The following is a 57671-nucleotide window of genomic DNA, read 5'->3' on the forward strand; positions in this document are numbered from 1 at the left end:
TGCAAAGATAGTAATTCTATTTAAACTCCCAAAGACAAGGGGCTTTTTTTTCGAAAAAAATATGGCGATACAACACGGATAAGCTTTCACGAACTATTCTTCAATCGCGAGCGACTCTATTTTCAACAAGCGTTCTTTCAACCGGGGCATATCTTTCTGCCTGATAGAGAGAGTCATTTCGCACTCCATTTCGAAATTCCGGGATAGCACTTCCGGTTCTTCTTCTTTCAGTACTTTCATCACGTCATTCATCACCACGTAGGTGAAACGGATACGAATTTCTTCATCCACCGTGCGTTCGACAATCTCGGCATGGAGGATGGCATCGGCGGCGGCATCCCTGTACGCTTGAATCAAACCGGATACACCGAGTTTTATCCCCCCGAAATAACGCACGACAACCACGAGAACATTGGAAAGATCGTTGGATACGATTTGTCCCAGAATGGGTTTCCCTGCCGTGGAGGAAGGCTCCCCGTCGTCATTCGCCCGAAAGCGTTCCCGGTTTGCCCCCAGACAATAGGCATAACAATGATGACGGGCATCATAATACTTGGTTTTTATCTCTGTCAGGATATCTTTAATCTCTTCCTCTGTCTTCACCGGGTAAATAAAAGAAATAAAGCGACTGCCTTTCTCCTTGTACAGGCCTTCGGCAATCGCGTTTACTGTTCTATATTTATCCTCTTCCATGAGAAATTAATTCGCGCAATAGAGTTTCTTTTGCAACTCTTCCACTTGGGCACGGAAAGCACGATCCGTTTCCATCATGTCGGTGACAGCCTTACAGGCATACAATACCGTCGTGTGATCTTTACGTCCTATCAGCTTCCCGATATAAGCCAACGAGGCATTCGTGTAATTCTTGCTGAAATACATCGCCAACTGGCGGGCTTGCACCACTTCCCGTTTGCGTGTTTTTTCCTGCAACAGTTCGGGTGCCATATTGAAGTGTTGGCAAACAACTTCCTGTATATATTCCACGGTCAGTTCCTTTTTCTGGTCTTTGACCATTTTACCCAAAATATCCTTAACGACATCTATCGTCAAATCCCGATGATTAAAAGTAGCTTGAGCTAACAAAGAAATCATGGCTCCTTCCAATTCCCGCACGTTGGTGCACACGTATTTACATATATACTCCAATATCTCGTCGGAGAAATCAATACCGTCTTTACGGGCTTTGTATCGGGCTATCGCTACCCGCGTTTCGTAATCCGGGGCTTTTATCTCTGCCGACAATCCCCAGCGGAAACGAGAGAGCAAACGCTCTTCCAATCCGCTCAATTCTGCCGGGGAACGATCGGATGTCAATATCAATTGTTTACCGGATTGATGCAAATGATTGAATATATGGAAAAACGTATTCTGCGTGGCAGTCTTCCCCGCCAACTCGTGAATATCGTCCAGAATCAACACATCTATCAATTGATAGAAGTGCAAGAAATCGTTAATCTCGTTCTTGCGCACGGCTTCCGTGAATTGCGTCTGGAAGACATTGGTTGTCACGTACAACACCACCTTATTCGGGTGGTTTTGCTTTACTTCCATACCGATTGCCTGTGCCAGATGCGTTTTACCCAAACCGGAGCCCCCGTATATCAACAAAGGATTGAAAGCCGTTCCACCGGGATTCTGGGCAATAGCTACCGCGGCAGATTTTGCCAACCGGTTGCAGCTACCTTCTATATAACTATCCAATGTATAGGAAGGGTTCAGTTGCGGGTCAATCTGTACACGATTATTATTACGCTCAAAAGGATTTTTCGGGGCATTATCTCCTGTTTTACCGTTCAGATAAACGGTACTTGGCTCAACCTTCTTCACGTGCGTGGAAGACATCGTCACTGATATCGGGTCACGAGGGTGACTCTCCTCTACCACAACAGAATATTCCAGTTTAGCTTTCGGACCGATCACGGTACGAATAGCTTTCCGCAAAATCTCCACAAAGTGTTCTTCCAGACACTCGTACACGTATTGACTCGGAACTTGAATTGTCAACACGTCCTGCTGAAAGTTCAAAGCACGTATAGGCAAGAACCACGTTTTAAATGTTCTTGGCGCCACTTGTTCTTTAATTAGGTCCAGACATTCCGACCAAACACTTTTACAATCCCTTTTCATTTATATATATCGTTTTATTCCCTATTCATCCTATATGAAATAGAACGCTAAATTCGAAAAAATATTTCTCTAAAAAAAATGAGCCTTTTGCTTGCTTTTTACCAAGAATGGCTTACGGGTTAGGTATCAATCTTTTAGATATAATACACTAACAACCAATAGATTAATTCATTTGTTACATATTGACCGCATTACAAAATTGCCTTTGCAATCTTAACATAAACGTAACAATATTTTGAGCGATTTTCCTAGATAAAGCTTTAAGTCTTAGGTCTAAAAATTGATTCGAAATATCAAAATAGAGTTTTAAAAAGTTTCGGTTTATGTTAATAAAAATAGATGCCTTACATACATTATTTAGAATCATTCTATTTTTCAGACAAAGTCAATTTTAACTATATAAGCGTCTTTGTAACGTTTCATAACATCATCTAATTTCCGTTGCGCGGCTTTCAATTTCTTGAAACTATCAATTATATACAGATACTTATCTTTATACTTAATCTCCTTTAATCCAGAGTTTTGTACATATAATTCCGAATTTATATCCAGACGTTCGGACGACTCGAAAATCACTATTCCGTACTCATCCAAGCCGATCTTGCCGGAAGAAAAATCTATTAAGGAAAGGTTAATGAAGCGTCTTGGGTTATACCTGAATTCGACTAACAGACGATTGAGATTTTCACTCACTTGATTCAGATTATAATAAAGGTCATTATCATTCACGAGAGCACCAATCGTTCCCTCTCCCCGGTTTATTTTAGCAAAGATCGTATCAACATGTGCAAGTATATTATCGACGTTAGTCAACATCTCACCCAAACTGGCACCACGCAAGGAATCGCTGATCGCCGAGAAGTTACCCAGTATATTGGATATTTCTTCATTGTTATCCGACAGATTGGCCGTAATACTATTTATATTCCGCAATATCTCGCTGACACGCGCGGATTCCGACTGCATCAGTGTATCCAAATTACTGGAAGCACCTTCAAGATTCCGTAAAGTGCGATCTATACTGGCAAAACTATTACTCAAATTCTTTTTGGTTTCTTCATTGAAGACGCCTTGTACAATAACCATAACGGAATCGAGAGAACCCAGAAGACGTTCCGCTTTTTGCTTTAAAGGCAGCATTTGACGACTTACCTGCTCCATCAATCCCTGTTCTATTTTAGAAGTCAACGTGTCACCGCTAACGGCAAAAACGGGAGAATCGCCCGGAATCAAATCCACCACCTTGGAACCCATCAGATCGGCACTCTGAATCATCGCCAAACTATTGGAAGGTAACTCCAATCCCTTGTTGACGGAGAACTTCACCAGCACTTTATCATACCGTTCACCCGTGAACTGAATAGAGATGACCTGCCCCACCTGATATCCCCGGTACACGACACCACTGGACACTTTCAATCCTTCCACGCTATTATATACCCCGTAAAATATACTTTTAGATTCAAATAGTGACGAACCTTTCAGAAAATTGATTCCCCAGATTAAAATAAGCACCGCGGCTATTGCAGTTAATGCCAGTTTGGCTTCTCTTTTTAGTTTCATGAGTATAATTTTATTCTTTACTTCTTTTGTTCTATTTTTCTTGCCTCCGCGACCGTTATCTGTTTACCTTTATATATAGCAATGATAAAACAGTCTTTCACCGCCTTCCGGATACTCTTCTGGTTTTCCAACGCTTTTTCGTAGGTAGAAGTTTTCCCGACGTAATAACGGTAACGCTCTTCTCCTTTCAACTCCTCTATCTTTTCTTTCAACTTCAGATACTCGAAATCCTTGATTCTTGTCTTGGACGAGGCTACTTGAACAGCGTAAAATAAGTCATTTTTATTTTGAGGAGCAACAACATTCTCCGTTTTTTTCTTCTCCGTTCCGGTTACTTTCTTTTCTTCAGACTGAGTGACAGGGTTTTCCACCTTTATCACGACACTATTCCGCTCCACATTATTTTTATACGATTGGAATCCCGAAAAAACAGCACGAGCCAAATTTGTCTGCCCAGATTCCGACGTCAATATTTTCTGGTCATGCGGGTTCGAGATAAAACCCGTTTCTATTAACACGGCAGGCATCCCGACATCCATCAAAACGATAAACCCGGCTTGCCGTACTTCCCGGTCCGGCATTTTCGTGCGTTTCACCAGTTCATTCTGCACGGGAGCCGCAAATTCCATACTATTTTTCAAATGACTGTTCTTCAGAAAATTGAACATGATGTAGGACTCTGCTTTCTTGGGATCAAAGCCGTCGTACTTCACCGAATAGTCTTCCTCGTAATGAATCGCCTCGTTTTCTTTCATGGCAACTTGAAAACTCGCTTCCGATTTATGCAATCCCAACACGTAAGTTTCTACCCCTCGCACGGTAGACTTGGAAAACTTGTTCACGTGAATGGAAATGAACAACTGCGCTTTTGCTTTATTCGCTATTCTTCCCCGTTCCCTCAAGTCCACCGCAACGTCTTTTGTTCGGGTATACACTATTTTGATATTCGGATAAGCATCCTTTATCATTTTCCCCAATTTCAAGGCAACAGCCAAAGTTATATCCTTCTCTCTCAAGCGTCCGCTTATCGCACCCGGGTCTTTCCCCCCGTGTCCCGCGTCAATACAAATACAAGTAATTCTACCCAAATTATCTTGAGCATCGAGAGTTTTTATTCCCCCTAACAGAAAGATAACCAACAAGAAACCTACAAACCTGCACTGATTTATCATGTATTTAAAACTTTTTAAAAAGAATCATGACCATTAACAACCATTATTTCTTACATTTGCAAAGCAAAAATGCTATATGCGTCATGCAATATTAGTCACAAAAATAATATATTAAATTGCAAATTAGATTATATACAGGGCTTTTTATTAAGAAATGTATCATTTTAACGATGATCGCCCTGCCGATAATACTATCATCCAACGGTGTTGCATCCGAGCTTCTTTTCGGAGACGGAATTGATGTATTTGTCAGTGACACCACGAAAGAAGTCAGAGATCAGTGGCCTGTCATCAATCTCGATACCACGATTCCGACTCCTAAAAGACTTCCCGTCCTCGCCCGCGACACGTCCGGGCAACCGGGCGACAGCATTCGTATCGTGTATGATTCAACAGGTATGGCAATTGACACGATCCGGAACGACTCCACGGTTTCAAAACCGTTATTTAATGATTTAATCACTTATAACGCGGACGACTCCGTGAAATTTTCCATCAACGGCAAGAAAGTTTACTTGTACGGTAACGGGTTCGTGAAATACCTCACGAGCGAACTGAAGGCTGATTATATCGTACTGGATATGGAAAAAAAAGAAGCATACGCTACCGGGGTTCCCGATTCAGTCGGAGAACTTACAGGTACCCCGAAATTCAAAGACGGGGCGCAAGAATTCGAGGGGAAAGAGTTGAGATACAATTTTGATTCGAAAAAAGGACTTATTACAGAAATTATCACGCAAGAAGGCGAAGGATACGTGCAGGGACAAACCACGAAAAAGATGAGCGACTCGGTGTATTGCGTGGTACACGGTTCATATACCACGTGTGACAATCACGACCATCCTCACTTCCGTCTTCGGATGAGCCGGGCGAAAATGATTAAAGACAAAAGAATCTTCGTGGGTTTCACCTACTTGGAACTCGAAGATGTTCCCCTGCCCCTGTTTATCCCGTTCGGTTTCTTCCCGATCACGAACAAGGGGACATCAGGTATCATCATGCCGACATACGGGGAGGAACGAATGAGAGGTTTCAACCTGCGGGGTGGTGGATATTACCTCTATATCAATGACTATATTGATATGACTCTCACGGGGGACATATATACCAACGGTTCATGGGGATTGCAATACGCCACCACGTATAGAAAAAGATATAAATACAACGGGCAATTCAACGCCACGATGAGCAAGAACCACGTGAGCGAAAAAGGTCTGCCCGACTATCAGGAATCTTCCGACTGGTCTGTCCGCTGGACTCACTCGCAAGACGGTAAAGCCAACCCTTACAGTTCTTTCTCGGCATCGGTGGATATGTCTTCCGCGAGCAATAATTACTATAACGGAAACAATATAAATGATATTGCCAATCAACGGAAGCAATCCAGTATATCTTGGAGCAAGAAATGGCCGGAAAGTCCTTTCAGTTTAAGCGGCTCACTCAGCCACAGCCAGAACAGTCGGGACACCTCTATCTCCCTCACGCTACCAAACATCAGCTTGCGCATGACACAAATCTATCCTTTCCGTAAAAAAGACAAGGTGGGGGAAATGAAATGGTACGATAATATCGGTATCTCCTATTCGGCTGAGCTAAGAAACAATATACAGACAAAAGAAAACAAACTATTCAAATCATCTTTTGAAAGAGATTGGGACAACGGATTCAAGCACAATATCCCGCTTAGCTTGTCTTTCAAAATAGCGAAAGACGTGACATTTACCCCTTCTCTAAACTATAACGGGTACCTCAACACGAAAACTTTCGAGAAAATATGGATACCGGATACCAGCCGTGCCGGGGGACAAGTTGTCAAAAGAGTCATACCGGGTATGAACTATTCGCATGACTATTCGGCAAGTGCCTCCATTGGCTACACGCCAACCATTTACGGTATGTTCTTGTTCAAACCGGGCAGTAAGGTTGCCGCTATCCGTCACATGATACGCCCGTCTTTCTCGGCGTCCTACACGCCCGCGTTAAAGCCTTTGGGCAAATACACGAAGGAATATTTTGACGGGGAAAAATACGTCGAATACGCTATTCACGAGGGATTGCCTTATACCCCGAAGACGACTATCGGCACACAATCGGGAAGCATCAGTTTCAGCTTGGACAACAATGTCGAGATGAAAGTCCGTAACGATAATGACACGACCGGGGATGAGCAATTCAAAAAAGTAAAACTACTGGAGAGTTTCCAGATAAGGGTTTCTTACAATCCTTTCGCGGATAGCATGAGATTTTCCACTATCGGTTTAAGCGCCCGTACCAAAGTATTCAACAATAAGGTCGATTTGAACTTCTCCGGAACGTTGGATCCTTACGCTGTCGATGGGAACGGACGTAAAATCAATAAATACCACGGTGGAATCGGGCGATTGACAAACGCTACCATATCCAGTAACTTTAGTCTATCGGGTGACAACGGAAAAAACAAAGAGAAGAAAAACGAAATGGTGGGCGGTTACTACGATGACTATATGGATTTTGATGTTCCTTGGAACCTGAGTCTGAGGTACAACCTGAATTATACCAAAACTTACTCTTCGGCCTCCCCCAAGGGAAAAGGAGATATTCGACAAATTTTAAGTATCAACGGAGATCTCTCGTTGACACCGAAATGGAAAATATCTTTCCAATCGGGATATGATTTCAAAGCTAATGAAGTTACCTCAACAAGTTTCAGTATCACGCGGGACTTGCATTGTTGGGAAATGGTATTCAATTGTATGCCGTTCGGTCAGCACCAGTCCTACAACTTCGAGATACACGTGCGTTCTTCCATGTTGAGAGACTTGAAACTGACCAAACGGGAATCCTTTACCGACTCAAGGTTATACAATCGATAATAAATTACGACCTCTGTCGTACGGCTTCGTACATCAATATAGCCGCGGCAGCGGAAACATTCAGCGATTCGATTTTACCGAGTTGGGGTATCTTGATACGTTCGTCCGCCAAAGCCAACAACTCTTCATCTATACCGGTATCCTCCGACCCCATGATAAGCAGGCATCCGTCTTTCATGTTTGCCTCGGTGTAGAACTTATCAGCTTTCTCTGTGGCTGCAAACACGGTCAATCCCCTCCGTTTCAATTCCCGGATTGTTTTCTTCAGGTTCTTCTCCCGACACACCGGTAAATGATACAACGCTCCCGCTGATGTCTTGATGGCATCGGATGATATTTTCGCTGAATTTTTGTTGGGAATCAGAATCGCATCCACCCCGGCACATTCCGCCGTACGAGCAATTCCGCCCAAATTGCGCACGTCCGTGATTCTGTCCAACACCAAAACGAACGGGGTCTTTCCTGCCGCAACCACGCTACCGATTACCTCATCGATATCTTGATAAGGTATCGGGGAAACCTCAGCCAATACCCCTTGATGGTTGCGTCCGGCAAACGGTTTAAATACTTCTTCCGGAACATACTGGAACGGAATCTGACGTTCACGCACCAACGCGAACAACTGTTGGAATAAATCACCCTTTATCCCTTGTCTGAACATTACTTTATCAATCTCTTTTTCATCCAGTATCGCCTCCTGTACGGCACGGATTCCGAAAATACATTCTTGTTTAAACTTTGCCATCTTACCTATTCAATTTACAATTTAATAATTTCGTGATTTGACGATTGCCGATTAATTCCCGACCTTCGATTTCAGCATTTCCAAGCGTTCGTTCTCTTCTTCCCACTCTCTCATACACGCTTCCAAGCGTTTTTTCGCTTCATCATACGTCTTCAGTAGCTCATCGCTAATCGTCCCTGTTGCCATTTTTCCCTCGGCATCCACTATCGCTTGTTCCAAATCGGCAATCTCCAACTCCGATTTTTCAATTTTCACCTCCGAACGCTTGATTTCCTTATTCCACTGTTTACGTTCCTCGAAAGCAGCTTTATTCTCGGAAACGGGTTGTTCTGCCACCTTCTCTTCCACCTGCACTTTCCGGGGATGCATCTGTTCATACTCCCGGAAACACTCTAGCTTTTTCGCTTCCAAGAAGTGAGTCACCCCACCCAAATATTCCTTTATATTCTTATTCGTGAATTCATACACTTTATCAGCCAACCCGATCAAGAAATCACGGTCGTGCGATACAACGATAACGGTACCGTCGAATTTCTTCAAGGCATCTTTCAAAATGTCTTTCGTGCGCATATCCAAATGGTTCGTCGGCTCGTCGAGAATCAGCACATTGTAGGGTTCCAACAGCAGGCGTACCATAGCAAGCCGGGTTCGTTCTCCCCCGGAAAGCACTTTCACTTTCTTGTCAACATCCTCTCCCGAGAACAAAAAAGCCCCCAGAATATCCCGTATCTTTTTCCGTATATCCCCGACTGCCACTTGATCCACAGTGTCGAGTACACTCAATGAGGGATCAAGTAAATCCGCCTGATTCTGTGCGAAGTACCCGATATTCACGTTATGTCCGATCTTTAGCGTCCCCTCGTAAGGAATCTGATCCATTATCATTTTCACCAAAGTGGTTTTTCCCTCTCCGTTCCTTCCCACGAAAGCCACTTTCTCCCCTCTCAACACGTCCAAATTCACGTCCTGCAATACCACGTGATTGCCATAAGCTTTCGTCAAATCACGACCGCTCACCACCACATCACCCGAACGTACAGCCGGTTGGAAACGCACGTTAATTCGTGCGGAATCCTCCTGTTCCACTTCAATCCGCTCTATCTTTTCCAGTTGTTTGATGCGCGATTGCACTTGTACCGCTTTCGTCGCCTTGTAGCGGAAACGCTCTATAAAGTCTTCCGTATCTTTAATCTGTTTCTGTTGATTCTCGTAAGCACGCAATTGCTGTTCGATCCGCTCCTTGCGCAATTCGGTAAATTTCGTGTAAGATACTTTATAATCGTATATCTTACTCAAAGATATTTCGACAGTACGGCTCGTGATATTATCCAAAAAAGCCCGGTCGTGCGAAACAAGCACTACCGCCCCCGGGTATCCCTGCAAGAATGATTCCAACCATGAAATGGATTCTATATCCAAGTGGTTCGTCGGCTCGTCCAATAAAAAGACATCCGGACGTGCCAATAATATCTTCGCCAACTCGATACGCATACGCCACCCGCCACTGAATTCTTCACAACGACGATCCATATCTTCTTGACGAAATCCCAATCCTTTCAACACGACCTCAACCTCTCCGTTCATATTATCGGCTCCCCGCATATGCAACATCTCGGTTTTCTCGTTCAATTTATCAATTAAAGACATGTAACTGTCGGATTCGTAATCTGTCCTTTCCGCCAATTCGGCATGCAATCTCTCCACTTCCCGTTGCAATCCCAACACGTCATTGAAAGCCGTCCCCGCCTCTTCCCGCACGGTTTTCCCTTCCGCGTACACTTTCGTCTGGGGCAAATAACCGACCTTCAAACCGGAGGGCATCGACACACTTCCTGCGGACGGTTCCTGCACCCCGGCAAGAATTTTCAACAAAGTAGACTTGCCCGCCCCGTTACGTCCGGTCAGACCTATTCTGTCCCTTTTGTTTACCAGAAACGAGATGGAATCCAACAATGCGTAATCCCCGAATAAAACACTTACATTATTAATTGAAATCATTACAATAACTTGAAAATTGAAACCTTCCGTATTTAACGGATGCAAATATACGAAACTTATTTTGTTGCACGAAACAACTAAATTTACATTTAAAAATGCGAAAACTAACATATGTCATGTTTTATCCTTAAAATATTTTTGTATATTTGGGAAATCTTGAAAAATACTAACTACAAAAAAGAATAAAATATGTCCAAAGGAGTATTCAAATTACCTAACATTACCAATGAACCCATCAAGAGCTACGCGCCGGGTTCTCCGGAAAGAAAAGAGTTGAAGTCACAACTTAATGCTTTGCGTGCTACAGTTGTGGATATTCCAATGATCATCGGGGGCAAAGAAGTCCGCACCGATAAATTAATGGATATCCGTCCGCCGCACGATCACCATCATTTGCTGGGACACTACCACCAAGGTGACGCGAGCCACGTGCAAATGGCTATTGACGCCGCGTTAAAGGCAAAACCGGAATGGGAAAAAATGAGCTGGGAGAGCCGTGCCGCGATTTTCTTGAAAGCAGCCGATTTATTATCGGGTCCCTACCGTCAACGAATGAACGCCGTGACTATGTTAGGACAATCCAAGAATGCTTTTCAAGCCGAGATTGATGCTGTCGCCGAGTTAGCCGACTTCTTCCGTTTCAACGTGAAGAATATGTATGAAATATATCACATGCAACCGAATTCTGCCCCCGGAATCTGGAATCGTACGGTTTGGCGTCCGCTGGAAGGATTTATCTTTGCATTAACCCCGTTCAACTTTACCTCTATCGCCGGAAACCTTCCGGGAGCACCTGCTCTTATGGGTAATGTTTGCGTGTGGAAACCCTCGAAGACCGCGGTTTATTCCGCTCACTTGATCATGGAAATCCTGAAAGAAGCAGGCTTACCCGACGGTGTAATCAATCTGGTGTACTGTTCCGGGCCTACGGCTTCCGAAGTGATATTCTCACATAGAGAATTTGCAGGTATTCATTTCACCGGTTCCACCCAAGTATTCAACGACATTTGGGCTACCATCGTGAAGAATATCGACAAATACCGGAGTTACCCGAGAATCGTTGGTGAAACCGGAGGTAAAGATTATATCTTCGCTGACCCGACAGCTTGCCCGAGAGAAGTAGCTACCGCTATCGTACGGGGAGCCTTCGAGTATCAAGGACAAAAATGTTCTGCCGCTTCGCGTGCATACATACCTTCAAATATCTGGCCGGAAGTCGAAAGCTACGTGCAAAAAGACTTGGCTGCTATCAAAGTAGGCGGTGTCGAAGATTTCACGAATTTCGTGAACGCTGTTATTGACGAGGCTTCTTTCGTTAAATTAGCCAACGCTATTGACGAAGCAAACAAATCGTCTGATGCCGAAGTTATTGCCGGCGGTCATTATGATATGAGCGCGGGATATTTCATACAACCGACCGTAATCCAAGCGTTTAAACCGGATTATATCACGATGCGCGAGGAACTGTTCGGCCCGATTCTCACGACGTATGTTTACGATCCGGAGAAAGTGGATGAAACACTGGATATTCTGGATAAAACTTCCACTTACGCTCTTACCGGAGCAATTTTCTCAAAAGACCGGACTAATATCGAGCGAATGACAGAGCGTCTGACACATACCGCCGGGAACTTTTACATCAACGACAAGCCGACAGGTGCGGTTGTTGACCAACAACCCTTCGGTGGCGGACGCGCATCCGGAACAAACGATAAAGCAGGTACAATCTTTAATTTATTGCGTTGGGTTTCCCCGCAAGCGATTAAAGAAACATTTGTACCGGCTACAAATTATATGTATCCTAACTTCTTGGAAGAGTAATAAAGTTTACACGTTTGTAAAACAAAACGAGGCTGCCAATTCACTTTTTTGGCAGCCTTTTTATTATATCAACGGATGTTTCCGATTCACGGTATAGAATGTTTCCCGCGATACGTTATACATCCGGCAGATAGCCGAAACCGAAACTCCACTCTTCAACAAGCGATGTATCTCTTCTCTGTTCTCCAATATAACCTGCTGTTTTATAGCCCCAAGGGGACGTCCCAAGCGAACACCTTCCGACTTCCGATGCGCCAGCGCTTCTTTCGTTCTCATAGAAATCAAGTTATGCTCTATCTCTGCCACCAGCGCAAACGCAAATGCCAGCACCTTGCTGTTTATACTATTATCAAAAGCGTAGCCATCTTTCGTACTATAAATGATAATCTCCTTTTCCAAACAACGGTGCAGGATAGACATGATATTCAACAAAGTCCTACTTAGACGGGACAATTCCGTCACAATTAACACATCTCCCTTCCTTAAACTTTTCAATAGTTTTCCAAGCTTACGATCGTGTTCATTCTTTTTACCGCTAACAACTTCTGTTACCCATTTATCAATTTTCAAATTCCTTCGGGCCGCGAATTTCTGAATTTCTTCTTTTTGGTTTTCAACATGTTGCTTCCCCGTGCTGACCCGCAAATAACCTATTATCATAATCAAAACTTTAAAAAATAAAATATGAACCTTCAGACAAAGGGTCGCAATTTTATAACTACAAAGTCATAATCATCAAATACACAGCAATACAGTTGTCAATAAAAACGTTCGTTTAATTGGACACCCATTTTAGCGTGGATAACAGATATTTTAGCTATTTGAATTTACAATCTAACGACTTATACGTAATATTTTTAGTAACGATTGACTCAGTTTTTTCAAAAATTGGTATATTTGTCTGTGCAAATGAACGAATATTTTGACAGATTATTGCCAAAATAGCGTTAAATCATTCAAAATTAAAATATAAACTCAAATACCACGCGAAAATTAATTATGAACAAAAGAGAATTAGCCAAAAGAGTTGCCGAGAAATGCGGGCAAAGCCAAGTAGTTTCTACTCTTGTTATCAACACTTTCATCTCTTGCATTCTGGAATCTTTAGAAGCTGGAGAAAAGATAACTATTCAAGATTTCGGAACCTTAAGCGTGAAACAGCAAAAGAAAAGAGAACGTTTCAACCTGGCAACGAACAAAGTAGAAACCTATTTACCCTACGATTACATCAAATTTACAGCCAGCAAGTCCGTGAAAATAAAACAAAAAGAAAAATCGGTCAAGAAGGAATAACCCTGTCTGATAAAAACAAAATGAGGCTTTCCGGCAAGCGGTCAGCCTCATTTTCAATTTCGAGTGTCTATCTTAGATAATCACAATATGCTCTTGATCTGTCAATTTCTCGCAATAATGACATTTCAAAACGATCGGAGAACTACCTACCACATCAAATTTCGTACGTACCTTCTGGTTGTTCGTGATACATTTCGGGTTCACGCATTTAGCTATGCCTTCCACGTGCTCCGGTACCATCACGGCTTTCTTTTCCGATACTTCAAAATCCCGGATAATATTGATTTTGGCAGTAGGAGCAACCAAAGCCAATTTATTCACCTCATCATCCTTCAAGAATTTATCCCAGATTTTGATAATCGCTTTTTTTCCCAGCTTACTACTAACAAGGTTATACCCGAAAGTAACCGTGTTCTCCAGATCTTGAATCCCCAACACGTTGATCACGTCAAACAATTTACCAGCAGGAATGTGGTCTATTACCGTACCGTTTTCCACGGCGCTCACCTGTAATTCTTTTTTTGCTGCCATATCTTTTTCTTCTTTAATTACCATTTTAAACCTAATGTCTTGAAAATAATTGCCTGACGGGTAAACACGCCGTTCAGAGCCTGTTGGAAGTAGTATGCCTTCTTGTTATCGTCCACATCCTCGTCAATCTCGTTCACACGGGGTAGCGGGTGGAGAATACGCATCGTGTCTTTCGTTCCTGCCAACATGGAATTCTTCAGTATATACACGTTTTTCACTTTCTCGTATTCCAACGGGTCAGCGAAACGCTCGCGTTGCACCCGAGTCATGTAGAGAATATCTGCGTCATTAATCACGTCGTCCAATTCCGAGTGCTCGTAGTAAGGAATGTGCAATTTGTCGAGGAACAACTTGTAAGCTTGAGGCATTTCCAACTCTTTCGGTGAAATAAAGTGGAAAGTGGGGTTAAAGTGACTCATGGCTTGTAGCAAAGAGTGAACCGTACGCCCGTACTTCAAGTCACCCACCATGAATATATTCAAGTTTTCAAGCGTACCTTGTGTCTTGTATATCGAGTACAAGTCCAACATCGTCTGCGTCGGGTGTTGGTTGGCCCCGTCACCGGCATTGATCACCGGCACGTTGGCAACTTCACTCGCGAAACGGGCAGCTCCCTCCAACGGGTGGCGCATCACGATCAGATCGCAGTAGTTATCCACCATCTTGGTCGTATCTTTCAAAGATTCTCCTTTCGTTGTACTGGAAGACGATGCATCGGAAAATCCCACGATGCGGCCTCCCATTCTACTGATGGCCGTTTCAAAACTTAATCGCGTACGGGTAGACGGTTCAAAAAACAATGATGCTACTACCTTTCCTTCCAACAAATTGCGATTCGGGTTTTTCTCAAATTCAGAAGCGATTTTCAATACTTCCAGAATGTCCTCTTTCGAGTAGTCGGTAATGGATACTAAGCTACGTTTATTCATATTGCTACATTTAAGTGTTTATGTTCTTTCTCATCCATATAAAAAAAAACCAACGTTGTCAACTAACGACAATGTTGGTTTTCTGTATCTTAAAACAGCAACGATCATGTTTTTGCCTGAACTGTAGGCATAATAACAATCTTCGCCGAATATTTTGATGTTCTATCTTCATATCGGAATACAAAATTAGATATAATTTCTATCCGAACAAAGTGATTTTCATTTTTATTTTCCAAAATATTTCACCCATCGAAAAGGGCAAAAGTATTTGCCCTTTCAGTCAAAGGTTTATAAAGTTTATAAGGTTCACAAAGTCTATGAACTCGTCCGAAGGACTCCCGTTACCTTATAAACCTTATAAACTTTAAGAGCTGAAAGCTCAACTTTATGAACCCATCAAATATCTTGCAGCTATTTGATCCGCAATATCCTTTGCCACTTCTACCTTCGTCTTCAACTCGTAGACGTTCTTTTCTCCCTCCCGGTGCATGATTGTAACCTTATTGGTATCACCACCGAAACCGGCCCCTTTATCATTCAAGCTATTCAGCACGATCATATCCAAATTCTTCCGCTGCATTTTAGAACACGCGTTACTCTCTTCGTCATTCGTTTCCAACGCGAATCCCACCAGCAATTGCGAATCCTTTTTCATCTGTCCCAACTCTGCCGCAATGTCTTGAGTCGGCATCAATTCCAGTAGCAAATCTTCCTTTTCCCGTTTTATCTTGCAATTTGCTTTCTCTTTCGGGGTAAAATCAGCTACCGCCGCACTTAATATAGCCAAATCACAACCGGGAAATTCCTTCACGGCAACCTCACACATTTGTGAAGCGGACTCCACATCCACCCAATGGATAGCAGGGTGACTTGTCTTCTGATTCACGGGACCACAAACAAGCAATACCTCTGCCCCGCGTCCCGCTAACTCTTCCGCCAAAGCTATTCCCATCTTACCGGAAGAATAATTCCCGATAAAACGAACCGGATCAATTTTTTCATAAGTAGGTCCCGCCGTGATCAACACTTTCTTTCCCTTGAAATCTTCCTGCCGTTCAAAATGCCTTTTCAAAAATTCGACAATTTGTTCCGGCTCTTCCATTCTTCCCTTCCCGATCAGTCCACTGGCAAGTTCTCCGCTTTCCGGTTCAATAATAATATTCCCGAATGACCTTAATATCTCCAGATTTCGTTGCGTCGCCGGATGACGATACATATCCAAATCCATTGCCGGGGCAACCATCACCGTACATTTGGCGGAAAGATAAGTCGTCAGCAGCAGATTGTCGGCTATCCCGTTCGCCATTTTCCCGATCGTGTTAGCCGAGGCGGGCGCCACCAAATAAAGATCCGCCCACAATCCCAAATCAACGTGAGAGTTCCAATCCCCGTTTTCCGGATTATAAAAATCGACCATAATCGGACTTTTGGACAACGTGGCCATCGTCAAGGGGGTGATGAACTCTTTCGCCAACGGTGTCATGACCACTTTCACGGTAGCCCCTTCTTTCACGAGCAAACGAGTCAGCGTTGCAGCCTTGTAAGCCGCGATACTACCCGTAATTCCCAGTATAATATGTTTCCCTTTTAGCATAACGCGTTCAAAACTAAAAATACCTGAAAGCGGATCACTTTCAGGTATATTATTCTTTTAAAAATCGAACTATTCCTCTCCCGCACTATTTGCCTCAACCTTGTCCTTGGACGATGCACGGAAATAGATATCCCCGTCCTCGAACTCTTGAGTAGCAATTAATACCGGTTTAGGTAAACGCTCGTAATATTTGGAAATCTCTATCTGCTCCCGATTTTCAAATATCTCCTCCAAATTATCCGCGTAAGAGGCAAACTCTTGAAGTTTCCTGCTTAACTCCTCTTTCATTTCAACCGAAATCTGATTAGCTCTCTTACCGATTACCGCAACAGCCTCGTAAATATTATCAGCTTTACTAGCCAATACAGCCGGATTGCGAGTAATAGTATTATTCGGCGCTTTAACTTTCTTAAAATCTACCATGGTTAATTTGAATATTATTATTTTATCTGGTTAATCATCCTCTTCATTGATATCATACGTTTTCAAGAACTCGTTGATATCCTCGTACTTCTTAGCCATCTCTTTGGCATAGCGGCTTTCCGGGTATTCCTCTTCGAAATAATAGTACTCCTCTTTCGCCGCGTTGTAACGTTCGTATTTCTTGTCTTCGACACTATTTACAGCCATCTCGTACTTGGAATTGAACAACATGTACATGATTTCCTCACGGTATTTGGAACCGGGATAATCTCTCAAACAGTTTTCCAAGCTCACCACGGCAGCTTTATATCTTTCTCTCAAGTAATAATTCCGGGCACTTAGATAATCTTTATATGACAATTTATCCCGCATTTCATCCATGTACGCGTTAATCTGTTCCTTACGGGTACTGTTGGGGTAACGGCTTAAATACAAATTGAAACTCTCAATAGCACTTTGAGTCACCGTCTGATCCAAGCGGGCTTTCGGGGATGCCTTGTAATTACAATACCCGATCATGTAAAGACATTCTTCAGCATAAGAACTTTCCGGGTATTGTGACACGAAATTTTTGAACAACTCGGCAGCCACTTCATAATCTTTCTGGTTGAAGCTACAGAACGCCCGGTAATAGGCCACACTTTGCCCCCTCGTGTTTCCTCGGAAAGCCAAGCGAACGGCGTCAAACAAGTTGGACGCTTTCGTGTAATCCCCGTTGTTATAGTACTCCACAGCTTTTTTATAAATCTGTTGATTGTCACCGCTCTTCAGAAGTTTCTGGTATTCACCACATGAACTCATCAAAAATATTACAAGCAGAAATCCTATAAAATTCTTCATCATAAAGTGCCTTTTTTGCATCAGGCAAAGATATATGAATAAAATCAATCTACAAAAGGATTTTTATTTAATTTAGAATTTAAAATTTAGGATGAAGAACTTGTAACCTGCAACTTGTAACTTTCGCCACCGGCGAAAAAAAGACTAAGTATTTAAGCGTATTTCGTTTCCCTGCCCCACAACTTTTCGGCAGAACCTATTCGGAATACATTTTTTTAGTTACCTTTGTTTCCATATTAGAAATACAAAATTAAGAATTTCAAAATATTATCAAAGTGGACATTTTTGAAAGAGTAAGAAAACAGAAGGGAAACATTGGTCAATATGCCAAACAAGCTCATGGCTATTTCTCTTTCCCGAAATTAGAGGGCGAAATAGGCCCTCGTATGAAATTCCGCGGTAAGGAAGTATTAAACTGGAGTTTGAATAATTATATCGGTCTTGCTAACGACCCGGAAGTTCGGAAAGCGGATGCTGAAGCCGCTGCTAAATACGGAATGGCATACCCGATGGGTGCTCGTATGATGAGCGGACAGACTTCTCGTCACGAGTATCTGGAATCACAGTTAGCTGAATTTGTCGGCAAACCGGATGCATTTTTGCTGAACTTCGGTTATCAAGGAATGGTGTCAATCATCGACGCCATGACCAGCCGTCACGATTGCATCGTGTATGACGCGGAAGACCACGCTTGTATCATGGACGGTCTTCGCTTATCTCCCGCGAAAAGATACGTGTACCAGCACAATGACATGGATAGCCTCCGCAAACAACTGGAAAGAGCGACCAAATGGGTTGAGAACACCGGTGGCGGTATCTTGGTTGTGACCGAAGGTCTATTCGGTATGGCTGGCGACCTCGGTAAATTGGACGAAATCGTTGCCATGAAGAAAGACTTTGACTTCCGTTTACTCGTGGATGACGCTCACGGTTTCGGAACCATGGGTCCCAATGGAGCCGGAACGGGCGACCATTTCGGGGTAATGGACGGAATCGATCTTTATTTCGCCACTTTTGCCAAAGCGATGGCAGGTATCGGAGCATTTATCGCTTGCGATGAAGACATTTGTATGTATTTAAGATACAATATGCGTTCTCAGACTTTCGCCAAATCACTCCCGATGCCGATGGTTGAAGGTGCGATCAAGCGATTGGAATTATTGAGAACCCGTCCGGAATTACGTGAAAAATTATGGACTATCGTTCGTGCCTTGCAAGCCGGTTTAAAAGCAGACGGACTGAACATCGGTGTTACCAATTCACCTGTAACCCCCGTTTACCTGTCCGGTAGCGTTGCCGAGGGTACCCAAGTGGCTATGGATTTACGTGAGAATTACAACTTGTTCTGCTCTATCGTGGTTTACCCCGTAATCCCGAAAGGACAATTGTTACTCCGCCTGATTCCGACCGCTATGCACACGCTGGAAGATGTGGACTACACGGTGAAAGCGTTCAAAAACGTGGCTCAAAAATTAGCTAACGGTGAATACAGCAAAGACGTGGTGGTTGATGCCAATGCGCTATAATATTTACCGAAAGCCGTAAAAATAAAACAAATTAACCCCGGAAGTCGTTATCGAACTTCTGGGGTTAATTTATATCCACTCACCTGCAAAATCATTCTTCTCTTTTCAGCACCACCTGCAAACCTTTGGCATTTTTCTTCTTGACCTTCACCTTCTGCGGCAAATACCCCTCCTTAACAAACCAAAGCTGCCTACGCCGTTTCAAGGGAAACTCAAACTCTCCCTTATGCTTGACATAACACACGTGGATTTCTTTTTTACACCGTTTACGATAGATTTCAACACCCAACAAAGGGATTCCGTTCTCATCCACCACACGCCCTTCTACCCGAAACGTTCCGTCTGCTTGTAAAGGCGATGCCCCCATGGTAACAACCGCCCCTGTTAAAACATACTTTTTATGGACACGCAAATAATTATCTAATTCAATTTCATTCAATGCTATGACTTCAGTATTCAACACAACCCTCAAATCAGAAAACCCACACTTCGGCACCCAAACCTCTTTCGTTTCATATCCCACGTACGAAATGCATATCGGTAACCTGCCCGACACCCGTAACTTAAAACACCCATCTTTGTCACTACATGTACCCCTTGTTGTCCCCTTTTCCACGATATGCGCGCTCACCAACGGGTTCCCCACACTATCCGTCACCCGACCTTTGACAACAATCTCCTCCTCTCCCACACAAACCTCATCCCGCGATTGCGGATTCAAACAATACCGACAACGCAACGGGCAACCATGAAACGCCACCAACGTGGAACCCCCTTCCCCGTCCGTCTGCAAACGGTGACGTTCAATCCCTAAAACTTTTGGTGCCAATCCCCAATTATTCATCTGTTATCGTATCTTTATTTCCTCATTCACATAAGTACCCAAGCAATCAGCTTGATACCAGCACACGAAAACGATGTACTCTCCGCTATTTGTTTCTGAATCTCTTTCAAGATTCTACACGTCTGTTTCCCCCGACTCACCATAAGTATCTTCGTTAATCATGTAATCCTCACAAATTTAAGAAAATACACTAAAAAAACAAGCAAACAAAAAAAAGAAAATAAATCATCCATGCTTCTCGTCCAATTTTCCACATAAACGGGAAGAAATCTTGATATGATAAAGATTCACCCGAACAACTCCATCACTATACAAATCGTATTCCAATGGACGTATCCGGTGTTAGTCGGGTGGTACTCGAGAGTATCTCTGGAGTTGTAGCCCGTTCTCTTCCTATTCTCACCCTCTTTTCTTCCCGTTCTCAACGAAAAACATACCTGATTCCATACCAGCTATAATTGCAAGATTCAATTTAAATCCTTAATTTTGTATTGATTGAAAAACAAATAAATAACAAGACGCCATGAAATACTTGAACCCCAAAGCAGACTTAACATTCAAACGGGTATTTGGAGAACATCCCGATTTGGTAATGAGTTTACTCAACGCCTTGCTTCCTCTCGCTCCCGAGGAAGAAATCACGGACATAGAGTATTTGCCGACTGAAATGGTGCCCGACAATCCATGGAAAAAAAACAGTATTGTTGACGTGAGGTGCAAAGACAAGTTGGGAAGGCAATTTATCGTCGAGATGCAAATGATATGGTCGCCGGAATTCAAGTACAGGGTATTATTCAACGCCTCGAAAGCCTACGTGCGACAAATCGGCAACGGGGAAAATTATCACTTGTTACAACCTGTTTATTCACTCAATCTCGTGAACGATATTTTCGAACCGGAGATGAAGGAATATTATCATCACTACAAACTCGTGCATGACAAGGATTCCAACAAAGTGATTAATGGCTTACAACTCGTGTTCGTGGAACTACCCAAATTTACACCGCACACCTATACCGAAAAGAAAATGCAGGCTCTCTGGCTACGATACCTCACGGAAATTGACGAACACACCGTTTTCGTACCTGAAGATTTATTATCCAACCCAGAGGTAAACAAAGCTGTCAAAGCTATCGAGGAAGCGGCATTTACTCCTGCGCAACTTCTTGGCTATGAAAAATTCTGGGATACCATTAGCACGGAAAAAACATTATTTTACAGCGCCGAGCAACAAGGGTTAGCTCGAGGTATTAAAAAGGGTATCAAGGAAGGTATTAAAGAAGGTGAACGAAAAGTAGCCCGCAACATGAAAGCACTCGGCATGTCCACGGAATCCATTGCCCAAGTGACCGGGTTGTCTTTGAAAGAAATCGAGGCTTTGTAATTTCAAACAAACTTGAAATATTTAATACACTCCTTTTTTCTTACCCAGAAGAGAATAAAAAAAGAGTCGACCGAAAATTTTACTTTTCGGTCGGTCTTTACTTATAGGTTTAATTATACACCTTACACGCTTAAAACACTTTTATTTTACCCAATGATATAGTATAAAAAGTTTTGTTGTAGGCTTGATCTCTTACAACAAATTTCAAATAACGAACATGCAAGGGAACAGGGAGTATAATCATTGTACTTTCTCCAACCGTATTTCCCAAAGTATTCTCTATTACATGAGTTGCATCTTTCCAAGTTTTATTATCCACAGATACCTTAATCTGGATTTTCTTAGCAATACATTTCTCGTACGCGGAAGAAGGAACCGACAATTTCTGGGTAACCAGTACTCCATTTACGGTTTGAGTTTCTTGCATATCTACAACCATCTCGTAAGTATGAAGTTTAGAATGTATTGACGGTTGCCATCCTCTCGTGGAGCTTTCGTCAAATATAAAATCAATTCCATACTCGTATTCTTCATTCGAACAAGAATACGTCCAATTTTGACTATTAAGGAAAGATAAGTCTTCCGGAAGCTTTGGATTAGGCAGATCATCGATAAAAGAATGTTCCCCAATCGGGAAATAATGCTCGTTATAGCGTTCCACCTTCAACCCATTTACTTTACAAGCAACATCCAGCGCAAACGTACTGATTTCAAGATCGGAAACCTTACTTGCATTCTTATTTTTACCCAAGTTGCCTTCACTCAAATAACGATTTTTCCCCAAGACCAACGTTTTCAAATTCGGGAAATTCAATATATCCTCAAACGAATTTATATCATAATCTATTTCCAATTCTGTTCGGGCATTCACGAATGCTTCCGTAATTTCCGACTGTCCATATTTTTCCCGGAGCCATTGTTTAAAATCGGGTGTATAGGTTCGGTTATCACGTGTCAACTCATAAGGATTGAAAACAATCAAATCCGAACATCCAGTCAATCGCCCACTACGGTTAATCGTTACTTTTGTTCCCGCATCTATCTCATCCGGAACCAAACAATATTTATTATCGGTAACAAAAACGCTATCTAATTCTAAAATCTTACGTTCTCCTCCCGAATAATAATTTAAACTAGCTGTTTCAACATCACCTTGCCACTCGCTAAAAACAATCGCCAAATGCTTCCCAACAAAGAAATATTTGTCAAACATTCGCGTGAACGACTTTATACTCTCGTGGTCAAGCGTATAAGGTCGTTCGCTAGTTAAAGCAGGTAACGAACAATTCCCATCTTTATCCACGCTGCACACGGCAACCTCATAAGTTGCATTTTCCAAATTCCGTATATTACATTCCGTGGTTCCTTTCTCTAGCAAGGAATCTCTCGTAATCCCATCTAATGTCCAACTGACTTTAACCTTGTCTATTGCCGGATCTACATGATTTGTCCACGTTACGATTAATCTTTGCCAACCGGGCTTCACAGATAAATCATTGCACTTTCCCAGATAACGAATCGTACCTTCCCCGGCATAATCACTATACGTATCTTCCAAACTTTCGCATCCCCCAAAAAATAACAGGGAAACGATAAACCATAAATATCTTTTCAATTTCATAACACGACCTTATTTTGCTGTATAAATTTCCAATTCGTGAATAGTTACATGTTTGTTATAATTAGAACCACTCGTGGCATTTTCAAAACCCGCAGGATTATAAAACACCTCATTTATCACGAATTTCACATAACGATATTCATTTCCGGTAGCCGGACAACTTAATCGCATATAACAAGGCTCTGCAAAAGAAAGAGCGTCCAAACTTGGAATTTCATATTCATAGTCCCCATTATTACAACGTTTACACCATCTCAATTCATTGTCAATCTCCCGATCTTGCTCGAAATGCACAATTTCTTCCCATGAAGCATCATCTGCCATATCATTAGAACCGTAAACGGTTACGCTACTTGGTAATTTAGATGCATAACAACTCGTCCAAATATCACCGTATTTTTCTAACCATCCGGGATACCAATCACTAGGTCCCATGGGAAAAGAGTTTCGCACATACAACATAGCATAAAGCCTAAATTCAGCAGGAAGTTTCTGTTCTTTCATATCAATAATAAATAATGGTTTACCGAGACAATGCTCTTTTGACAGATAAGTACAGAAATTATCCCATCCCTCCCAACCAAAACAAGATTCTCCTTTTAAATCTCCATCAAACAAATATGATTTACCTAATCTGTACACTGGATCTTCTATTGAAAAGTTTTCCGGATCATAAAAATCAAAATCAACTGGATTCAATTTTTCAATTTGCAAAGGTTCTACATTTTGCCACACCTTCTCTTTCACCATATACCCACGAAAATCTTCCGTGCGAACCACAACATCATAAGAAGGACGAACTTGTTGAGGGGTTATTTGTAAAGAACCGGCTCCTTGAGCCAAAACAAAACTATTAATCAATAGCGTGTCCGGCTGTTTACTCACAGGATCTTCTCCAACATAAAACACGTGCGCCATTCCCTTCGACTCTTCTTTAATATCATAGTTGAGGCAAATACTACCCCAAGCAGGATAAACTTCCAAATGCTCAAAAAAGGATACAGGTCCCGAATCTTTCGTGTCAAAAGTTACATCCACAGGTTCCGACTCCAAATCATTATTATTACAAAGAGTCACACGGGCTGGCACCCCCTTTTGCGCTTCATTAAAACCCAATAAAACCAAGGAATCACACGCGTAACTACCGGAGCAAATCATCGCTTTACCGAAAGCATCCTCGTAACGTACACGAATATAAAGAATGTCCCCGTCGGAAGGTAACTTGTAATGCATAATAGCTCCTCCCGGGATAGGAGTAAAAGACAAATTTTCAGCCGGTATCGAGGTTTCAAAATAAGCATCGTCATCCTGACAACCGTAAAACGCCCAAAGTGCCAATAATATATATATTAACTTTTTCATACTTCTTTGATTTTTTATCTATTTACCAATTGGGATTCTGCTCGCAACCCGAAATAAGAATCTCCTCACTACGAATCGGGAAAAGATAATCTCTCGGGGCAATAAATTGCCTTTTAGACCACACCACCACAGGCCCCTCGAAATTATTATAAAATTGTCTTTGAGTCTTCCCGGTAACAAGCCACCCGTAAAGTTTTGCGTTCAATTCTTCGGCAGCCGTTAACCAACGACGTAAATTCCAGAAACGCCTGCCTTCAAAAGCGAACTCCACATTCCACTCCTGCCTAATAATCTGACGCATACCAACCTTCGTTCTCACCTTTCCCGGATCCGTAGAGTAATTCTGCCATGCCTCTTCCACATCGGGAATTCCGGCCCTTTCACGCACCGCGTTCAACGGATCATAGACGTGTTCCTTATCGGGAATCTCCAAATACTCGTTCCAAGCCTCCGCTTTCATCAAATAAAGATCAGCCAAACGGATAAGCACACAAGCCTCTTCATTAGAGAACGTATTTTTGTAATCTAGATTGCTTTGAGAGGAACGAGAACCTTTTTTCATGTAATATCCCGTCAAATTCTGCGCTTGAGAATTAGATATTCGCGTATATAACGTCCCGAATCGTTCACCTTGATAGGCTCTCACAAGATCATTCTCCGCATGAATAGTCTCTCCCCTCTGGAAATAACAGCGATCTGCCGCGATATGTGCATAAAAACGAGGTTCCCTGCGAAGATGCAAACGTAACACACTATCAGCATCAAGCAAAACAACGTTTCTATATTTAGTATCTGTTTCTTTTCCTATTTGATAACGAGAAGAATAATCCCATGTACGATCTTCATCTATAGGCACGCCATGCTCGGTGTAATACATCTCGACCATTTTAATACTTGGGGCAATACACCCGATAAGATCCGCATTATAATCAGGTGTCCCACTCCTAAAATAAGGGCGAGTCCACCTTGTCCATGATGTGGTAGCACGATTTTCATACTGAATCATAAAAATAGCTTCGCTACTTTCAAAATTTCTTGCTAAAGATGACTCCTCAATATCCAACATAATATCACGTAACCCTCGATCATCTTCTACTGCCCCATCTGTCTTATTAGATATAAGTTTCTTACCATTTTCCAAACAAATCATCAAAGCCGTATCTACAGCCTCCGCTGCCCGCTTCCACTTTTCCCGGTCAGGAGTTGGGTTGAAAAAGTTTTCCCCACTTTTACTGGTAAAATTCGCCAAAGCCGGATTGCCATTAAACAAAGGGGAAGCCGCATAAAACAAAGCCATAGCCTTAAGTGCCGCCGCTGATTCCAAACTGTGATAAGCCCTACGGCTTACTGATTTTTGATTCATCGGGGGCAAATCCTTCATCGCTTCATCCAACAAAGTAACGATTTCTTCGACACAAGTATCAAACGGAGCGCGAGGTTGTTTCATTTCCCCGATACCGGCATTTGTGGCAACATTCTTCGGAACCAAGATTATAGGTCCGTACCGACGAAGCAATTCAAAATAATAATGCGCCTTAAGAGCCTTTATTTCAGCAATCCACAGCACTTTCTCTTGTTCTTCCATGTTATATACCCCACCAATCTTCTCCAAAAAAGTGTTACAATAACGGATTGCATTGTAAGCTGCATCTTTTCGCCAAATATTCCCGTAAGGATCCGCTGTCATTTGTAAACCATCTCCTATATAAAAACCTGCCCAATTATACGCAAATTGCTGCCGAATAAAGTCACCGGCGACCACCTCATCTGCCCCGGTGTAAGCCGGGTTAGAAATGATAGAAGTAGTATAAGGCATCAAGAAGGTATGACAAAATTTAAACCAATTTTCTGCCTGATCCCGTTTTTCAAAAATAGTTTCAATCGTTTCAATGTCATTATCTGGAACGACATCCAAGTAGTTACACCCGGGAAAAAGTATGGTTAATATCAACAATAACGAATAAAAATGCTTCATAATCATCGTGCATTAAAATTAGAAACTAAAATTCAAGCCTACCGTATAGGTTTTTTGAATCGGATAATTAAAACCGTTTTCACCTAATTCAACATCCCATATTTTAAAATTGGATATCAAGAACGGATTATTGGCACGTGCAAAAAATTTCACATTCTGCAATTTCCATCGCTCCATCAATTTCCGCGGCATATTGTACGCCACCTCCAAAGAAGTACAACGCAAGAATCGACATTCCCGCATAAAATATGTACTCTTACGGACTTCGGACGCCTTACTATCATACCAATTTTCCTCGGGATTATGTTGTATTAAATTATATGTCGACAACCGGGGCCAAAATGGCTTCTTCGTCATATTATCTTCCGACCAATGGTCTTTATAAATAGCTGTCAGCATAGCGTGGTCATCAACAAAGGGTGACAATTTCTCTGGATTCATGAAAAACGAACGCTTGCCTGAACCTTGAAATGCAAAACTGAATTCAAAGTTTTTATAATTGATAAATCCTTGAAAACCATATATCAACCGGGGTGTCTCCGGAAAACCGATAAACGTGGCATCGTTCACATCAATCATGCCGTCACCATTGATATCACGATAGCGGATATCCCCGGGCTTCACACCACTACCACCACTTTGTTTGGGTGAATTATCTATCTCCGCCTGATCTTGAAATACCCCTTCCGCGATGTACCCTATCGCTTGAGAAATTTCTTTTCCTACCTTCTTTTGCCATACAGGTTTGTCACTGGCTTCTTCAATAGCTTTATACACCACTTTATTATAGGTAAGGGTTCCATTCAAAATAATCCAAAAATCAGGCGTGAAAGCATGTTGTATTTTACCGGAAAAATCAATTCCACGAGAACGGGATTTACCGATATTATCCAATTGAGAATACTCGATACCCATGTTTGCCGGTACATTCGTACGGTACCCTATAATATTATGCCTGATTTCTTGGTAAGCATCTAAAGTGAATTCTACAAGACCTTTGAACAACTTCGTTTCGATACCCAAATTTAACTGTTCCGCAATTTCCCATTTAATTTTCTCGTTAGCATAATATAGTACTTTTTTAGCCACAAAAGCACTACCACCTGTACCGGATTCCGGATCCGTAAATCCCATTTGTCCCACTAAATTAGGCAAATAAACAAAGCGGGGAGAGGCCACGATACCGTCATTACCGACTTGCCCGTAGGATGCCCTGAACTTCAAAAAATCCAACCATTTAGACGTCGACGCCATAAAAGGCTCGCTGGTTACAACCCATGCAATCCCACCAGCAGGGAAAAAGCCCATTTGGTTATTTTCGGCAAAACGTTCAGAACCGTTATATCCAAAACTACCTTCAACAAAATAACGGTCTTTATACCCGTAACTCCCACGCATAGAATACGTCAAGTTACGTTGTGGCATCCCGTCCAACACTTTTTGAATGGGTGTATAGGTATATTCCGAAGCTTGAAAAACTGCTGTTAAAGAAGTTTGGTGTTCTTTCCAAGCCGCAGAATGCAACAGGCGTGCTTCATACGTAACCCTCGTGTTGGTTGTTGAAACCCTGGCATCAGGATCTATCGTTAAAGCCCTGTAAGACGTTACGGATAAATCTTGTAAAGTATGTTTGCCCGTTTCAAAATCGTAATTAAGCAGTGAATATTTAGCCGGTATCGTCTTAAAACCGGTAGTATAATAGCCGGCTTGTGATACGGAAACACTTGCTCTCGCTTCCAAGCCTTTCACGAGACTGGAAAGATTATGAATATATTCTGCCCTATTCGTTGTAGAATAACGTGTCCTTTCCAGATACCCTCTATGCAATTGCATATAAGGATTAATTTGTTTTTCAGACTCTGTTGTCCCGAAACGAAGGTGAGGCCAATTGTAAGTATCATCCCCGGGATAAAGTGGAGCGAAATCCACGGGAGAAGCATTAAACGCTAATGAATAAGCTTGAGTAACACTCTCTAGCGGACCATGGTATTTATCTATTGTCGTCGAAGAATTAATCACCAACTTAATACCGGCTTTCAAATCTATATTCAAATTAGCTCTGAACGAAGTTTGATTATTCGTGATATTACAGTCAAAATCATTTAATTTGTCCGTTTTCAACATACCCATATCACGATTGTAATTCACGGAAGCATAGTACTGAAGCACTTTTCCTCCCCCACGAATATTCACCCCTAAATGATGGTTTGTATTATAATCCTTAAACATGATTTTATACCAGTCGTTAGCCGGATACACCCAAGAAGGATACTTACCAGAGGCTGTACGATTTATCCGTTCTACACTATATTTAGGAGTTGCCAATGGGTCGCGAGCAAGCAAAGCCTGATTATACATTTTCATGTAATCAATGGGATCCACGACATCAAGTTCTTTTGTCGGCATCGAAAATACAGCCTCGTAACGAGCCGTGGCATACACGCTTCCCTCCTGTCCTTTCTTCGTGGTCACTAAAATCACACCATTCGCTCCACGGGCACCATACATAGCCGTGGCAGAGGCATCTTTCATCACGCTGAAAGACTCAATATCCTCCGGGGCAATGCGTGCCAAGTCCAACTTGGAAGATTCCACTCCGTCCAACAGGATCAACGGGTCTATATTCGCCCCAGTCTGAAATGACGTGATTCCACGGATATAAAATTTTGTATTCATCTCTTCCTCGGTCAAGGCGGCTGGAAGACCTCCCGTTTGCCAACCGATCATTCCGGCGATTTTACCGGCAAAACTTGAAGTCAAGTCACTGTTTGAGGATTTCAAATCCATCGGACGTACCGTCGTGATAGCCGATACCACGCTCTCTTTTTTCTGCGTACCGAACGCCACGACCACTGTCTCATCCAGTTCCTGACTCTCCTCTTTCATGGTAACACGAAGTGTATCCTTTGCCGTTCTCTCGAAAAAGTCCAACGTTTCCCTTTTAAAGCCGATAAAAGAAAATTCCAACGTCCCTTTCAGCATGGGTAAATCCAAAGCAAACCACCCGTCTGCATTCGTGGACGTTCCCAAGGCCACACCGGATACCTTCACCGTCACTCCCGGAATCGGTTGCTTTTTCGTGTCGTACACGAATCCTTTCAAACGAATAGATTTCTTTTCCTGTTCCACAGCCTTTGCTTGCGATGCTTTTATTAATACTACACCATCTTCCAACCGCCAAGTCAATCCCGTACCATACAACAACTGATTCATTACCTCATCAACCTCGGCATCTTTCACTTTCAAATCTCGTTTTCCACACTTTTCCAAATCTTCCCCCTTGTACAGAAAACGATAATCAAACGTCTTGCGCAACTCTTGAATAATTTCCAGCATCGAACGCTGTTTCAAATCCAAGGTAACCCTAGTATTCTGGGAAAAACCATTGGCATTCGCGACAAACGTGGTCAACAACAACAAATAAATTCCAAATCTCATAATCTTACAATTTTTTAACACGCACCTTCCCCGAAGGTATGCATACATTCGCTTTTTTTTCATAGTTTTGTAATACTGAATTTATAATTATGGACTAAATGTTCATGAAACGGAAAGGGGTAGGAGCCTTTCCGTTTTTCTATTTAGCCCCGATTGTTACACATTTACCTTTAATATCTATTTTCACACCCGCCACTTCTTCCAACATTTTTACAATCTTCTCGAAGCCGTCATATTTTTTCAAATCACCCGAGAATTGATAGTTCTTCACCTCTTCACCGGAATAAAATACATCCATCTCGTACCAGCGTTTCAATTGCTCCATAATCTGTTCTAACCGTTGATCTTCAAATATAAAAAGACCATCCTTCCACGCGGAATAAATAGATGCATCCACTTCACGAAGGCGGAACGAATTATCATTTTTATTGAACACCAACTGCTCGTCGGGAGAAATCTTTACGCTTTCTTCCGGCATAATCACTTCCACACTCCCCTCCGCCAACGTGGTCGTCACATAGGCATCATTCTCGTAAGACGATACATTGAATTTTGTCCCCAACACTCTTATGTCAACATCCGAAAAAGTCTTCACTATAAAAGGCTTCTCCCGATCAGAAGCCACCTCGAAATACCCCTCTCCTTTCAGATAAACAACCCGCTGTTTACCACAAAATTGCACTGGATACCGCAACTCGCTTTGCGCATTCAACCACACGTTTGTCCCATCAGCCAACTCCACTTTAAACTCTCCGGCACGAGGAACTACGAGTGTATTATACACTTGCTCAAGCGCAGACTCATTCTCTTTCCGGTAAGAAACCTTTTGATCGGCAACCCGAATATCCACGGATGCCTCTCCTCTCACCGAGCGCAGCGTATCATCCAACGCGATTCTCTCACCCGTTGATAAAACCAACACGGCATTTCCTTGAGCCATTTGAATGGGAACAAGCTCTTTTTCCCTCTCTCTACTACCCGCTTGCCAACGAATCACTCCGGCTATGCCAAGTAGCAATACCAACACCGCCGCATATCGCCACCAAACACCAATTCCACGAGAAATCTTCTTCCGCCTGTACCGATGAAACATCGCCAACTGTTGCTCCACCTGCCTCTCGGAATAAGGCCATTGCCTTTTTCCTTTCTCGAAATCCCCCCTTATCTCCCGATAAACGGCCTGATTTTCATCAGACTCTCGAAGCCACGCATCCAATTCACGACGTCCCGTATCGTCAAGACATCCGGCTATATCCGCAGCAACCAAACGAGAAATTTTAAACGTATCTATTAAATCTTCCTTCATGTGTCATTATTTTACAAGTAAAGACGTAACCTCCCAAAAAACGGGTGAATGAAGAAGTAATTTTTTTTAAAATTCTCCCAACAAAATCAATAACAAGACTAAATATTCTTTAGATAATATTTCCCGAAGTGCAGCATATCCATTCTTTTTCAACGTCTTAACCGTATTAATCGACACCCCGAGCAATTCCCCCACCTCTTGATTGGAATTCCCGTCCATCCCCAATAAAATCACCTGCCGGGTTTGTTCCGGCAAACTATCGATAGCTGAATAAAGAATACGAAAAGTTTCCTGACGCATCACCTCTTGCAAAAAGGTAGAAGTCTTAAATTCATTTTCTTGTAAATAACGGGAAACATAATTACTCTCCGCTTGTTTTCGCCTCAACCGATCGAAACAAATATTACGGGCAGAAACAAATAAAAAAGCTTTCGCATTCTCCTCCGAGTCAAATTCTTTCCATCGTTCGAACACCTTCAAAAAAACGTCTTGAGCCAAGTCGGTAACTCCTTCTTCCTCTCCCATTACCCGTTCGATAAACAAACAAACCGGATTGAAAAAAGATTTGAAAAAAGTATCAAAATTATTACCACGACTCATAACATCACCGACTTTCGTAAAACTTGAACAAATATATAACTTTTATCGTTGCACCCTATATTTTATAATATGATTTCCGTCACTCCCGGCAAACAAGTAGAACCCGGAAGCATTTCCCTGATCGAAGAAAGCGATTGAAAAAGGTGAATTTCCGCGAATAGGGAATCCTTTTGACATATCTTTCATATCAAGCAGGAATAAACGCTCCCCTCGCTCGTCCAATAGACCGATTCGTGCATCTCTGGCGGAGAAACGATAGGTGTACGGGTAGCCCAACGCGGCATTATCCCATTGGCGTTCTGTCAGCAACTTCCCTTGACCGTCATATACTCGCAAAGTATTTCCCGACGTGTACACGAACTCGTCCCGTCCGTCACTATTCACGTCTTCCACGTTCAGCCAGCCACCGCCTGTCATCTTTTCCCCCTTCACCCGTTGCAGGTTTCCCCGGAGATCGACCAACAAAATCTCTCCGTTAGCGTCCGGGAAAGCAATCCGGGAATTTCCTCCCTGCTTGGTCAAGTAGAGCATCGTGTTCATCGGTAAATTCAACAAGGTAGATATCTTCACCCGCTCTTTTCCGCGTCGGTCAAGGATATACAAACGATAACGATCGGCAAACACGATATAGTCTTTTCCCTCTACCCGAAAATGATAAATCTTCGATACAATATCATTATCACTTTTCGGCGTATCCCATCCCTTCACGAAATTACCCGACAACTCGTAGAGATAAATATTATGATCCGCTCCCGGGGCAAAAATCCGGTAATTCTTGTTGTTCTCGTAATCGGCTATCGAAATACCCCGCTCGCAAGGAAATTTGAACGCCAACGGATAACGGGGCAAATAATTCCCGTTCCGGTCTATCAAGTAAAGATGAGTCGGCGTGGAGAAAAGATATTGCAATTTCCCGTTCTTGAACATATCCACTTGATAAATTTCACTGTTAATCTTCCCCTCTATCGGCAACTTCCAAAGGATACGCCCCACGTCATTGATCAAATAAATCGTATTGCTCTCGTCCTGCACGAAAAGTTCCCGTTCTCTCGTGTTATGATTTGTCACGATAGCAGGCTTCATCGTGAGCTTGCTATCCAGTTTGGTCTGCCACATCACTTGAGCCTGCTTTTGCTCCACCTCTTCCGTGCTCAAGAATAAAGTGTGATAGAACATACTGCCCTCGCATACCCACTGTAACGCTAAAGAGGAAAATACCTCCATATTCTCTTTATTCCGTTCCAACAGAGCATGCAACACCCCTTTCGTTATATTCTCGTAATAAGGCAACATGGAAGTCATCTCCGACAAATACATCCAATTGAACTTCGCCGACAACTTGACTCGCAATTTCTTGTACCATTCTTGATCCCGCACGCTCAACCGACGCATATAATCTTTGGCAAAAGATTGTATCGCCCGCTCGGAAGAAGCAAAAACGACATAATTATCTTCCACCAGCACGTAATTCGTCGCGATATCGTCAAACATATAGCCCCACATCACCCCGGCAAAATCCGGCACGGGCATTTTGAAATAACCGACCGTTTTATCTTTATCCAGTTGAAAAGTACATTTTAAAGAACCGTCACCAACTCCCGTTTTTGCCGCATACGATTTCAGCATCCTGTCGAGCAACTCTTTCGCGAGGCTTCCCGCTTTCACGTGCACGACAATTACCCCGTCATCTTTTTTCCGGGACGCGTCATAGGCAAGCACCCCTTTTCCCCATTCTCCTTTCAACAGATTTTGCCATTCTACCTCGCTCTTCTCCCCGAACAGACGGGCAAATTCCTGCTTCCGCTTCCGCACCCTCTCCGCTTTACCCGCCCCGTAACGATAGGTATCCAAAGCATCCAAATACAGCTTCACGTCACTCAACGTCAAGAAACTCACGCTTTTCGCGTCGACAGGCAACACCCCGTCCAAACGCGATGTCTTAGGTGTCTGACCTTTCAACACGGCAGGATAAGAGGCTCGCAAACCGTCGCAATGCATGAATCCGTTAAAACTGATTCCATCAGCACTGACATCCCCGTCCAAAGCCCCCCATTGAAACCATTTGGATACATCGGTTTGCTTGGATATAAAATCTTTCTGCAACAACAGCGGCAATACATCCGTGAAACAGGTCGTATTCAAAAACACGTTCAATCCCGCCCCCGCTGAAAAATAACGGTTCACGTTCGCGTAACGGGGCGCATCATCTTTCTTACCCTCGCTCTTGTCATTCAATTGTTTGACAGCGTCCTCCACGTACAACTCGGAATCCGACACGAGCACCATACCGCCAATCACGGCATAGCACACGCTCTCTTTTCCCCGCCTCACGGAGTACAAATACCGGTTATCGTATTTCCGTTCCTGTATTTCCCCCGTCGAAAACATCTTCGACAACAAATTATTTACCTCTCCGCGAGCAAACATACCGCTCCTGCTCAACACGTACAGACCACGAACAGCCTGTTTCCCCTCTACCCGAAACGCCAGCACGCATGAAGCAGAATCAACCAAACGTTGCTTCAACAAAGTGTCCACCACCCGGTGCGCCAAACCGGACTTGTATGCCGCTATCTCTTTCTCGAAAGCTTTCTCGATTTTAGGTGACAGCTTCGCGTTGGAATTTACATTAACCACCACGGCAGAATTATAAGGAATAAACGCCTCTTTCGGGACATCAGCATCCCGCTCCCGCTCGTTCACCCACCATAACGCAACCAAGATTCCCCCCAAGAGAACAACACCCAATATGATTAACGCAATTCTTTTCACCATAGTCAAAGCAGTTTATAAAATTTATAAGGTGCATAAAGTTTATAAAGTTCCTTATCGCCTTAATTTTCCTTTTTACAAAAGTAGGAAAAAGAGTTGATTTTACTAAATTTGTTCTTAGAAAAGGCTAAGCCTTTCCCGTCATAAAGTTTGTAAAATACCTTATAAACTTTACGAACCTTATAAACTTTATAAACTCACACATGATAGAGAAACTGGAAAAGATGTTGATTTGCCGGGGAGAAGATGAAGAACGGCTCTACGCGGAAGCAAAAGAAATAAAAAATCAAACCATCGGGAACAAGGTGTACTTGAGGGGGTTAATCGAGATATCCAACATCTGCACCAAAGACTGTTTCTATTGCGGTATCCGGAAATCAAACACGGAAACGGCACGTTATGCTTTATCGGACGAGGAAATCCTCGAGGCGGCAGATTTCGCGTACACGCACCGGTTCGGTTCTATCGTACTTCAAGGTGGGGAGCGTTCTGACCGGGAATTCACGGAGCGCATCACCCGTTTATTAAAAGAAATCAAAAAAAACAGTAATAACGAACTGGGAATCACGCTCTCCCTCGGGGAACAAACGGAAGACACGTACAAGCGTTGGTTTGACGCGGGCGCACACCGTTACCTGCTACGTATCGAAACTTCCAACCCGGAACTTTACGCGAAAATCCACCCGAACAACGCGCTACATTCCCACGCCACCCGTTTAAAATGCTTGGAAAGGTTACAACGAACAGGTTATCAAACGGGAACCGGAGTCATGATTGGTCTTCCCTTTCAGACCATCACCGATTTGGCAAATGATTTATTGTTTCTACAATCCATGGATATCGACATGGTGGGCATGGGTCCCTATCTGGAACACCACGCCACCCCGTTATATCAACACCGCCACTTGTTACTCCCCTTGGAAGAACGCCTACGCCTGTCTATCCACATGGTAGCTGCCCTCCGCCTACTCATGCCGGACATCAATATCGCGGCAACCACCGCCTTGCAAGCCATACAAGCGGACGGTCGGGAAAAAGCGCTGGAAATAGGAGCTAACGTTGTCATGCCCAATATTACTCCCACGACAAACCGAACCCTTTATAAACTCTACGAGAACAAACCGGGCATCCATGAAGGAGCGGCAGAATCCATGCGCAAACTGGAAGAAAGCATCCTTAAAAGCGGCTGCGAAGTAGCCTATGGCGCGTGGGGCGACTCGCGACATTTTCAATCGAGGATGGAAAATTGAAAGTTGAAAATGATTAATCAAAAATATATACCTATATTTGTATAGATAAAGGATTGTACCCATGGAGATCAGATTTGAAACAAAAAAAGAAAGTCAAGCCAGACGAGATCGTGAGGCCAAGGAAAGAACACCTAACGAAAGGTTTGTATTCTTTCTGCGTTTAATGGCCGAGATCAATAAGTTTCAAACAAAACGTGAAGAGAAAACAAACAATTTCATACTAAAGCGTACAAAATGAACCCAAACTTTGAAGAAGATGTATGGATGTTCATAGCCTTAGCTCAAAAATACAGGGTTAAAATGCTAATGGTTGGGGGAGGAGCAGTCAACTTTTACGGTTACCAACGTCATTCCGCAGATGTTGATTTTTGGATTGACACGACTCCGGTAAATCTCATTGCGCTAAAAGATGCTTTAAATGAACTTGGATACGAATTCGATGATTTCCCCCAAGAAGTAAAAACCGGACAACAAAACATCTCTATAAAAATAAGTCCTATTATTGACATCGAATTAATTACATCATTCAATCCCGGTAGAAGTTTTGATGAATGTTATAAACAAAGATACACCGCCACCAACGAAATAGACGGTAAAAAAATTTCCTACGAAGTAATCGCTTTCAATGATTTGATCAACAGCAAAATCAAGGCAGGACGCCCTAAAGATTTATACGATATTATTGAATTGAGAAAGATTCAGGAAAACAATAATCACTGAATCACTAAATTCTTGAACGGGGCAAAAGCAGAAAGAATAACCAAAGCCCCCAATATAGTAATTATCATCCCGGATACCCGGTTGATAGTGATAAGTACGCGCAAACGGAATTTCTTCCGGAAAATATTCACCAGCGTGGAAAGCGTGTACCACCACACACCACCGCCCAATAACACGCCGGCAACCACCAACACCTCACCCAGCAAAGAAGACGATTCCCCGAACACCGACATCCCGGCAAAAACCGCCATGAACACCACCACCGTAATGGGATTGGAAACCGTCAGAAAAAAAAGCGAGAGATAATCACCCAAAAGTCCGGTTTTGCTCACCCGTCCCTGACGACGCTGGCGAATCTGCCGTATCGGGTTGTCGAAATAAATCTTCAATCCTATCACGATCAGGAATATCCCTCCAATAATTTGTAGTAACAACTCATGAGCCTGTACGATATTAATCACGAATCCCAACCCGAATGCCGCCACGGCAGCGTAGAAAAGGTCAGCCGAAGCCGCACCCATCCCGGCGATAAAACCCGATAACGCACCTTTATGCAGCGTCTTTTGGATAATCAACACCCCCATGGGTCCTAAAGGAATAGATACCATCAGTCCCACCAGCATTCCCTTGAATAGATACAATATATCGTACATCCCATTCTAATTTTAGATTTAAGGATTTTAGATTTTAGATTTAGTGATTTTCAATCACTGAATCATCAAATCGGCAATCACAGAATCTATCAATTTTATAATTCCACGTTATCCGATGAGAACCTGCTCAATATCGTATCGTCGTTAATCTCCTTCGACAGCGACTCGATCGTCTTCATCGGCACGTCAAAAATATCTAAAATAAGTAAACCGTCCAAACACATATTAAATTTCGGATCAATATTAAAACCGATAATTCTAGCATTCAGAGAAATATATTTTTTCAATAATACCGGTAATTTATCACTCGACGGCTCTATATCACCGATCATCTTGTCCAACACGCCAATATCCTGCCGTGCCGCATCCAACATGACCTGTACCCCGGGTTCCTCCGAATGTACTTGATATTTTGAACGCGGTACCACGTATTTCGCTAACTCGTGGCTATAATGATTCGCTTGAATAAATTTCATTATCAACTCCTTCGAGGCTTCCGTGTATTTCCCGCTAATCGTGACGGGACCTATCAAATAACGGTACTCCGGATTCTTCAACAAGAAATAAAGAATACCCTTCCACAGCATAAACAAGGGAAGAGGCTTCCGTTGATATTCCTCCGTGATAAAAGAACGTCCTAATTCAATGGACTCGTACAATACCGGCAACATCTCCTTCCGCATCTTGAACAAGGTATGAATATAAAATCCTTTTATCCCGTAGCGGTCGATAATTTCTTTCCCTTTTCCCACGCGGTAAGCACCCACAATCTTCTCCTCTTCCTTGTCCCAGATAAAAAGATGATAATAATACAAGTCAAACTCGTCCAAATCAATACTACGATTTGTACCCTCGCCGACAGCACGGAACGTAAGTTCCCGCAAACGCCCGATCTCGTTCAACACGTTCGGGATTTTCACGGACGGGGAGCAATAAACATCGTAGTTCTTCATGTTAAATAACAAGTAATCGTCGGCGATGCCCGCGATCTCCTTCTTCAACACCGCACTATCCGTTTCCGCCGCGATAGGTTCCGCTTTAGGCATAGCTTTTTGTGATTTAATGAAAAACTTCTTTACCTCTAGTGCCGAGCCAAGTAAATAGGTCTTGGCACGTAAAAATTTCCCGTACTGGGATAAATCATGGAATGAATCCTGCGAATCCAAACCGATAGGGTTCCCGATTCGCAATTTCACCACCCGATTCTTCTTATTCAATAATTCTGAAGGCAACTTCATATTCCTCAACATCGGGTGAATCAGTCCCAACAGGTAAAATAACAAACTGTTCGAGCCCTTGAAATAAATGGGAATGACCGGGACTCTCGCCATCTTGACCAATTTCAACACGGAAGTATCCCACTCCTTATCCTCGACATGATTCGAATCCACTTGATAAGTAGAAGCCTCCCCCGCCGGGAATATACCCAACGGTTTACCATCTATGACGTGACGCACGGCCTCCTTGATCACCCGAGTATTCGGGTTTTTCCGACGGGAAGCCGGTTCCAGTCCCAGCACGTAATCCTGTATCGGGGTAATCTTCTTCAGCAGGAAATTCGCCATTACTTTATAGTCCGGACGAATCTTGCACAATAACTTAATCAAAATAATACCGTCCAATCCCCCGAACGGATGATTGGACACCGTGATAAACGCCCCTTCCTTCGGTATTTTTTCAAGGTCTTCCTCGTTTATCTCGACAGTTACCCCCAGAGCCTCCATCAAACTATCGATCACCAGCTCGGGATCGTCACTGTTCACCTTCGTGCTCAACTTATCCAACTTGTTCAGCCGCAACAGGTACATGACCAACTTGGAAACCAAACTTCCCCTGAAACGCTCTAAACCCCACGGGGCTGTCAATAAATCATTCGCGTCAATTAATCTCATTTATCTTTTGCATTAAATGTCCCTTTCAGAACACTATAATATCTTTCACTATATCACTACCGATTCTGTCGTTCAAGGCTTTTATCAGCCCTTCCTTCACCATCAGTATTTCATTTTTCACCACGGAAGAAGTGAAACTCACGAAAATCTTCCCGTCTGTAATCCGTATACTTTTCGTCCGGGAAGCAATCATTCCCCCCACGACGTCCGGCCAAACCTGACAAACCTCTCTCTCCTTGAACTGACGGGATAATCCCATCTCTTCCAAGTACATTTCTACCAACTCATCCATTGTCAAAGTCTTTCCCTGCTTCACGATCTTTATTTTATTGGTTATTCTACAAAAATACTACTTTCTAATCAATTTGAAATCATAAATCTAAAATTTAAAATCACTGATAACCCCTTGATCGACTTTAAAGATTTTATAATCAATAGCGTGCAATCGCAATATTTCATCAATATGCCCCCGGTTCGTGTCGGTGATAAAAACCTGCCCGAAATTCTCTTCCGACACGATGCGAATAATCTGGCTCACCCGGTCAGCATCCAGTTTGTCAAAAATATCATCGAGCAACAGCAAAGGCTTTACCCCTTTCTGTTGAGCCAGATAAGCGAACTGGGCAAATTTCAAAGCCGTGAGAAAACTCTTTTTCTGCCCCTGCGAACCCAACCGCTTCACGGGATACCCTTCTATACTCAGCGTGATATCGTCCCGGTGAATCCCCACCGTCGTGTAAGTCAACACTCTATCCCGATCGAAACTACCGCGCAACGATTGCAGGTAATCATTTTCTTTTATCGTGGTGGAGTACTCCAAGGTTACCTTTTCTCTTCCCAACGCCACCCGATCATAATACACTTGAAAGACCTCCGCCAATTCCGTGATAAACGCGAGGCGCCGTTCCAGAATCACCCGACCGTTGTCAGCCAACTGTTCATCCCACACGGATAACATATCAGCATCTATCGGCATTCCAGCATATTCTTTCAAAAAACTGTTCCGTTGCGCCAGCACCCGATTATACCGGATCAGTACTTGTAGATACTCTTTGTCACACTGGCTGATCACCCCGTCGATAAAACGACGCCGTTCTTCACTGGCCCCGTCTATCAGAATCACGTCTGCCGGGGAAATCATGACCAGAGGCAATAAACCGATATGATCCGAAAGCCGTTCGTACGACTTTTTATTTTTCTTGAATACTTTCTTCACCCCTTTCTTCACCCCGCAATACACGTCAATGTCTTCCCCGTCCCGCTCGTACATCCCTTCCAACACGAAAAAAGCCTCCCCATGCCGGATACTTTGCGCGTCGGGCAAATTGAAATAACTCTTGCACATGGAGAGATGATACACGGCGTCCAGTATATTCGTTTTCCCCACCCCGTTATTCCCGATAAAACAATTAAATCTCGGGCAAAAAGCGATACTTGCCTCGGCGATATTCTTGTAGTTGACAATATTCAAATCCTTTAAAATCATGCCAATAAATGGTTACTGGTTATAAATCGCAAGATAAAACGTCTACCCGCGACCGATCACCAAAAGTAAGTAAAAGAAGCTTAGATTCCGACGAATGTATAATTTTTTGCATAAAATTTCGCTGTCCCCCTTCTGTTATCAAAAAAAAAACTAATTTTGCACGTTGACGATGGATGCGTCGTAGGAATAAAAAAGTAAATAATAAAAACATATAACAATGTCAAAAAATAACCAGAAACGTGCGGACGGCTTCGAGCAGATTGAGGAAGCCACGATCTCAACAGAACAATTTATCGAGAGAAACTCAAAATTATTGGTCAGAGGTCTTCTTGTTGTTATTATCGTTATTGCCGCTATTTTCGGCTACCACAAATTCTACAAGGAACCCCTCGAAAAAGAGGCTCTTCAGCAAATGTTCGTGGCAGAAACTTTATTTGAAAAAGATTCTTTCAATTTGGCCCTTAACGGAAACATCAACAATCCCGGTTTCTTGCAGATTATCGAGGACTACGGTTCCACTCCCAGCGGGAACCTCGCTAAATATTATGCAGGTCTATGCTATCTATACTTGGGTGACAACCAGAATGCCATTAAATACCTCGAGAAATTTTCGACCGATGATATGATATTCTCCACTTTGGCAAAGGCCAATATCGGGGATGCCTACATGCAATTGGGCGAATACAAGAAAGCTGCCGGATACTACCAGAAAGCAAGTAGTGACAACACGAATCTGTTGACCACCCCTTCTATCTTGATGAAAGCCGGACTGGCATACGAAAAAGCAAAAGACTACAAGAACGCATTAGCGATGTACGAGAAACTGGAGAAAGAATACCCGGCATCCATGGAAGCCAGAGAGATCGAGAAGTACATCACCCGCGCTCAATTGAACATGAAATAACTCTCACATTCAATAATGCTTATTTAGAAGGCGTGCATTCGATGCATGCCTTTTTTATTTCAAAAAAAGGATATAAACACGAATAGAAAATAGTAATTTTGTCGCCTAATTCCGATGTTATGAATGTAAAGGCTAAAGGATATGTTTTAGGCGCAGTTGCCGCGGCGACTTATGGTATGAATCCCTTGTTCGCACTACCTTTGTACGAGGCGGGCATGAACCCGGATTCGGTACTCTTTTTCAGATACCTGTTCGCGATTCCCGTGCTAGGTATCATGCTCAAAGCGAGAGGACGAAGTTTCAAACTGAAAAAGCAAGAGATATTACCGTTGATTATCATGGGACTGCTGGTGGCTCTATCCTCGCTTACCCTGTTTCAAAGTTATAACTACATGGAAGCGGGTATCGCATCGACATTATTGTTTGTCTACCCGATCATGGTCGCGCTGATCATGGCTATTCTCTTCAAAGAGAAATTAACCATACAGACAATCCTATGTATCATGCTGGCATTGGGCGGTATCGGCTTGCTTTACAAAGGGGGCGACGGTAACACCCTCAACCTGACGGGCATCATGTTGGTTATGGTATCGGCTCTCTCCTATGCTATTTATATCGTAAGTGTGAACCGACCGAAACTAAAGGACATAGCAACCCTTAAACTGACTTTCTATGTATTGCTTTTCGGGCTTTCGCTATTCTTCGTCCGCGTAGATTTCGGGCAAAGCCTTCATGTTGTCGACACATGGTACCTGTGGGGTAATTTGGTCGCGTTAGCCATTTTTCCCACCGCTATATCGTTCCTCTGTACCACGCAGGCAATCCAATACATCGGTTCCACCCCGACCGCCATCCTTGGGGCACTGGAACCTCTGACGGCAGTCTTCTTCGGCGTCACCGTTTTCGGGGAATCTCTGACACTGAGATTAAGTTGCGGTATATTGATGATCATTTTGGCTGTAACATTAATCATTGCCGGAAGTAACGTAACCACTTATCTGGTTCGTTTCAGGAAACTGTTCCCCAAACTTCCGCTCAAGAGGAATATTCCTTCACGCAATTCGTACAAGTAGCGACACGAACACGAAGCACCCGGGTGCTGATATTGTCATTCGTTTGTTGTTTATTCGGGGTTCAGACATTTCGAAACGTGCTAACAACGGTTCAACAACGATTGAATATCGAGAGAAGGAGTCGATTTCGGTAGAAAAAGGACTTCGTGTGGTGGGATGTTCTGGCTTGATTTGTGGATTTTCACGTGACCGATATTTTCCATTTATCGCCCGGTAAAAACAAACCCCGCCTTCTCAGACGGGGTTTTATATCGGAAAAGATTAAATCTATTTCTTCTCGAACAATTTACCGAAATCATCCATAGAGATTTCTTGTTCTTCCAATTTCACGCTCTCTTTAATCGTGTCGAAAATCTTGTTTTCCAAGGCACGGTCATACAAGCTGGAACGTTGTTTTTCGTTCTCCAACAAACGAGCGGCAAAACCGTCCAATTGCTCGTCAGACAAACCGTACAACCCGTATTGTTGCAATTGAGCGGCAGCAACTTCACGACCGACAGCTTTCATATCCTCGTCTTCTACCCGAAGGTTGTTATCCTTGATCATGTCGCCTTTGATCAACTGCCATTTGAACTCGTCACGGTAAGCGTTGAAATCCTGCTCGACCGCTTCGGGAGTCATATTTTCATTGGTAGCTAACATCCAACGTTTCAAGAATGCTTCAGGAAGAACAACGTCCTCGTTCTTCTTCAACATCTTGTCGCGAGCGTCCACCGTCAAACGATATTCGCTATGAGCTTTGAATTGTTTAGCCAAATCTTCTTTCACGCGTGCACGGAATTCCTCAACGCTCTTCACGTTGCCTTCACCGTATACTTTATCAAATAAAGCCTGATTTACTTCCGCATCGATATAACGTTTAACCTCGCTAATGATAAAGCAGAAATCAGAAGTAATATGTTCGGCCTCTTCTTTATTCACTTGTAACAAAGCAGCGTAATCCGTTTTGTTGGGATAAGCCTTGGAAGGATTGAATACCACTTCATTTCCTGCTTTCTTACCCTCGAAAAATTTTACTTGCTCTTCATCTTTCATGTGAGCCAAAGACAATGAAGCATCTTCCACACGGATTCCGCCTTCTTTCGGTTTTCCGTCTTCGCCCAACTCGATCAATTCACCCTTCACGTATTCCGATCCCTCGATCACGTCCACGGGACTCAATTCGCCGTTGTTCTTGCAGATACTTTCAACTTGTTTGTCTATCATTTCCTCGTCCACCTTGATGATGTAATAAGGAACTTTCTCCCGTTTGCTCAACTTCACGTTCATCACGGGAGCCATAGCTATATCGTATACGAACTCGAAACTTTCAGCATCCAGATTCAATTCTTTCTGATCCGTTTCGCTCGGAAGCGGCTCTCCCAAGATGTGCAAATCGTTCTCTTGGATAAAATTAGACAGACTCTCTCCTATCAACTTGTTGATTTCCTCAATCAAAACGGCTTTACCATACATTTTTTTGATAATCCCGAAAGGAGTTTTTCCCTTGCGAAAACCGTCGATCACCGCTTTTTTCTGGTATTCTTTCAACGCGTCGCTCACGCGAGTTGCGTAATCATCCTTATCCAATTGAATCTTAATTGTTGCATTAAGATCATCGATTTGGTTTTTCGTTACATTCATACTTCTCTATGTATAAAACTATTTATGATAAAACAAACAAAACAAAAAAGGCCACCTTGTTTAAGGCGGTCCTCTCTTCAAGTGCGGGCGAAGGGACTCGAACCCCCACGCCTTGCGGCACTAGATCCTAAGTCTAGTGCGTCTACCAGTTTCGCCACGCCCGCTTGCTATTTTGACGGTGCAAATATATTGCTTTTTCATGAAAAGCAAAATGATTTGCCCCTTTTTTTATTTCTTTCTTCTCAACTCGAAGTTTTTACCGAGATAAACCCGTCTAACTTCCGGGTCATTCGCCAAATCCTCTGCCGTTCCGGATTGCAGGATACGACCGTCATACAAAAGGTAAGCCCGATCGGTAATACATAATGTTTCCTGCACGTTGTGGTCCGTGATCAGAATCCCGATATTTTTCTCTTTTAATTTCTGCACGATACTCTGGATATCCTCCACCGCGATAGGGTCTACCCCGGCAAAAGGTTCGTCCAACAAGATAAATTTCGGGGCAATCGACAATGCCCGGGCAATCTCCGTGCGCCGACGTTCACCTCCCGACAATTGTATCCCTTTACTCTTCCGGATATGTTGCAGACCGAACTCGTCGAGCATCTCTTCCAGACGTTCACGCTGGTAATCTTTCGGGAAAGTACTCATTTCAAGCACCGCTTTGATGTTATCTTCCACGCTTAATTGACGGAAAACGGAAGCCTCCTGCGCCAGATACCCCACACCCAATTGTGCCCGACGGTACACCGGCTCTTTCGTGATTTCCCGGTCATCCAAAAAAATACGCCCGCCATTCGGCTTGATCAATCCCACGATCATGTAAAACGAGGTGGTCTTCCCTGCCCCGTTAGGTCCTAACAGACCAACGATCTCTCCTTGCTGCACGTCCACGGAAACCCCTTTTACAACGGTTCGGCTTTTGTATCTTTTTACAAGGTCCTCGGCTCTTAATTTCATATCGTTCAGTTTTACCGCGCTAAGATAGTCTTTTACAATTGAAAATTGAAAATTGAAAATTGAAAATTACTAGAAATTTAGATGTATCGAGAAATTTATGGCGAAATTATCCACTTTTTGTCCCGAACGGTCGCCCCGGTGTGTCAATCGCCAGATGGCATCCACCCGGATCAGACGCAAGATATTTTCCACCCCGACACCCGCCTCGATATAAGGCTTGGACACGGACGACATACCTTCCGGGAACAATAATATAGCCCGGGTATCGGATAAACTACCGTTGTTTTTATCGGACAACCGCCCCCACAATGCTTTCACCGTGACGACCTCACGCCATTTCAACCGTTTCATCAACGGGATCTTGCTCAAGAAGAATCCCCTGAAATGATGTTCCCAGAATACCGCCGCCCACAGGTCGGACGCGAACTCGTAAAAATTCATACACGAGAACGCGTACGGGTCATAGAAATAGGTCGCGTTTCCCTCGTGCAATTTCAACAAAGGATAAGGCACTTTCCCGAAAATCTTTCCACCCGTAATCATAAAGTCACTATACCCGATAGGAGCAATATGCATGTCATGTTGCACGGATATTTCCGCCCGGTAATACTCGTAATCACTGTTCAGCACACCCTTCAAACCTGCCACGAGGTCAATACCTACGATCGGGAAATCCGACCCCATGGACACTTTGTCAAAATCCTGCCGCACCACGATCTCGTTCTTCGACAAACGGGTTCCCAAGCGGAATTGCGTAGTATGTATCTGGTTAAGTTCCTTCCCGTCCGGACGAATAAAATCAACGTATTTCGTCGGGTACATCTGACGATATTCCAGAGCGAAACTATTGGAAAATCCTTGCCACCATTCTTTCTCGTAACGGAAATCAAATTCATTAATCATCGTCAACTTCTCGTTATTCCCGCGGGAGAAAATCGAACTCAATATATTACCTGTCGTGAACGCGTTCTCGCTCGCGCCAAGTTGAAACACGTCATGCTTGCCACTCACGGTAAGTTTCGAGGTCGGTTGGTTATTGAACATGTATTCCACGGTACCGCCTCCCTTGAATTTCTGGTCTTTCGTGCTGTACGCCCCGTAGCCCGAGAGTCGGATACGCTTACTGAAATCACTGGTTGTCTTTGCCCCCAACTGGAAACGGTTTCCTTCCAGTTTATTAAAACTATATAGCTTATAGTAGGGTCCGAAACCCACGTATTTCGTGTTATAATACCCAAGGAATACCGTCTGGATCATGTCATATATATTCTGGTAGAGAGGAACATTTTTAATCGAATCCACCATATTATATATATTCCGTTCTTTTTCCGACAATTGGTAAGGTCGTGCATTCTGCCAATAATTCTCGTCATTCTGGAGAACATTCTTATTTATAGTGACCTCGCTGTCCAGTTTCAAAATCTCGGACGGAATCGCTTCATTCACGGTCACGTTGGAATAGTCTATCTGCCGATGTCCCATGAACGAAATCAACTTGGAAGAATCCCGCATTTGCACGGTGAAGTCCGCCAATATCTTATCCTGTTTCAAGAACCAAGTCGAATCATTGATCAATTCATTCGTCGTTTCTATCGCCAGATCCTTAATCCAGTTCACGTTCAAACCTTTTATCATGCGCATCTGGGCAGACTCTAACGCCCAAGTCGTGGAGTCGATATTCACCTCCCCGTCAAACACGGGCGTAGATTTTCCCTTGGGATGAAAACGAATCTTGTATATTTTTCTGCCTTCCTTTTGCAAGCTATCTACCAGAAAATACTTGTAATACAGCAAACCGTGATCACACAAGGGACTGACAAAATTCACTTCAAAAATATTGATATAGTTATCGTACAAGTTCACGTTCACGTGTAAATGTCCCGTGAACTGCGCAAGACTGTAATCCTCCTGAATACCGGAAATCCGGCTCGCTTTCACGATCTCCCGGGACAAACGGGGTGACCGCCGATAATAATAATCCGCCGAAGCCTCCGAGATCATCACGGGCAGATAAGCTTTTCCCGTGATCGCGGACGTATCCATGTACTGGAAAATAAACCCGAAATTCTTCTGTAACTTTTTATTCTTGAACTGGGGTTTCAAGTTGGCCACATCCAATTCCATTTTCGTGTACGTGGAGTAGCTGTAAGCCTCTTTTTCTGCCGGATTATTTCTTTTCTTGTTCTTTGAAATGTTGCGTAATATCGCATGGGCGGGATTCTCTCCCGGTGTCACCTTCACTTCGTCCAAACCGGTGACAATCGGAACCAGTTTAAAGTCAATCGTGTTAAAAGCACCTTTATTGACCGGCTTCGTCTGTTTCTCGTATGACACGTACGCTGCCATAAGTTCGCTCACGTTCTCCCGCGTTTCGAGATAGTAATTCCCGTCAAAATCCGTTGTCACGCCAATTGTCGTACCCACGAATAATAATGTCACCATAGGTAACGGCTCGCCCGTTTCCGCGTCTGTCACGGTTCCCCTCACCTTTGTTGTCTGGGCGTTCAACACAGAAACCCATATCATCAAGAAAAATAATAAACACAACTTTACACGTCCCATGAAATTATCCATTTTAAATTTCAAATTCTAAATTTTAAATTCAAACTGACTTCCGTTCAATCTAAAATTCAAAATTTAAAATCAAATATTATACCACTCCTTCGTGCAATATGTCATGTATGTGTACCATTCCTTTATAGTGATTCTCCCGATCTACCACCACCAACTGCGTGATACTATTTTTTTCCATCATCCGGTAAGCATTATAAGCCAACTCTTCCTCGGAAATCGTTTTAGGTGCTCCGGACATGATATCTCCCGCTGTCAAACCGTCGACATCCTCGTACTTCTCCATCATCCGTCGCAAGTCCCCATCCGTGATAATTCCGAGCAAATGTTCTTCGTCGTCCACGATCGCCACGGCTCCCAGACGCCCTTTCGACATGGCTAGAATTACCGGACGTATTCCGGCTTCGATCTTGATATTCGGTCGATTGTTACCATCATAAACGTCTGCAACCCGCGTATAAAGCCGTTTCCCAAGAGTCCCACCCGGATGATATCTGGCAAAATCCCTACTAGAGAAACTTCTACATTCTATCAAACACATCGCTAATGCATCTCCCAGCACTAACTGTGCCGTAGTTGAATTTGTGGGAGCTAAATTTAAAGGACAAGCCTCTTTTTCTACTTTAGCCTTCAATATATAGAGCGCATTTTTCGCCAGAAACGAGTCTGTATTGGACACCATCGCGACAATATTCTTGTTTCCGTTGTTACGGATCAGAGGAATCAATACTTTTATCTCCGGTGTATTTCCACTTTTGGACACGCAAATCACCACATCTTCCTCCCGAATCATTCCCAAATCTCCATGAATAGCATCCGCGGCATGCATAAATACCGCCGGAGTACCCGTGGAATTCATCGTTGCCACGATTTTTGTTGCGATAATCGCGCTCTTTCCTATCCCGGTAATGATGACACGCCCTTTACTTTCATAAATTAACTTAACGACAGCCTCAAAATCATCATCTATGTAGTTTGCCAGATTTTGGATGGCTTCTGTCTCATCCTGAATTACTTTTCGCGCAAATGCTTTTATATCTACCATCTCTTTCGATTAAAATTATTCTATTTAACACCATGAACCAAGCAAAAAAAACAAAAAACTATTGTACTTATCATTTTTTGCTATAACTTTACTAGGGACAAAAGTATCATTTTTTGTGATAGCTTAAAAACGAGTGGTGATAGATTTATTATTGAATATTTTGTTTGGAAAAACAAATTAAGTTATAAATTTGCGCACCCGTCTAAAAACAGGGTGTGTGAAAATTTAAATAAAACAATGGGATTGCAGATAGATTTACATGCTAAATTAAAAGAGTATTTCGGCTTTGATAGTTTCAAAGGGAATCAGGAGGAGATAATAAAGAATGTCCTTGCCGGGAATAACACGTTTGTTTTGATGCCGACAGGAGGGGGTAAATCTTTATGTTATCAACTACCTGCACTAATACTCGACGGAACAGCTATCGTGATATCTCCCTTGATTGCTCTTATGAAAAATCAGGTAGATGCCATGCGTTCCTTCAGCGCGTCAGAGGGGGTTGCCCACTTCATGAATTCTTCACTCAGTAAAAGTGACATCTTGAGTGTAAAAGAGGATGTCCTAAGCGGGAAGACCAAATTACTATACGTGGCTCCGGAATCCTTGACCAAGGAAAGTAATGTCGAATTTCTCCGTAAAGTTCGAATCTCTTTCTTTGCCGTTGATGAGGCTCACTGTATTTCGGAATGGGGACATGATTTCCGTACGGAATACCGTAAAATCAGACCGATTGTCGAACAAATCGGGAAAGCCCCCATCATTGCCTTGACGGCAACGGCTACCCCGAAGGTACAACACGACATTCAGAAAAATCTGGATATGCTCGACGCTCAGGTTTTCAAATCCTCTTTCAACCGTTCGAATCTTTATTACGAGGTTCGCCCTAAAACTGATCCGGCCAAAGATATCATCAAGTTTATAAAAAACAACGAGGGGAAATCCGGTATCATCTATTGCCTGAGCCGCAAAAAGGTGGAAGAACTCACGGAATTGCTTTGCGTGAACGGCATCAAAGCTGCCAGTTATCACGCGGGAATGGATGCCGCTGCCCGTAGCAGCAATCAAGATAAATTCCTGATGGAGGAAGTAAACGTGATTGTAGCCACGATCGCTTTCGGTATGGGCATCGACAAACCGGACGTACGTTTCGTGATCCACTATGATATTCCTAAAAGTCTGGAAGGATACTATCAAGAAACAGGACGTGCGGGACGGGATGGCGGAGAAGGGTACTGCTTGACATTCTATAGCTATAAAGATATTCAGAAGTTGGAAAAATTCATGCAGGGCAAACCTATCGCCGAGCAGGAAATCGGGAAGCAACTCTTGATGGAAACGGTTTCTTACGCCGAAACATCCTTGTGCCGGAGAAAAGTGTTATTACACTATTTCGGGGAGAATTATGACGAGGAGAATTGTGGCGCCTGCGACAATTGTCTGTACCCGAAGAAAGAGTTCGAGGGCAAGGAATTCTTGATTGACGCGCTCAACGCCGTACTTGAAGTAAAAGAAAAATTCAAGGTCGACCATTTGGTTAAAGTCTTGATCGGGGAAACCGATTCAATGATAAAATCGTATCATCATGACGAGCTGGAATCTTTTGGTATCGGCTCCGACAAAAGTTCACAATTCTGGAACATGGTTTTCAGACGAGCGCTTATTAGTAATTATATAGAGAAAGATATTGAACAATACGGGGTCATCAAATTATCAAAAGAAGGCCACGAGTTTTTAAAGGAACCTAAAGACTTTATGCTGATGGAAGATCATAATTTTGAAGAATCTGAAGAGAAACTTCAGGAAAAGGGAGGTGTATCAGCACTTGACAACACTCTGTTTGCCATACTGAAAGACTTACGGAAAAAGATTGCCAAGAAAAATAACCTGCCGCCATACGTCATTTTTCAGGATCCTTCTTTGGAAGACATGTGTACCAATTACCCGATCACGTTGGAAGAGTTAGCCAACATTCAGGGTGTCGGTACCGGAAAAGCCCAGAAGTACGGGCAGGAATTCGTTGAGGTCATCAAACAGTATGTTGAAGACAACGAGATCGAAAGAGCCCAAGATCTGGTTGTAAAAACAGTTGCCAACAAATCGAAATTCAAGGTATATATCATTCAAAATATTGATCGCCAAATTGATTTGGAAGACATCGCTTCTGCTGAAGGATTAACTTTTGAAGAACTCATCAAGGAAATGGAAGCCATCGTCTTCTCCGGAACAAAACTGAATATTGATTACTATATCAATAAGATTCTGGATGATGAACAACAACAAGAAATCATGGATTATTTCATGGAAGCGAAAAGCGATAATATCGGTGACGCTTACGATGAATTTGACGGCGACTATTCAGAAGAAGATCTCCGACTGATGCGATTGAAATTACATTCCAAACATGGAAACTAATAAAAAAGCGACCTTTCGGTCGCTTTTTTATTCCATTCTGTCCAGAATCACATCCGGAAGATGCTGAATGAATTGAAACAATAAAGTTTCATCTCCCGTCTTATGCGTCCGAATGACCATAGTTACCCGGTAAGTGGTTATATCCCCTAATTTACCTGACTCCGTGGAGTAAGAACCTATCTGGTGTTTTTTCCGTTTGATCTCGTCGGTTATCTCTTTTATAACTTCTTGACTTGACGTTGTGAACACTAACAAAACATTCCGTTGGCTGAACTTCTGGAATAAATACCCCAGACCTTCCAATCCCAACAATGTTAATAACATGGCGCATATTCCCAACCAATATTGCCCGGCACCTACCGCCAAACCGATAGCGGAAGTTGCCCATATCCCGGCAGCAGTGGTCAATCCCCGTACAAATAATTTCTGTATGATAATTGTTCCCGCTCCAAGGAAACCGATACCACTTACCACCTGTGCCGCAATACGGCTGGGGTCGAGTCCTATACCCGTGTCCCCCAAGATATCCCAGAAACCATATTTCGAAACAATCATAAACAGGGCACTTCCCAAAGCAACGAGGAAGTGAGTTCGGAATCCGGCTTCTTTTGCCCTGTACTCACGATCCAAACCAATCAGCGCCCCCAGTATCCCGGCTACCAACAACCGCAAGAAAAAATCCCATGTCATCATATCGTGTTACATTTTATTTTAACCTCATGTTCACCACAAAGATAAACCAATCTACGCAAAATTGCGTATGAAAGATACAATTCAGTCCAAAAAGTTCACAGACATGATACTAACCATCATTATCACATTTATCCTCGGATACACTCTGATCGCACTGGAACGACAAATCGGCGTCAGCAAAACCGCCATAGCTCTTATCTTGGGAATCACGTTATGGGTATTCGCTTTGTTTCAAACAAAACTGGATGTAAATACTCAAATTATAGAACACCTCGGGAATACCGCGGAAATTTTATTCTACTTACTGGGAGCCATGACGATTGTCGAATGGGTAGACACGCACGAAGGGTTCAATCTGATTACCAAACACATCACAACGAGAAACAAACGGAAACTACTCTGGCTCATCGCATTCATCACCTTTATCATGTCTTCCGTTCTGGATAATTTAACGACAGCTATCGTGATGATTATGCTCCTGCGCCAACTTGTTACAAATCAGCAAGAACGTTGGATTTTCGGCAGTATCATCATTATTGCCGCCAACGCGGGGGGTGCATGGACTCCCATCGGGGACGTGACCACGATCATGTTATGGATTCACAACAATATCACGTCCATGAACGTCATCCGCCACCTGTTTCTACCCAGTCTGGTTTCTCTACTTATTCCCGTCGGCATCGCGACATTCTGGTTGAAAGGTGAAATTCAAGATCAATCCGCTAGTATTCGTTCGAATCTCCCGGGTATTTCACACAAAGAACAAATCACGATTCTCGCTCTAGGCATCGGCAGTCTGATCTTCGTTCCCGTGTTCAAGGAACTCACGAACCTGCCACCATTCATGGGTATCATGTTTGCCTTAGGTTGTGTATGGATATACACGGAGATGCTATACAACCGCAAAAAAAATATCACGCGAGAAAACACGCATCGCATTCCTTCCATTCTCTCGAAAGTCGACTATTCCACACTACTATTCTTTCTTGGAATATTAATGGCCGTTGCCGCGTTACAAGTCGTGGGAATTTTAGACCAAATGGCAACTTTCTTGAATGATCGAATACACAATGTCTATTTTATCAACACGATTATCGGCTTTCTCTCCTCCGTCATTGACAACGTTCCTCTCGTGGCGGCAGCCATGGGGATGTACCCGCTTACTCATGCCGACGGTACACACCTCTCCGCTTATATGATGAATTTCACCACGGACGGAACTTTCTGGGAACTTCTCGCCTATTGTGCCGGTATAGGCGGCAGTATTCTGATTATCGGTTCTGCCGCGGGAGTAGTTGTTATGGGTATGGAAAAAATCAATTTCACATGGTACCTCAAGCACATTACATGGATTGCTACTCTCGGGTATCTGGCGGGAATAGGTATATACTACATAGTCGAAAGTCTATAAAGTCTATAAAGTCCATAAGGTCCATAAAGTCATCTTTCTGACCTTACAGACCTTATGGACTTTAGACCTTACGGACTATTCTGTATATCTCTCGATCGTTTGTCCCCGGTCGGGTCCCACGGATACAATCTTGATAGGCACTCCGGTTTCTTCTTCAAGGAATGCCAGATAATTATTAAATTCTTCCGGAAATTCATCTTCCGAAGTCATTTTGGTCATATCGCATTTCCATCCCGGCAATTCGGTATAAATCGGTTTTACACCTTCCGTGATATCGTAGGGGAAATAATCAACTTCCTCCCCGTTTACCTCGTAAGCCACACAAGCCTGTATCGTGTCAAAGGAGTCCAACACATCACTCTTCATCATGATCAGTTGAGTCACCCCGTTAATCATGATGGCATATTTTAAAGCTACCAGATCTACCCAACCGCAACGACGTCTGCGTCCGGTTACGGAACCGAACTCGTGTCCCAAGTCACACAATTTCTCGCCTGTCTCGTCATTCAACTCTGTCGGGAAAGGTCCGCTTCCCACGCGGGTACAGTATGCTTTAAAAATTCCGTACACTTCACCGATACGATGGGGAGCTATTCCCAACCCGGTACAAGCACCGGCACATACCGTATTGGAAGAAGTCACAAAAGGATAAGAACCGAAATCGATATCCAACATTGTTCCTTGTGCACCTTCCGCCAAGATTGATTTCTCGTCATCCAAGTATCGATTTATTTCATGCTCGCTATCCACGAGTTGGAATTGCTTCAAGTATTCAATACCTTCCATCCATTCTTTCTCCATCCCCGTCAGGTCATAAGAGAAATTCAAACTTTTCAATATCTGTTCGTGACGAGCTTTTGCCCGAGCGTATTTATTCTCGAAATCATGCAGGATATCTCCCACGCGCACACCGTTACGACTGATTTTATCCGTGTATGTCGGTCCGATACCTTTTCCGGTAGTCCCCACTTTCGCATCCCCTTTGGCTGCCTCGTAAGCTGCATCCAACAACCGGTGCGTCGGCAGAATCAAGTGTGCTTTCTTTGATATATGAAGTTTCTTTTTGAGATCATGTCCGGAAGCGGCCAAAGCCTCGGCCTCCGCTTTAAACAAAGCTGGATCAACTACCACTCCGTTACCGATAATATTCACCTTATCCCCTTGAAATATTCCGGACGGGATGGAACGAAGTACATATTTCTGCCCTTCAAATTCAAGTGTATGACCGGCATTAGGTCCTCCTTGAAAACGAGCCACGACATCATACCTAGGGGTCAGTACATCGACCACTTTCCCTTTTCCTTCATCTCCCCATTGCAATCCCAACAATACATCTACTTTCATCTGATATAATTTTAACTTCTTAAAAAACAAACATGCAAAAATAATATTTATTTCTTTCCCGCCAACTTGCAAGCGTGACAAATCCCATAAATATAAAGCATGTGATGATGCACGGAAAAATCATATTTCTCCTCCACGTGTTCCACGATCTCCTCCAAGCGGGAATCCGAGAACTCTTCCACTTTTCCGCATATCTTGCACACGATATGCTCATGCTTCTTGTTATTATAAGCCCGTTCGAACTGCGCGATATTATTCCCGAATTGGTGCTTGATAACCAATTTACATTCCAACAATAAATCGATCGTGTTATACAAAGTGGCACGGCTTACCCTGTAGTTCTTGTTCTTCATAAAAACGTACAGGGATTCGATATCAAAATGCCCGGCATGTGAATAAATCTCATCCAGAATGGCATACCTCTCGGGCGTCTTCCGATGTCCTTGCTGTTGCAGGTAAGTGGTAAAAATCTCTTTTACCGTCTCCTTTATTTTTTCCATTGAGTCCAAAGCTAATTCAATTTACAACATGGCTAAGTTACAACTTTTATCCGAAGAAAACTCACTATTTAGACGAAATTTAATTTAGACATCCAAATTCTCCACTCTTGAAACGTTCTCGACGCCCTTCAGAGAAGAGATTTTCATCATTAAATTGTTCAAATCGGCAGTGTTATGCACGTAAAGATGAATCATTCCCTCGAATATCCCGTCTTTCGTTTCAAAATGCACGGTACGCATATTCACGTTACTCTCTTTCGAGATAATCATCGTGATATCGCTGACGATTCCGATACTGTCAATCCCGTTCAATTTAATTACCGCAAGGAAAGACATGATCTTGTGGCTAACCCACTTCACCGGGACAATCTTATCCCCGTAACTGGACATCAGTCGTATGGCTTCCGGGCATTTACGCTTGTGCACGGTGATCTTATCCCCCTCGATCTTCATCCCGACTACATCATCACCGGGAATCGGGTGACAACAAGGAGCAATGATAAAATCCGAAGCATCTTCCGTCACGTCATTAATGATCTTTCCTTCTTCTTTCTCGGCCGGGGCTTTCTCTTTATCGCTTTTGAAGAACTGCAATTTCCAATACTTCACGAATTTATTCTCCGACTTTTTCTTCAATGCCTTCCGCACGTCTTCGACACTCAAATTCCCTTTCGCCAAACTGACATAAAGATCATCTTTATTATCCAATTTCAGATGCAACAGAGCCTTGTTCAGGTTCTCCGTACCAAAAGGCAATTTCATATCTTCCAACAAGTTCTCGAACATCATCGTTCCGATCTTCACCTGTTCCTTTTTCTCCCGACGGAAAATCATCAATATATTATTCCTCGCCTTTGCCGTCACGATAAAGTCCAACCAATCACTCTGCGGCTTCTGTTTATCACTTGTCAACACCTCCACCTGATCCCCGCTTTGCAGCACGTGGCTCATCGGCACCAATTTATGATTGACCTTTCCACCGATACAGGAGTTCCCGATCTCCGTGTGAATGTCATAAGCAAAATCCAACACGGTCGCTCCCTTCGGTAAGGTTCTCATATCTCCCTTAGGAGTGAAAACCCGAATTTCTTTAGCGAAAAGATTTAGCTTGAACTCGTCCAAGAACTCCAAAGCATCCGTTCCGGGCTGTTCCAGCATCTCTTTAATCCCCGCCAACCATTTATCCACCTCGTTGCTTGCCTCGGCATTATCACCTTTATATTTCCAGTGGGCTGCTAACCCCTTTTCCGCGATTTCATCCATCCTACGGGAACGGATTTGCACCTCTATCCATTTACCTCCGGGTCCCATGACCGTCAGATGCAATGCCTCGTAACCGTTTGCCTTGGGTACACTCACCCAATCCCGGATTCTCTCCGGCTTCGGGCTATACATATCCGTAATCAAAGAATAAATATTCCAGCATTGCCATTTCTCCGGCTGATTGTCCTTGGGATCAAACACGATACGCACGGCAAGTAAATCATAAATTTCCTCGATAGAAATATGCCTGCGCTGCATCTTAGACCACACCGAATACACGCTCTTTGTCCGGGCGGTGATATCATACTGGTAACCGCTTTCCGTCAGGCGTTCCCGAATGGGGGCTATGAACTGTTGGTATAACCCGGTATTCTCGTCCCGGTAAGCATGAATTTTCTTTTCCAGCTCCTGATATTCAAGCGGATTTTCGTATTTTAAACTCAAATCTTCCAACTCCGTCTTGATGGCGTGCAATCCCATCCGGTGAGCCAAAGGAGCGTATATATATAAGGTTTCACTGGCAATCTTTACCTGCTTGTGTTCCGGCATGGCATCCAACGTGCGCATATTGTGCAAACGGTCGGCAATCTTGATCAGAATAACACGTACATCATCCGCCAGAGTCAGTATCATTTTCCGAAAACTCTCAGCCTGCTTGGTGGTATCACTTCCCATAACTTCACTGATCTTGGTCAACCCGTCCACCAAAGAAGCAATCTTCGCCCCGAACAAATTAGCAATATCCTCTACCGTGTAGTCCGTATCCTCCACGACATCATGCAATAACGCGGCGATAACCGACTTGGTTCCCAAGCCGATCTCTTTAGCCGCAATCTTCGCTACCGCGATCGGGTGCAATATATAAGGCTCACCCGACTTCCGTTTTACCCCTTGATGAGCTTCCCGGGCAAACTCGAAAGCCGTGCGAATTAATTTTATACTCTCTTCTGTCGTTCCCTTTCGCAAAGATTGTAACAAATCCTCGAAAGCCGCGTTAATCATTTCCTGCTCGTTCATAACCGTCTCCAATTTTAGATTTATTGATTTCAGATTTTAGATTCCTGCCCACTCCCTGTCCCTCGAATCATAAATCGTAAATCATAAATCGTAAATCTTATATTTCTATATGCCGCGACACCACATCCGCCTGCATAA

Annotated in this window: 44 protein-coding genes and 1 tRNA gene (1 of these 45 cut by a window edge); 11 read left to right on the forward strand and 34 right to left on the reverse strand. The window is 43.2% G+C overall.

Features of this window, described 5'->3' with window-relative positions; translation table 11 throughout:
• Positions 1-93: 93 nt before the first annotated feature.
• From H8S64_RS20020 to H8S64_RS20035, 4 genes are all read right to left on the reverse strand, one after another.
• Positions 94-693, reverse strand: coding sequence for an IMPACT family protein (locus H8S64_RS20020; RefSeq protein WP_186978452.1), 600 nt, complete (start codon positions 691-693; stop codon positions 94-96).
• Positions 694-699: 6 nt separating this feature from the next.
• Entirely contained in the window at positions 700-2127 is a 1428-nt protein-coding gene (gene dnaA / locus H8S64_RS20025; protein ID WP_099293894.1) for a chromosomal replication initiator protein DnaA, read from the reverse strand.
• A gap of 375 nt (positions 2128-2502) precedes the next feature.
• Positions 2503-3690 carry an MlaD family protein gene (locus H8S64_RS20030; RefSeq protein ID WP_186978453.1) on the reverse strand — a complete coding sequence of 396 codons (1188 nt, stop codon included), beginning with the start codon at positions 3688-3690 and terminating at the stop codon, positions 2503-2505.
• A 17-nt stretch (positions 3691-3707) separates the two neighbouring features.
• Positions 3708-4862, reverse strand: coding sequence for an N-acetylmuramoyl-L-alanine amidase family protein (locus tag H8S64_RS20035; protein WP_186978454.1), 1155 nt, complete (start codon positions 4860-4862; stop codon positions 3708-3710).
• 170 nt (positions 4863-5032) lie between these two features.
• Here H8S64_RS20035 and H8S64_RS20040 point away from each other — a divergent pair, with 170 nt between their 5' ends.
• A complete protein-coding gene (locus tag H8S64_RS20040; protein WP_186978455.1) occupies positions 5033-7714 on the forward strand; it encodes a putative LPS assembly protein LptD in 2682 nt (893 codons plus the stop codon).
• Between the two features lie 4 nt (positions 7715-7718).
• Here H8S64_RS20040 and rlmB read toward each other — a convergent pair whose 3' ends face one another.
• Positions 7719-8459 carry a 23S rRNA (guanosine(2251)-2'-O)-methyltransferase RlmB gene (rlmB, locus tag H8S64_RS20045; protein ID WP_186978456.1) on the reverse strand — a complete coding sequence of 247 codons (741 nt, stop codon included), beginning with the start codon at positions 8457-8459 and terminating at the stop codon, positions 7719-7721.
• Positions 8460-8510: 51 nt separating this feature from the next.
• A complete protein-coding gene (locus H8S64_RS20050) occupies positions 8511-10457 on the reverse strand; it encodes an ABC-F family ATP-binding cassette domain-containing protein (protein ID WP_186978457.1) in 1947 nt (648 codons plus the stop codon).
• A gap of 189 nt (positions 10458-10646) precedes the next feature.
• On the opposite strand from H8S64_RS20050, the gene pruA reads away from it, so the two are divergent.
• Entirely contained in the window at positions 10647-12278 is a 1632-nt protein-coding gene (pruA, locus tag H8S64_RS20055) for an L-glutamate gamma-semialdehyde dehydrogenase (RefSeq protein ID WP_186978458.1), read from the forward strand.
• 63 nt (positions 12279-12341) lie between these two features.
• Here the strand turns inward: pruA and H8S64_RS20060 are convergent, their stop codons facing one another.
• Entirely contained in the window at positions 12342-12938 is a 597-nt protein-coding gene (locus H8S64_RS20060) for a master DNA invertase Mpi family serine-type recombinase (protein WP_186978459.1), read from the reverse strand.
• Positions 12939-13277: 339 nt separating this feature from the next.
• On the opposite strand from H8S64_RS20060, the gene H8S64_RS20065 reads away from it, so the two are divergent.
• Entirely contained in the window at positions 13278-13571 is a 294-nt protein-coding gene (locus H8S64_RS20065; protein ID WP_099293902.1) for an HU family DNA-binding protein, read from the forward strand.
• Positions 13572-13643: 72 nt separating this feature from the next.
• Here H8S64_RS20065 and pyrI read toward each other — a convergent pair whose 3' ends face one another.
• The 5 genes from pyrI to H8S64_RS20090 form a co-directional block, all read right to left on the reverse strand.
• Entirely contained in the window at positions 13644-14102 is a 459-nt protein-coding gene (pyrI, locus tag H8S64_RS20070; RefSeq protein WP_186978460.1) for an aspartate carbamoyltransferase regulatory subunit, read from the reverse strand.
• 17 nt (positions 14103-14119) lie between these two features.
• Entirely contained in the window at positions 14120-15031 is a 912-nt protein-coding gene (gene pyrB, locus H8S64_RS20075) for an aspartate carbamoyltransferase (RefSeq protein WP_186978461.1), read from the reverse strand.
• A 385-nt stretch (positions 15032-15416) separates the two neighbouring features.
• Positions 15417-16625: a bifunctional phosphopantothenoylcysteine decarboxylase/phosphopantothenate--cysteine ligase CoaBC gene (gene coaBC, locus H8S64_RS20080; RefSeq protein ID WP_186978462.1), complete on the reverse strand. Its 1209-nt coding sequence runs from the start codon at positions 16623-16625 to the stop codon at positions 15417-15419.
• Between the two features lie 69 nt (positions 16626-16694).
• Complete coding sequence (locus tag H8S64_RS20085; RefSeq protein WP_099293907.1) at positions 16695-17048, reverse strand: DNA-directed RNA polymerase subunit omega; 354 nt, start codon at positions 17046-17048, stop codon at positions 16695-16697.
• 30 nt (positions 17049-17078) lie between these two features.
• Complete coding sequence (locus tag H8S64_RS20090; RefSeq protein ID WP_099293909.1) at positions 17079-17891, reverse strand: outer membrane protein assembly factor BamD; 813 nt, start codon at positions 17889-17891, stop codon at positions 17079-17081.
• 272 nt (positions 17892-18163) lie between these two features.
• Here H8S64_RS20090 and H8S64_RS20095 point away from each other — a divergent pair, with 272 nt between their 5' ends.
• A complete protein-coding gene (locus H8S64_RS20095; protein WP_186978463.1) occupies positions 18164-19414 on the forward strand; it encodes an aminotransferase class I/II-fold pyridoxal phosphate-dependent enzyme in 1251 nt (416 codons plus the stop codon).
• A gap of 91 nt (positions 19415-19505) precedes the next feature.
• Here H8S64_RS20095 and H8S64_RS20100 read toward each other — a convergent pair whose 3' ends face one another.
• The gene (locus tag H8S64_RS20100; RefSeq protein WP_186978464.1) at positions 19506-20258 is read right to left on the reverse strand and encodes a carboxypeptidase-like regulatory domain-containing protein; all 753 of its coding nucleotides are present in this window, start codon (positions 20256-20258) and stop codon (positions 19506-19508) included.
• Positions 20259-20781: 523 nt separating this feature from the next.
• Between H8S64_RS20100 and H8S64_RS20105 the strand changes: the two genes are divergently transcribed.
• Positions 20782-21642 carry an Rpn family recombination-promoting nuclease/putative transposase gene (locus H8S64_RS20105; protein WP_186978465.1) on the forward strand — a complete coding sequence of 287 codons (861 nt, stop codon included), beginning with the start codon at positions 20782-20784 and terminating at the stop codon, positions 21640-21642.
• A gap of 130 nt (positions 21643-21772) precedes the next feature.
• Here H8S64_RS20105 and H8S64_RS20110 read toward each other — a convergent pair whose 3' ends face one another.
• The 7 genes from H8S64_RS20110 to H8S64_RS20140 all read right to left on the reverse strand — a co-directional run bounded on the left by H8S64_RS20110 (position 21773) and on the right by H8S64_RS20140 (position 34719).
• Positions 21773-23263 (reverse strand): DUF4998 domain-containing protein, encoded by a 1491-nt coding sequence (locus H8S64_RS20110; protein WP_186978466.1) that lies wholly within the window; start codon positions 23261-23263, stop codon positions 21773-21775.
• A gap of 9 nt (positions 23264-23272) precedes the next feature.
• The gene (locus H8S64_RS20115; RefSeq protein ID WP_186978467.1) at positions 23273-24625 is read right to left on the reverse strand and encodes a DUF4959 domain-containing protein; all 1353 of its coding nucleotides are present in this window, start codon (positions 24623-24625) and stop codon (positions 23273-23275) included.
• 22 nt (positions 24626-24647) lie between these two features.
• Positions 24648-26600, reverse strand: a complete 1953-nt coding sequence (locus H8S64_RS20120) for a RagB/SusD family nutrient uptake outer membrane protein (protein ID WP_186978468.1) — start codon at positions 26598-26600, stop codon at positions 24648-24650.
• 18 nt (positions 26601-26618) lie between these two features.
• Positions 26619-30038: a TonB-dependent receptor gene (locus H8S64_RS20125; RefSeq protein ID WP_255469640.1), complete on the reverse strand. Its 3420-nt coding sequence runs from the start codon at positions 30036-30038 to the stop codon at positions 26619-26621.
• A 139-nt stretch (positions 30039-30177) separates the two neighbouring features.
• Positions 30178-31344, reverse strand: coding sequence for a FecR family protein (locus H8S64_RS20130; protein WP_186978469.1), 1167 nt, complete (start codon positions 31342-31344; stop codon positions 30178-30180).
• 66 nt (positions 31345-31410) lie between these two features.
• On the reverse strand, positions 31411-31944 hold the full coding sequence (locus tag H8S64_RS20135; protein ID WP_186978470.1) for an RNA polymerase sigma factor: 534 nt from the start codon (positions 31942-31944) through the stop codon (positions 31411-31413).
• A 42-nt stretch (positions 31945-31986) separates the two neighbouring features.
• A complete protein-coding gene (locus H8S64_RS20140; RefSeq protein ID WP_186978471.1) occupies positions 31987-34719 on the reverse strand; it encodes a WD40 repeat domain-containing protein in 2733 nt (910 codons plus the stop codon).
• 200 nt (positions 34720-34919) lie between these two features.
• Here H8S64_RS20140 and hydE point away from each other — a divergent pair, with 200 nt between their 5' ends.
• Both hydE and H8S64_RS20155 read left to right on the forward strand, forming a co-directional pair.
• On the forward strand, positions 34920-35966 hold the full coding sequence (hydE, locus tag H8S64_RS20145) for a [FeFe] hydrogenase H-cluster radical SAM maturase HydE (RefSeq protein ID WP_186978472.1): 1047 nt from the start codon (positions 34920-34922) through the stop codon (positions 35964-35966).
• A 234-nt stretch (positions 35967-36200) separates the two neighbouring features.
• A complete protein-coding gene (locus tag H8S64_RS20155) occupies positions 36201-36686 on the forward strand; it encodes a DUF6036 family nucleotidyltransferase (protein WP_186978474.1) in 486 nt (161 codons plus the stop codon).
• Here H8S64_RS20155 and H8S64_RS20160 read toward each other — a convergent pair.
• The 4 genes from H8S64_RS20160 to recF all read right to left on the reverse strand — a co-directional run bounded on the left by H8S64_RS20160 (position 36680) and on the right by recF (position 40717).
• Positions 36680-37339 (reverse strand): LysE family translocator, encoded by a 660-nt coding sequence (locus H8S64_RS20160; protein ID WP_099293932.1) that lies wholly within the window; start codon positions 37337-37339, stop codon positions 36680-36682. The genes H8S64_RS20155 and H8S64_RS20160 overlap by 7 nt on opposite strands.
• Before the next feature lie 95 nt (positions 37340-37434).
• Positions 37435-39231 carry a bifunctional lysophospholipid acyltransferase family protein/GNAT family N-acetyltransferase gene (locus H8S64_RS20165; protein WP_186978475.1) on the reverse strand — a complete coding sequence of 599 codons (1797 nt, stop codon included), beginning with the start codon at positions 39229-39231 and terminating at the stop codon, positions 37435-37437.
• A 25-nt stretch (positions 39232-39256) separates the two neighbouring features.
• Positions 39257-39547, reverse strand: coding sequence for a DciA family protein (locus tag H8S64_RS20170; RefSeq protein ID WP_255302090.1), 291 nt, complete (start codon positions 39545-39547; stop codon positions 39257-39259).
• Between the two features lie 63 nt (positions 39548-39610).
• Positions 39611-40717 (reverse strand): DNA replication/repair protein RecF, encoded by a 1107-nt coding sequence (recF, locus tag H8S64_RS20175; protein ID WP_186978476.1) that lies wholly within the window; start codon positions 40715-40717, stop codon positions 39611-39613.
• Positions 40718-40934: 217 nt separating this feature from the next.
• Here recF and H8S64_RS20180 point away from each other — a divergent pair, with 217 nt between their 5' ends.
• Positions 40935-41621: a tetratricopeptide repeat protein gene (locus tag H8S64_RS20180; RefSeq protein ID WP_186978477.1), complete on the forward strand. Its 687-nt coding sequence runs from the start codon at positions 40935-40937 to the stop codon at positions 41619-41621.
• Positions 41622-41740: 119 nt separating this feature from the next.
• Positions 41741-42694: a DMT family transporter gene (locus H8S64_RS20185; protein WP_186978478.1), complete on the forward strand. Its 954-nt coding sequence runs from the start codon at positions 41741-41743 to the stop codon at positions 42692-42694.
• A 267-nt stretch (positions 42695-42961) separates the two neighbouring features.
• On the opposite strand, the gene tig is transcribed toward H8S64_RS20185, so the two are convergent.
• The 5 genes from tig to H8S64_RS20210 all read right to left on the reverse strand — a co-directional run bounded on the left by tig (position 42962) and on the right by H8S64_RS20210 (position 48893).
• On the reverse strand, positions 42962-44317 hold the full coding sequence (tig, locus tag H8S64_RS20190; protein ID WP_186978479.1) for a trigger factor: 1356 nt from the start codon (positions 44315-44317) through the stop codon (positions 42962-42964).
• A gap of 82 nt (positions 44318-44399) precedes the next feature.
• Positions 44400-44481, reverse strand: a tRNA-Leu gene (locus tag H8S64_RS20195).
• Positions 44482-44545: 64 nt separating this feature from the next.
• Positions 44546-45277, reverse strand: a complete 732-nt coding sequence (lptB, locus tag H8S64_RS20200) for an LPS export ABC transporter ATP-binding protein (protein ID WP_099293939.1) — start codon at positions 45275-45277, stop codon at positions 44546-44548.
• A 69-nt stretch (positions 45278-45346) separates the two neighbouring features.
• Positions 45347-47863: a DUF5686 and carboxypeptidase-like regulatory domain-containing protein gene (locus H8S64_RS20205; protein WP_366483014.1), complete on the reverse strand. Its 2517-nt coding sequence runs from the start codon at positions 47861-47863 to the stop codon at positions 45347-45349.
• 64 nt (positions 47864-47927) lie between these two features.
• On the reverse strand, positions 47928-48893 hold the full coding sequence (locus H8S64_RS20210) for a KpsF/GutQ family sugar-phosphate isomerase (protein ID WP_186978480.1): 966 nt from the start codon (positions 48891-48893) through the stop codon (positions 47928-47930).
• A 237-nt stretch (positions 48894-49130) separates the two neighbouring features.
• Between H8S64_RS20210 and recQ the strand changes: the two genes are divergently transcribed.
• Positions 49131-51305 carry a DNA helicase RecQ gene (gene recQ, locus H8S64_RS20215; RefSeq protein WP_099293941.1) on the forward strand — a complete coding sequence of 725 codons (2175 nt, stop codon included), beginning with the start codon at positions 49131-49133 and terminating at the stop codon, positions 51303-51305.
• A gap of 27 nt (positions 51306-51332) precedes the next feature.
• On the opposite strand, the gene H8S64_RS20220 is transcribed toward recQ, so the two are convergent.
• The gene (locus H8S64_RS20220; RefSeq protein ID WP_176555178.1) at positions 51333-51995 is read right to left on the reverse strand and encodes an MgtC/SapB family protein; all 663 of its coding nucleotides are present in this window, start codon (positions 51993-51995) and stop codon (positions 51333-51335) included.
• A 70-nt stretch (positions 51996-52065) separates the two neighbouring features.
• On the opposite strand from H8S64_RS20220, the gene nhaD reads away from it, so the two are divergent.
• Positions 52066-53409 carry a sodium:proton antiporter NhaD gene (nhaD, locus tag H8S64_RS20225; protein ID WP_366483016.1) on the forward strand — a complete coding sequence of 448 codons (1344 nt, stop codon included), beginning with the start codon at positions 52066-52068 and terminating at the stop codon, positions 53407-53409.
• Between the two features lie 75 nt (positions 53410-53484).
• Here the strand turns inward: nhaD and H8S64_RS20230 are convergent, their stop codons facing one another.
• The 4 genes from H8S64_RS20230 to murI all read right to left on the reverse strand — a co-directional run.
• Entirely contained in the window at positions 53485-54753 is a 1269-nt protein-coding gene (locus tag H8S64_RS20230; protein ID WP_186978481.1) for an adenylosuccinate synthase, read from the reverse strand.
• Positions 54754-54800: 47 nt separating this feature from the next.
• Positions 54801-55253: a Fur family transcriptional regulator gene (locus H8S64_RS20235; protein ID WP_099293947.1), complete on the reverse strand. Its 453-nt coding sequence runs from the start codon at positions 55251-55253 to the stop codon at positions 54801-54803.
• An 84-nt stretch (positions 55254-55337) separates the two neighbouring features.
• Positions 55338-57533 carry a RelA/SpoT family protein gene (locus H8S64_RS20240; protein WP_186978482.1) on the reverse strand — a complete coding sequence of 732 codons (2196 nt, stop codon included), beginning with the start codon at positions 57531-57533 and terminating at the stop codon, positions 55338-55340.
• 97 nt (positions 57534-57630) lie between these two features.
• Positions 57631-57671, reverse strand: the 3' portion of a protein-coding gene (gene murI, locus H8S64_RS20245; protein WP_186978483.1) for a glutamate racemase. The gene runs 784 nt beyond the window's last position; 41 of the gene's 825 nt are visible here — the last part of the coding sequence; its start codon lies off the right edge, out of view; the stop codon is at positions 57631-57633.

The organism is Butyricimonas hominis, from assembly GCF_014287455.1.
GTDB lineage: Bacteria > Bacteroidota > Bacteroidia > Bacteroidales > Marinifilaceae > Butyricimonas > Butyricimonas muris.

Excerpts from the sequence above, each read along its gene's own strand:
- pyrI (WP_186978460.1), bottom strand. The coding sequence starts at position 14,102 with ATGGCAGCAAAAAAAGAATTACAGGTGAGCGCCGTGGAAAACGGTACG.
- tig (WP_186978479.1), bottom strand. The coding sequence starts at position 44,317 with ATGAATGTAACGAAAAACCAAATCGATGATCTTAATGCAACAATTAAG.
- pyrB (WP_186978461.1), bottom strand. The coding sequence starts at position 15,031 with ATGAATAAACGTAGCTTAGTATCCATTACCGACTACTCGAAAGAGGAC.
- H8S64_RS20100 (WP_186978464.1), bottom strand. The coding sequence starts at position 20,258 with ATGAATAATTGGGGATTGGCACCAAAAGTTTTAGGGATTGAACGTCAC.
- H8S64_RS20110 (WP_186978466.1), bottom strand. The coding sequence starts at position 23,263 with ATGAAATTGAAAAGATATTTATGGTTTATCGTTTCCCTGTTATTTTTT.
- dnaA (WP_099293894.1), bottom strand. The coding sequence starts at position 2,127 with ATGAAAAGGGATTGTAAAAGTGTTTGGTCGGAATGTCTGGACCTAATT.
- H8S64_RS20235 (WP_099293947.1), bottom strand. The coding sequence starts at position 55,253 with ATGGAAAAAATAAAGGAGACGGTAAAAGAGATTTTTACCACTTACCTG.
- H8S64_RS20130 (WP_186978469.1), bottom strand. The coding sequence starts at position 31,344 with ATGAAGGAAGATTTAATAGATACGTTTAAAATTTCTCGTTTGGTTGCT.
- H8S64_RS20050 (WP_186978457.1), bottom strand. The coding sequence starts at position 10,457 with ATGATTTCAATTAATAATGTAAGTGTTTTATTCGGGGATTACGCATTG.
- H8S64_RS20065 (WP_099293902.1), top strand. The coding sequence starts at position 13,278 with ATGAACAAAAGAGAATTAGCCAAAAGAGTTGCCGAGAAATGCGGGCAA.
- H8S64_RS20165 (WP_186978475.1), bottom strand. The coding sequence starts at position 39,231 with ATGAGATTAATTGACGCGAATGATTTATTGACAGCCCCGTGGGGTTTA.
- H8S64_RS20060 (WP_186978459.1), bottom strand. The coding sequence starts at position 12,938 with ATGATAATAGGTTATTTGCGGGTCAGCACGGGGAAGCAACATGTTGAA.
- H8S64_RS20030 (WP_186978453.1), bottom strand. The coding sequence starts at position 3,690 with ATGAAACTAAAAAGAGAAGCCAAACTGGCATTAACTGCAATAGCCGCG.
- hydE (WP_186978472.1), top strand. The coding sequence starts at position 34,920 with ATGATAGAGAAACTGGAAAAGATGTTGATTTGCCGGGGAGAAGATGAA.
- H8S64_RS20230 (WP_186978481.1), bottom strand. The coding sequence starts at position 54,753 with ATGAAAGTAGATGTATTGTTGGGATTGCAATGGGGAGATGAAGGAAAA.
- H8S64_RS20220 (WP_176555178.1), bottom strand. The coding sequence starts at position 51,995 with ATGACATGGGATTTTTTCTTGCGGTTGTTGGTAGCCGGGATACTGGGG.
- H8S64_RS20085 (WP_099293907.1), bottom strand. The coding sequence starts at position 17,048 with ATGGTAGATTTTAAGAAAGTTAAAGCGCCGAATAATACTATTACTCGC.
- H8S64_RS20135 (WP_186978470.1), bottom strand. The coding sequence starts at position 31,944 with ATGAGTCGTGGTAATAATTTTGATACTTTTTTCAAATCTTTTTTCAAT.
- H8S64_RS20125 (WP_255469640.1), bottom strand. The coding sequence starts at position 30,038 with ATGAGATTTGGAATTTATTTGTTGTTGTTGACCACGTTTGTCGCGAAT.
- H8S64_RS20105 (WP_186978465.1), top strand. The coding sequence starts at position 20,782 with ATGAAATACTTGAACCCCAAAGCAGACTTAACATTCAAACGGGTATTT.
- H8S64_RS20185 (WP_186978478.1), top strand. The coding sequence starts at position 41,741 with ATGAATGTAAAGGCTAAAGGATATGTTTTAGGCGCAGTTGCCGCGGCG.
- H8S64_RS20160 (WP_099293932.1), bottom strand. The coding sequence starts at position 37,339 with ATGTACGATATATTGTATCTATTCAAGGGAATGCTGGTGGGACTGATG.
- coaBC (WP_186978462.1), bottom strand. The coding sequence starts at position 16,625 with ATGCTAAAAGGGAAACATATTATACTGGGAATTACGGGTAGTATCGCG.
- H8S64_RS20120 (WP_186978468.1), bottom strand. The coding sequence starts at position 26,600 with ATGAAGCATTTTTATTCGTTATTGTTGATATTAACCATACTTTTTCCC.
- H8S64_RS20180 (WP_186978477.1), top strand. The coding sequence starts at position 40,935 with ATGTCAAAAAATAACCAGAAACGTGCGGACGGCTTCGAGCAGATTGAG.
- lptB (WP_099293939.1), bottom strand. The coding sequence starts at position 45,277 with ATGAAATTAAGAGCCGAGGACCTTGTAAAAAGATACAAAAGCCGAACC.
- recQ (WP_099293941.1), top strand. The coding sequence starts at position 49,131 with ATGGGATTGCAGATAGATTTACATGCTAAATTAAAAGAGTATTTCGGC.
- H8S64_RS20155 (WP_186978474.1), top strand. The coding sequence starts at position 36,201 with ATGAACCCAAACTTTGAAGAAGATGTATGGATGTTCATAGCCTTAGCT.
- H8S64_RS20040 (WP_186978455.1), top strand. The coding sequence starts at position 5,033 with ATGATCGCCCTGCCGATAATACTATCATCCAACGGTGTTGCATCCGAG.
- H8S64_RS20035 (WP_186978454.1), bottom strand. The coding sequence starts at position 4,862 with ATGATAAATCAGTGCAGGTTTGTAGGTTTCTTGTTGGTTATCTTTCTG.
- H8S64_RS20115 (WP_186978467.1), bottom strand. The coding sequence starts at position 24,625 with ATGAAAAAGTTAATATATATATTATTGGCACTTTGGGCGTTTTACGGT.
- rlmB (WP_186978456.1), bottom strand. The coding sequence starts at position 8,459 with ATGGCAAAGTTTAAACAAGAATGTATTTTCGGAATCCGTGCCGTACAG.
- H8S64_RS20020 (WP_186978452.1), bottom strand. The coding sequence starts at position 693 with ATGGAAGAGGATAAATATAGAACAGTAAACGCGATTGCCGAAGGCCTG.
- pruA (WP_186978458.1), top strand. The coding sequence starts at position 10,647 with ATGTCCAAAGGAGTATTCAAATTACCTAACATTACCAATGAACCCATC.
- nhaD (WP_366483016.1), top strand. The coding sequence starts at position 52,066 with ATGAAAGATACAATTCAGTCCAAAAAGTTCACAGACATGATACTAACC.
- H8S64_RS20210 (WP_186978480.1), bottom strand. The coding sequence starts at position 48,893 with ATGGTAGATATAAAAGCATTTGCGCGAAAAGTAATTCAGGATGAGACA.
- recF (WP_186978476.1), bottom strand. The coding sequence starts at position 40,717 with ATGATTTTAAAGGATTTGAATATTGTCAACTACAAGAATATCGCCGAG.
- H8S64_RS20140 (WP_186978471.1), bottom strand. The coding sequence starts at position 34,719 with ATGGTGAAAAGAATTGCGTTAATCATATTGGGTGTTGTTCTCTTGGGG.
- H8S64_RS20240 (WP_186978482.1), bottom strand. The coding sequence starts at position 57,533 with ATGAACGAGCAGGAAATGATTAACGCGGCTTTCGAGGATTTGTTACAA.
- H8S64_RS20090 (WP_099293909.1), bottom strand. The coding sequence starts at position 17,891 with ATGATGAAGAATTTTATAGGATTTCTGCTTGTAATATTTTTGATGAGT.